Source organism: Brevinematales bacterium, assembly GCA_026415355.1.
Classification (GTDB): Bacteria; Spirochaetota; Brevinematia; order DTOW01; family DTOW01; genus SKYB106.
In genome coordinates this window covers 57672-115342 of record JAOAHF010000005.1, presented here as the reverse complement: position 1 = coordinate 115342, position 57671 = coordinate 57672, and the positions used below count along the sequence as shown (strand labels likewise).

Annotated in this window: 51 protein-coding genes and 1 tRNA gene (1 of these 52 only partly in view); 16 read left to right on the top strand and 36 right to left on the bottom strand. The window is 31.4% G+C overall.

The genetic code is table 11. The features are described 5' to 3' along the window. Positions 1 to 881, bottom strand: the 5' portion of a protein-coding gene (locus tag N2712_03095; GenBank protein MCX8028962.1) for a tyrosine-type recombinase/integrase. 10 nt of this gene lie to the left of the window's left edge; the window shows 881 of its 891 coding nt (coding positions 1-881); it begins with the start codon at positions 879 to 881; its stop codon lies off the left edge, out of view. A gap of 219 nt (positions 882 to 1100) precedes the next feature. Here N2712_03095 and N2712_03090 point away from each other — a divergent pair, with 219 nt between their 5' ends. Continuing rightward, positions 1101 to 2492, top strand: a complete 1392-nt coding sequence (locus N2712_03090; protein MCX8028961.1) for a class II fumarate hydratase — start codon at positions 1101 to 1103, stop codon at positions 2490 to 2492. 8 nt (positions 2493 to 2500) lie between these two features. Here N2712_03090 and N2712_03085 read toward each other — a convergent pair whose 3' ends face one another. Then, entirely contained in the window at positions 2501 to 3046 is a 546-nt protein-coding gene (locus N2712_03085) for an NfeD family protein (protein MCX8028960.1), read from the bottom strand. Positions 3047 to 3214: 168 nt separating this feature from the next. Between N2712_03085 and N2712_03080 the strand changes: the two genes are divergently transcribed. After that, a complete protein-coding gene (locus N2712_03080) occupies positions 3215 to 4546 on the top strand; it encodes an MFS transporter (GenBank protein MCX8028959.1) in 1332 nt (443 codons plus the stop codon). 106 nt (positions 4547 to 4652) lie between these two features. Here the strand turns inward: N2712_03080 and N2712_03075 are convergent, their stop codons facing one another. From N2712_03075 to hypF, 3 genes are read right to left on the bottom strand one after another with little or no spacing between them, the layout of a single operon-like run. Further along, positions 4653 to 5795, bottom strand: a complete 1143-nt coding sequence (locus tag N2712_03075) for an HD domain-containing protein (GenBank protein MCX8028958.1) — start codon at positions 5793 to 5795, stop codon at positions 4653 to 4655. Between the two features lie 20 nt (positions 5796 to 5815). Beyond that, a complete protein-coding gene (locus N2712_03070) occupies positions 5816 to 6679 on the bottom strand; it encodes a TIM barrel protein (GenBank protein ID MCX8028957.1) in 864 nt (287 codons plus the stop codon). A 59-nt stretch (positions 6680 to 6738) separates the two neighbouring features. Continuing rightward, positions 6739 to 9060, bottom strand: coding sequence for a carbamoyltransferase HypF (gene hypF / locus N2712_03065; GenBank protein ID MCX8028956.1), 2322 nt, complete (start codon positions 9058 to 9060; stop codon positions 6739 to 6741). 112 nt (positions 9061 to 9172) lie between these two features. On the opposite strand from hypF, the gene N2712_03060 reads away from it, so the two are divergent. Both N2712_03060 and N2712_03055 read left to right on the top strand, forming a co-directional pair. Beyond that, positions 9173 to 10069, top strand: a complete 897-nt coding sequence (locus tag N2712_03060; protein ID MCX8028955.1) for an ABC transporter ATP-binding protein — start codon at positions 9173 to 9175, stop codon at positions 10067 to 10069. 98 nt (positions 10070 to 10167) lie between these two features. Then, positions 10168 to 10812, top strand: coding sequence for a hypothetical protein (locus tag N2712_03055; GenBank protein MCX8028954.1), 645 nt, complete (start codon positions 10168 to 10170; stop codon positions 10810 to 10812). Here N2712_03055 and dprA read toward each other — a convergent pair. Beyond that, on the bottom strand, positions 10809 to 11891 hold the full coding sequence (gene dprA / locus N2712_03050; protein ID MCX8028953.1) for a DNA-processing protein DprA: 1083 nt from the start codon (positions 11889 to 11891) through the stop codon (positions 10809 to 10811). The two genes, N2712_03055 and dprA, sit on opposite strands and share 4 nt — an antisense overlap. A gap of 293 nt (positions 11892 to 12184) precedes the next feature. Between dprA and surE the strand changes: the two genes are divergently transcribed. Beyond that, positions 12185 to 13006, top strand: coding sequence for a 5'/3'-nucleotidase SurE (gene surE, locus N2712_03045; protein ID MCX8028952.1), 822 nt, complete (start codon positions 12185 to 12187; stop codon positions 13004 to 13006). Here the strand turns inward: surE and N2712_03040 are convergent. After that, positions 12981 to 14753, bottom strand: a complete 1773-nt coding sequence (locus N2712_03040) for a hypothetical protein (protein MCX8028951.1) — start codon at positions 14751 to 14753, stop codon at positions 12981 to 12983. The two genes, surE and N2712_03040, sit on opposite strands and share 26 nt — an antisense overlap. Next, positions 14725 to 15573 carry a prolipoprotein diacylglyceryl transferase gene (gene lgt, locus N2712_03035; protein ID MCX8028950.1) on the bottom strand — a complete coding sequence of 283 codons (849 nt, stop codon included), beginning with the start codon at positions 15571 to 15573 and terminating at the stop codon, positions 14725 to 14727. Before lgt ends, N2712_03040 begins: the two co-directional genes overlap by 29 nt. Positions 15574 to 15665: 92 nt before the next feature. Here lgt and N2712_03030 point away from each other — a divergent pair, with 92 nt between their 5' ends. Then, on the top strand, positions 15666 to 16637 hold the full coding sequence (locus N2712_03030) for an SDR family NAD(P)-dependent oxidoreductase (GenBank protein MCX8028949.1): 972 nt from the start codon (positions 15666 to 15668) through the stop codon (positions 16635 to 16637). Here the strand turns inward: N2712_03030 and N2712_03025 are convergent. Continuing rightward, on the bottom strand, positions 16632 to 16994 hold the full coding sequence (locus N2712_03025; protein MCX8028948.1) for a 6-carboxytetrahydropterin synthase: 363 nt from the start codon (positions 16992 to 16994) through the stop codon (positions 16632 to 16634). The two genes, N2712_03030 and N2712_03025, sit on opposite strands and share 6 nt — an antisense overlap. Position 16995: 1 nt before the next feature. Next, the gene (locus tag N2712_03020; protein MCX8028947.1) at positions 16996 to 18354 is read right to left on the bottom strand and encodes a tetratricopeptide repeat protein; all 1359 of its coding nucleotides are present in this window, start codon (positions 18352 to 18354) and stop codon (positions 16996 to 16998) included. Between the two features lie 209 nt (positions 18355 to 18563). Between N2712_03020 and bcp the strand changes: the two genes are divergently transcribed. After that, complete coding sequence (gene bcp / locus N2712_03015) at positions 18564 to 19019, top strand: thioredoxin-dependent thiol peroxidase (protein ID MCX8028946.1); 456 nt, start codon at positions 18564 to 18566, stop codon at positions 19017 to 19019. A gap of 2 nt (positions 19020 to 19021) precedes the next feature. On the opposite strand, the gene N2712_03010 is transcribed toward bcp, so the two are convergent. Continuing rightward, the gene (locus N2712_03010) at positions 19022 to 19702 is read right to left on the bottom strand and encodes a lytic transglycosylase domain-containing protein (GenBank protein ID MCX8028945.1); all 681 of its coding nucleotides are present in this window, start codon (positions 19700 to 19702) and stop codon (positions 19022 to 19024) included. Positions 19703 to 19810: 108 nt separating this feature from the next. Here N2712_03010 and uvrA point away from each other — a divergent pair, with 108 nt between their 5' ends. Further along, positions 19811 to 22660, top strand: coding sequence for an excinuclease ABC subunit UvrA (uvrA, locus tag N2712_03005; protein MCX8028944.1), 2850 nt, complete (start codon positions 19811 to 19813; stop codon positions 22658 to 22660). Here the strand turns inward: uvrA and N2712_03000 are convergent. The 7 genes from N2712_03000 to N2712_02970 all read right to left on the bottom strand — a co-directional run bounded on the left by N2712_03000 (position 22635) and on the right by N2712_02970 (position 27452). Then, on the bottom strand, positions 22635 to 23429 hold the full coding sequence (locus N2712_03000) for a DUF72 domain-containing protein (protein ID MCX8028943.1): 795 nt from the start codon (positions 23427 to 23429) through the stop codon (positions 22635 to 22637). The two genes, uvrA and N2712_03000, sit on opposite strands and share 26 nt — an antisense overlap. Beyond that, entirely contained in the window at positions 23411 to 24007 is a 597-nt protein-coding gene (locus N2712_02995) for a methyltransferase domain-containing protein (GenBank protein ID MCX8028942.1), read from the bottom strand. Before N2712_02995 ends, N2712_03000 begins: the two co-directional genes overlap by 19 nt. Next, the gene (locus N2712_02990; protein MCX8028941.1) at positions 24004 to 25185 is read right to left on the bottom strand and encodes a CNNM domain-containing protein; all 1182 of its coding nucleotides are present in this window, start codon (positions 25183 to 25185) and stop codon (positions 24004 to 24006) included. Before N2712_02990 ends, N2712_02995 begins: the two co-directional genes overlap by 4 nt. A gap of 3 nt (positions 25186 to 25188) precedes the next feature. Then, positions 25189 to 25731, bottom strand: coding sequence for an LPS export ABC transporter periplasmic protein LptC (gene lptC / locus N2712_02985; protein ID MCX8028940.1), 543 nt, complete (start codon positions 25729 to 25731; stop codon positions 25189 to 25191). 112 nt (positions 25732 to 25843) lie between these two features. Continuing rightward, on the bottom strand, positions 25844 to 26827 hold the full coding sequence (locus tag N2712_02980; protein MCX8028939.1) for a hypothetical protein: 984 nt from the start codon (positions 26825 to 26827) through the stop codon (positions 25844 to 25846). Further along, positions 26820 to 27206 carry a polymer-forming cytoskeletal protein gene (locus tag N2712_02975; protein MCX8028938.1) on the bottom strand — a complete coding sequence of 129 codons (387 nt, stop codon included), beginning with the start codon at positions 27204 to 27206 and terminating at the stop codon, positions 26820 to 26822. The genes N2712_02980 and N2712_02975 overlap by 8 nt, the downstream gene beginning before the upstream one ends. 18 nt (positions 27207 to 27224) lie before the next feature. Then, on the bottom strand, positions 27225 to 27452 hold the full coding sequence (locus tag N2712_02970; protein ID MCX8028937.1) for a tetratricopeptide repeat protein: 228 nt from the start codon (positions 27450 to 27452) through the stop codon (positions 27225 to 27227). Between the two features lie 137 nt (positions 27453 to 27589). Here N2712_02970 and trpB point away from each other — a divergent pair, with 137 nt between their 5' ends. Further along, the gene (gene trpB, locus N2712_02965) at positions 27590 to 28765 is read left to right on the top strand and encodes a tryptophan synthase subunit beta (protein MCX8028936.1); all 1176 of its coding nucleotides are present in this window, start codon (positions 27590 to 27592) and stop codon (positions 28763 to 28765) included. A 21-nt stretch (positions 28766 to 28786) separates the two neighbouring features. On the opposite strand, the gene truA is transcribed toward trpB, so the two are convergent. Then, positions 28787 to 29545: a tRNA pseudouridine(38-40) synthase TruA gene (gene truA / locus N2712_02960; GenBank protein ID MCX8028935.1), complete on the bottom strand. Its 759-nt coding sequence runs from the start codon at positions 29543 to 29545 to the stop codon at positions 28787 to 28789. Then, complete coding sequence (locus N2712_02955) at positions 29520 to 30761, bottom strand: hypothetical protein (protein ID MCX8028934.1); 1242 nt, start codon at positions 30759 to 30761, stop codon at positions 29520 to 29522. Before N2712_02955 ends, truA begins: the two co-directional genes overlap by 26 nt. Positions 30762 to 30897: 136 nt before the next feature. Here N2712_02955 and N2712_02950 point away from each other — a divergent pair, with 136 nt between their 5' ends. Beyond that, positions 30898 to 32793 (top strand): hypothetical protein, encoded by a 1896-nt coding sequence (locus tag N2712_02950; GenBank protein ID MCX8028933.1) that lies wholly within the window; start codon positions 30898 to 30900, stop codon positions 32791 to 32793. A 138-nt stretch (positions 32794 to 32931) separates the two neighbouring features. On the opposite strand, the gene rnc is transcribed toward N2712_02950, so the two are convergent. From rnc to N2712_02935, 3 genes are read right to left on the bottom strand one after another with little or no spacing between them, the layout of a single operon-like run. Further along, positions 32932 to 33684 (bottom strand): ribonuclease III, encoded by a 753-nt coding sequence (rnc, locus tag N2712_02945; protein MCX8028932.1) that lies wholly within the window; start codon positions 33682 to 33684, stop codon positions 32932 to 32934. Positions 33685 to 33686: 2 nt separating this feature from the next. Continuing rightward, positions 33687 to 34715, bottom strand: coding sequence for a UDP-3-O-(3-hydroxymyristoyl)glucosamine N-acyltransferase (gene lpxD, locus N2712_02940; protein MCX8028931.1), 1029 nt, complete (start codon positions 34713 to 34715; stop codon positions 33687 to 33689). A gap of 9 nt (positions 34716 to 34724) precedes the next feature. Next, on the bottom strand, positions 34725 to 35288 hold the full coding sequence (locus N2712_02935; protein MCX8028930.1) for an OmpH family outer membrane protein: 564 nt from the start codon (positions 35286 to 35288) through the stop codon (positions 34725 to 34727). A 151-nt stretch (positions 35289 to 35439) separates the two neighbouring features. Between N2712_02935 and N2712_02930 the strand changes: the two genes are divergently transcribed. Both N2712_02930 and N2712_02925 read left to right on the top strand, forming a co-directional pair. Beyond that, positions 35440 to 36498 carry a tetratricopeptide repeat protein gene (locus N2712_02930; protein MCX8028929.1) on the top strand — a complete coding sequence of 353 codons (1059 nt, stop codon included), beginning with the start codon at positions 35440 to 35442 and terminating at the stop codon, positions 36496 to 36498. 4 nt (positions 36499 to 36502) lie between these two features. After that, positions 36503 to 37699, top strand: a complete 1197-nt coding sequence (locus N2712_02925) for a hypothetical protein (GenBank protein MCX8028928.1) — start codon at positions 36503 to 36505, stop codon at positions 37697 to 37699. Here N2712_02925 and N2712_02920 read toward each other — a convergent pair. Continuing rightward, positions 37696 to 38139: a hypothetical protein gene (locus N2712_02920; GenBank protein ID MCX8028927.1), complete on the bottom strand. Its 444-nt coding sequence runs from the start codon at positions 38137 to 38139 to the stop codon at positions 37696 to 37698. The genes N2712_02925 and N2712_02920 overlap by 4 nt on opposite strands. 158 nt (positions 38140 to 38297) lie before the next feature. Between N2712_02920 and lpxC the strand changes: the two genes are divergently transcribed. Continuing rightward, positions 38298 to 39122: a UDP-3-O-acyl-N-acetylglucosamine deacetylase gene (gene lpxC, locus N2712_02915; protein ID MCX8028926.1), complete on the top strand. Its 825-nt coding sequence runs from the start codon at positions 38298 to 38300 to the stop codon at positions 39120 to 39122. A 51-nt stretch (positions 39123 to 39173) separates the two neighbouring features. Here the strand turns inward: lpxC and N2712_02910 are convergent, their stop codons facing one another. From N2712_02910 to N2712_02885, 6 genes are all read right to left on the bottom strand, one after another. After that, positions 39174 to 40304, bottom strand: coding sequence for a glycosyltransferase family 4 protein (locus N2712_02910; protein ID MCX8028925.1), 1131 nt, complete (start codon positions 40302 to 40304; stop codon positions 39174 to 39176). Between the two features lie 3 nt (positions 40305 to 40307). Further along, positions 40308 to 41018 carry a UMP kinase gene (pyrH, locus tag N2712_02905; protein ID MCX8028924.1) on the bottom strand — a complete coding sequence of 237 codons (711 nt, stop codon included), beginning with the start codon at positions 41016 to 41018 and terminating at the stop codon, positions 40308 to 40310. Positions 41019 to 41537: 519 nt separating this feature from the next. After that, the gene (locus N2712_02900) at positions 41538 to 42638 is read right to left on the bottom strand and encodes a PQQ-dependent sugar dehydrogenase (protein ID MCX8028923.1); all 1101 of its coding nucleotides are present in this window, start codon (positions 42636 to 42638) and stop codon (positions 41538 to 41540) included. 151 nt (positions 42639 to 42789) lie between these two features. After that, entirely contained in the window at positions 42790 to 43644 is an 855-nt protein-coding gene (locus N2712_02895) for an alpha/beta hydrolase (protein MCX8028922.1), read from the bottom strand. An 83-nt stretch (positions 43645 to 43727) separates the two neighbouring features. After that, positions 43728 to 45578: a glycoside hydrolase family 15 protein gene (locus tag N2712_02890; GenBank protein MCX8028921.1), complete on the bottom strand. Its 1851-nt coding sequence runs from the start codon at positions 45576 to 45578 to the stop codon at positions 43728 to 43730. Between the two features lie 97 nt (positions 45579 to 45675). Further along, entirely contained in the window at positions 45676 to 46533 is an 858-nt protein-coding gene (locus N2712_02885) for a PHP domain-containing protein (GenBank protein MCX8028920.1), read from the bottom strand. A 127-nt stretch (positions 46534 to 46660) separates the two neighbouring features. Here N2712_02885 and N2712_02880 point away from each other — a divergent pair, with 127 nt between their 5' ends. From N2712_02880 to N2712_02870, 3 genes are all read left to right on the top strand, one after another. Next, positions 46661 to 48754 (top strand): cation-translocating P-type ATPase, encoded by a 2094-nt coding sequence (locus N2712_02880; protein ID MCX8028919.1) that lies wholly within the window; start codon positions 46661 to 46663, stop codon positions 48752 to 48754. 197 nt (positions 48755 to 48951) lie between these two features. Then, positions 48952 to 49857: a branched-chain-amino-acid transaminase gene (gene ilvE / locus N2712_02875; protein ID MCX8028918.1), complete on the top strand. Its 906-nt coding sequence runs from the start codon at positions 48952 to 48954 to the stop codon at positions 49855 to 49857. Positions 49858 to 49860: 3 nt separating this feature from the next. Further along, positions 49861 to 51228, top strand: coding sequence for a hypothetical protein (locus tag N2712_02870; GenBank protein ID MCX8028917.1), 1368 nt, complete (start codon positions 49861 to 49863; stop codon positions 51226 to 51228). Between the two features lie 76 nt (positions 51229 to 51304). Here the strand turns inward: N2712_02870 and ahcY are convergent, their stop codons facing one another. From ahcY to N2712_02840, 6 genes are all read right to left on the bottom strand, one after another. Continuing rightward, on the bottom strand, positions 51305 to 52558 hold the full coding sequence (gene ahcY / locus N2712_02865) for an adenosylhomocysteinase (protein MCX8028916.1): 1254 nt from the start codon (positions 52556 to 52558) through the stop codon (positions 51305 to 51307). Positions 52559 to 52658: 100 nt separating this feature from the next. Next, on the bottom strand, positions 52659 to 53792 hold the full coding sequence (locus N2712_02860) for a glycosyltransferase family 2 protein (protein ID MCX8028915.1): 1134 nt from the start codon (positions 53790 to 53792) through the stop codon (positions 52659 to 52661). Positions 53793 to 53988: 196 nt separating this feature from the next. Further along, positions 53989 to 54999, bottom strand: coding sequence for a tRNA (adenosine(37)-N6)-threonylcarbamoyltransferase complex transferase subunit TsaD (tsaD, locus tag N2712_02855; GenBank protein ID MCX8028914.1), 1011 nt, complete (start codon positions 54997 to 54999; stop codon positions 53989 to 53991). A 3-nt stretch (positions 55000 to 55002) separates the two neighbouring features. Continuing rightward, positions 55003 to 55734, bottom strand: coding sequence for a CBS domain-containing protein (locus N2712_02850; protein ID MCX8028913.1), 732 nt, complete (start codon positions 55732 to 55734; stop codon positions 55003 to 55005). Positions 55735 to 55739: 5 nt separating this feature from the next. After that, the gene (locus N2712_02845; GenBank protein ID MCX8028912.1) at positions 55740 to 57509 is read right to left on the bottom strand and encodes a hypothetical protein; all 1770 of its coding nucleotides are present in this window, start codon (positions 57507 to 57509) and stop codon (positions 55740 to 55742) included. 20 nt (positions 57510 to 57529) lie between these two features. After that, a tRNA-Leu gene (locus N2712_02840) sits at positions 57530 to 57613 on the bottom strand. Between the last annotated feature and the right edge of the window lie 58 nt (positions 57614 to 57671).

Below are 57671 nucleotides of genomic sequence, written 5' to 3'. Positions count from 1 at the left end.
GGATGATATTTTTTATAAATATCTTTGAGTCTTTTCAGTGATGTATGAATGTACCTTTGAGTTGTTCCTATTGAAGAGTGTCCTAGTAAATCTTGGATAACTCTTATGTCATTACCATCATTAAGTAAGTGTGTTGCGAATGTGTGTCTAAGACCGTGTGGATTTATTTTGTTTCCTACTATTGATGTGTATTTGTATACTAAATTTCTAACTTGTCTTTGGCTTATACCCCCATTTCTGGTATTTCCGACGAATAAAAGATTTGTCTCTTTAGTCATTAATAATTTCCTGATTTTTAGGTATTCGTTTATCTTTTCTTTGAGTAGAGGATGAATAGGTAAAACTCTTGATTTACCGCCTTTACCTTTGACTACTAAGGTATCGTTCACAATATCACTTATTTTGAGTTCTACTAGTTCTGAAATCCTTAATCCTGTCAGATAAAACGTAAATATTATTGTGTTATCTCTTATTTTTTTGAGAGATTTTTTGGGATTTTTATTTGAAATTATTTGGTTTTCAATATAATTTAGCATATTTATGATTTTATCTTCATCCATAAATTTAGGTAAGTTATTTGGAAGCTTAGGGTACACTATGTACTTTCCAAAGTTTTTTGAAATTAGGTTATTTTTGTAGAGAAACTTTGAGAAAGATTTCAATGATGAAAAAATTCTTCTTAAACTACTTGGTTTTAGTTGTCTTTTTTTATTGATGTGTATTGAGAAATCTCTTAGTAATTTTGAATTTATATCTTCTATTTTTTGGTTGTTTTCTAGTAAAAATTCGATTAAATAAGATATATCTCTAGCGTATGCTTCTATGGTGTTTTCAGAGTAGCGTTTGTTTAGTCTTAAGTATTCTAAAAAATTGTCTAACATTTCATACATAGAATTATTATCGTAAGTAATTAGCTATATTGAATTAAAGTTTTTTCAGTAGTGCATGAATTCTATTGGTATGAAAATATTTGTTTTAGTTGTGAATCAGGGTGGTTTACTCGTATTTTGAGTAAATAGCAAAGGGGGTTGAGGATGATATATTTTAAGAAGGTAACATTTTTTTAGAAATTATTTGTTTCTGTTATTTATACTCAATACATGTCAGAAAAATATAGGATCGAAAAAGATACTCTTGGAGATGTTAAGGTTCCTTCTGATGTTTATTGGGGTGCTCAAACCCAAAGAGCTTTGGATAATTTCAGAATAAGTCCTTATAAAATGCCAAAGGAAATAATAACTTCAATAGCGATTGTAAAATATGCATCAGCAGAGGTTAACTCAGAATTAGGACTTCTTGATAAAAGATTTGCTGATTCCATAAAGCAATCAGCTGAAGAGATTATATACTCATATAACCCTTTACATTTTCCTTTGGATGTTTTCCAAACAGGTAGTGGTACATCTACGAATATGAACGTTAACGAGGTTATATCGACTAGGGCTAATGAACTCTTAACAGGTATTAAGAATACCTCTTATCCGGTGCATCCAAATGATCATGTTAATATGAGTCAATCTTCTAATGATGTGATACCTACTTCAATTAGGATTGCTGCTGCTTTGTTAATAACTACTGAACTTTTACCTAAGCTTGAAGTTTTGAAATCTTCAATAGACAAAAAAGCATATCAGTTTAGGAACATAATAAAGACGGGTAGAACTCACTTGATGGATGCAGTACCAATATCTTTTGGTCAAGAATTTTCCGGTTGGTCTAGGCAAATCGAGAATGGTATAGAGAGAATAAAAGGAGTTTTTCCAAGGCTTTTAGAATTACCAATAGGTGGTACTGCAATTGGTACAGGTCTGAATACCCATCCTGAGTTTGCGAATAGAGTTGTTAATGTCATATCACGATTGACAGGTATAGATTTCAAACCTGCTAAGAATAAATTTGAAGGTATTGCGAGTATGGATGTAGCTAATGAGATATCTGGTCAGCTGAAAACTATAGCGGGTAGTATTATGAAAATTTCTAATGATATAAGACTTATGAACAGTGGTCCTATATCAGGTATAGGTGAAATAACAATACCTTCTTTACAACCTGGTTCTTCAATAATGCCTGGTAAAGTAAATCCTGTTATACCAGAAGCTGTTAGAATGGCTTGTGTTAGAGTTATGGGTAATGATACTACGATATCTATTTCATCTTCATTAGGAGAATTTGAGCTAAATGTTATGTTACCAATAATAGGATTTTGTTTAGTTGAGTCTATACAAATACTTTCAAACTCTTCTTACTTACTTGCTAAGAAAGTTATCGATGGTATTAGAATAAATACTGCCAAGGTTAAAGAAGTTTTGGATAAGAACCCAATAATAATTACTGCTCTTTTGCCTGTAATAGGATATGAGAAATCGGCCGAAGTCTACAAAAAAGCAATCAGTAACAATAAGACAATTCGAGATGTTCTTTTGGAAGAAAAGATACTCTCTGAGAAAGATATAGAAAAAATACTAGATTATAAGAAAATGATAGGTCAATAGATGTTTAATTAGATCTTTCTTACTATTAACTTTATTCCTTCAATTCCTACAACTTCAACTCTTGATCCTACCTCAATAGTTTCATCTGGGTTTTGAGAGATAGCGTTCCAATCGCTTATTCCATTTATAGGTACATCTAGTCTAACTTTACCTATTTTACTTCCAACTATTGACTGTATTACATCTCCTTTTATTCCCACATAATTAAATATTGGATCTTGACTTTCTTTATTGTCTGAGTATTTTTTCTTTTTTAGGTAAAAGTAAGATATTATTAGTGTGATTGATAAACCTAACCAAACTATTATTTGTAGTTCTAAAGTTTTGATTAGAAAAAGTGTTAAAACTGACACAAATATTGCTGATAGACCAAACCAGAAAAATATAAATCCAGGTATAAATAATTCGAGTACAAAGAAAAGTGTTCCAATAGATGCCCAAATCCAATACTCAAGTCCTGGAGTTCCTATTGTTTGAATTAGAATGTTGGTTGTGCTTGTTGGAATGTTTGTGGTTAGGTTGGTGATAGTATTTGATATTACTTGTCCATTCATAGTCATAGTATAACTAAAAAACTTTTAACGTTTCAATTTTATTCTTTGTAAGGTTTTGGATTACTAGCTGGATATTTTATGATTTATTGGCTATTTTGTATTTGAGAAAATGGTTAGTAAGATAGTAAATCACTTATAAATATACTTAAATTTCGGTTGTCTTGGTGTATGGAGAAGTGGATTAAGGAGAGAGAATTCTCATTAAAGATTTCAATAATTGAAGGTAGTATCTCCTCGATATCTGGTGCGATAATACATCAAGGTTTTTTCTTGCAGAGTTTTATAATATTTTTGAATGGTCCTGACTTTTGGATTTCTATCATACCTAATTCTCAGTTTATATTTTCGTTTCTGGGAATATTAAGTGGTTACTACTTAACTAGGTTTGGTGAGAGGAAAAAATCTGCTATTATTACAAATACTATCTATAGAGGTATATTTATACTTCCTGCGGTAGCATTGCTTTTTTTTGGTAGATCTCATTTGACGCTTACTATTTTCATAATTTCTACACTTATATCCTTTCTGTTCTTTAGGTTTTTGATGGTTATATGGATGAGGTGGATGGATCTTTTAGTTTTTGAGGAAACTAGAGGAAGATATTTGGGTATTAGGAAAACATTTACAACATTCTTTTTGTTAGTTGGATTTCTTCTTGGTGGTTATTTAATAGAGATTTTTACAAGAATGGGAAAAGGTGAAGTTGCATATTTTATGTTGTTTTTAATTGTTGCTTTAATAGGTGTGATTAGTAGCTGGCTTTATAGTTTTCAGTTTGATACCAAGACTAAAACTAGAAGTATAAATTTTAGACAATTTTTATCTCTTGCATTGAGTTCTGTAAAGGTCAAGAAATTGAGAGGAATAATTATATTTTTTGCTTTATTTGAAGGAGTTTCTGCAATAGGTGTACCTTTTATACCTGTTCAAATACTTAAGGGGTTTGGTCTTTCGACAGAGTATTTAGGAATACAATTTTCAATATATGCCATAAGTATGGCTATTTCAAGTTATTTTTGGGGAGTTTTGCTTGATAAGTTTGGTCCTAGAAGCGTTTTACAGCTTTCAACGCTAGGGCTTTGTTTTACTATATCGCTATGGTTTTTTATTCCAAAAGAGCTTTGGTTTATATTATCTTTTTTTGAACCTTTTATATCAGGAGTATTCTCTGGAGGGTATGAGTCTGTTTTTATGTATATGATCTTCTCGGAAGTGAGACCTAGATTCAAAGATTACTTCTTCTCTGTGGTAAGTGCTATTAATGGTTTTACTATACTTATTGGGAGTATAATGTCTGGTATTGTTGTTTTATTGTTTGGAGATCTAAATGTTTTTATACTTTATAAGGATTTTAAGGTTTATGAGTTTCTGTTTCTTTTGACTTTAATTGGTAGGGTGGTAACTTCTATGTTCTTGATTCCTGATATAAATTACAAAAAGAACGTTAAGAGTGCTATAGATCTTTTGAGAGTAACATTCACAAAAATATTCCAAGGATAGTATTGTAGGGTTAAGTTTTGGTTATCTTTTCATTGATTTGATATGGTTAATTAGGTTGTAGTGAACTTTATTTCTTCTTGTGTTAAATCAGTTTGATAAGGATTTATTACTTTTCTATTCCTTCTTCTTTTACGGGTTTTATTATGTATATATTATTTTCTTCTGAAAGTTTTATTATTTCTCCATCATCGATTTTTGTACCGAATTCGTCGTATATGACTTTGACAATTGGCCTGAATGGAGATGCTGGATCTGATGATATTACCTTTGCTATTGCTCTTGTATTTAGCATGACATATGATCCTACAGGATATATTGACATCATTCTTATGAACACTTTTAGTATATCTGGATCAAACTTTGTGCTTCCTTCTGCGAGTATATTTTTCATTGCTTCGAATGACATCATTCTATCTCTATAAACTCTTTTTCTAATCATTGCTTCATAAGTGTCTACTATTCCTGCTATTCTAGCGTATTCTGATATCTGGAGTTTTTCAAGTTTTCTAGGATATCCTGATCCATCCCATCTTTCGTGATGTTCGAGACATATTCTACCAACTTCTGGAGAAAAGTTATTTTCCTGAACTACTGCTTTGTATCCTAGTACTGTATGTGCTTTTATTTTGTTATACTCTTCTGGAGTTAGTTTTGATTCTCTTTCGAGTATGGTCATAGGTACAAATATCATGCCTATGTCCATTAGAATGAGTCCTGTTGCTAGTAATTTTAGTTTTTGTTCGGGGTATTGTAATTCTTGTCCTAATAATAGTCCTAATATAGTTAGGTTAGCTACATGGCTTGGTAAGTATTTTGATCCTTCTGATTTGTGAACTAATCCTATAAATATGTTTCTATCTTTTATTTCTTTAATTTTACCAATTATTGTTTCAACTAGAGTTTGTACTTTTTCAGGATATATTTCTTTTGTAGATTTATAATTTGTGTATATTGAATCTATACTACTGACTATTGATTTGTAAAATGTTTCAAGTTTTTCTATTTCTGTTGATAGTACATCTTGGGTTATATGATCTTCTTCTTTTACCTTTACTATACCTTTTAGATCACCTGTGGTTTCGACAAATTTTATACCTTTTCTTTTTATATCGTCTATTATCCGTTGGGTGATTGGTGTATTTGGTTCGAGTAGTATTTCGTAGTTATCACCAAAAAGAGTTCTGCTGAAGACCATCCCAGGTTTTAACTCTTCTACTGGTATTTTCTTCATTTGTGATTTTGGTTCCATATTCTAACCTCTGTTGTCCTCTATTCAACATTTTCGGAATTATATAAATTCTTAATAATTAGAGCGTCATATTCAATATTTGAGCTTTCGCTTATTATAACTCCTTCGACTTCAAAGTATTTAAGTGCTTTTATTACAAATTTGTAGTTAAACTTTGTTTCATCAAAAGTGTTGTGAAATTTTTCTCCTTTAGGGCCGTATTCTATACCGCTTAGATGTATGTGCATATTTTTTAGAGCTTGATCTCCGAGTTCTTTGCCTATGTATTCGAATATTTCATATATTTCTTTTTCTGTATTGTACCCGCCTATAGTTCTTGCGTAAAGATGAGAGAAATCTATGCAAGGTAGTACATTGTCGAAATGTTTTGATACTTCAACTACTTCTTCGAGTGATCCAAATTGTGAAGGTTTTCCCATAGTTTCAGGTCTGATCCATACGTTGAAATTATGCCCTAGTTCTTTTAACTCACTATTTATTTCTTCGATAGCTTTTATAACTTTTGATAAAACTATATGGGGGTGATCTTCTAGGTAAAAAGCCGGATGGAAAACCATACTCCAACCATTTGCTTTTTCAAGAGCCATTATTGTCTTCTTTATGTGTTCTTTACTCTTAATATACTTTTCTTTTTCTTTTGCGTTTAGATTGATATAATAGGGAGCATGTGCTGTAAAAACAATGTTCTTATTTTTGCCGTACTCTCCTATTTTAATCATTTCACTATCTTTAGTCCTTACACCGTGTACGAATTCTATCTCCATACCATCAAGTTCGAGTTCAACTATTCTGTCTATACCTTTATATATTGTTTGAGGATGTGGAGTTGATAAAGGAATACCTGCTGTCAGAACTTTTAAACCTTTGAAGTTTTTGCTTATCATAATCACTAAAAATATAAAAAATTCTTTGATCTATTTACTACAAAAGCTTTAAATGAAATTTAAAGGTTTAGATTCTTTAGATGAAATAGTTGTCCTAACGATATTCCACCATCGTTTGGAGGTACTTTCTTATTAGTGTAAACATCAAATCCTTCAAGTTTTAGTTCTTCTATCAGTTTATCGACCAAAAGGCTGTTTTGAAAGACTCCTCCACTGAGTGCTACATTTTTGCATTTTTTTATTTTACTTATTTCTGTAACGCACTCCTTTATTACTCTAACCATTGTATTATGGAATTTTATGCTTATATCCTCTTTTGGTAATCCGTTTTTTATATCACTAATTATTCCTACTATTATCTTTCTCCAATCAATTATGTTGTTTTTTATATCATATTCATAGGTGTCAATTATGTTTCTTTGAGACTTATATGCTTCGAATTCTAGTTCCATAGCAGATTGTCCTTCGAAATGTGAGTAGTTTGATATACCTAGTATTGAAGATACTCCATCAAACAGTCTACCTGCACCACTAGAATTTACAAAAATTTTCTTTTTGAACATTTCTGCTATTTTTTCAAAATTGTCTATATGTCCAAATATATTTCTTGCTTCATTTTCAAGATTTGAAGTGATGAGTAGGGCTATACCTATTCTGTAAGTTTCTTTAATAGCTTTGTCTCCACCTATCAATGGTATGGGGAGAAAGTGAAATATTCTTTCAAAACTGTTGTTTGATACGAATATAAATTCACTACCCCATATTTCTCCATTGTTACCATATCCGGTCCCATCCCAACTTACTCCTATTACTTTTTCTTCAATGTTGTTTTCAGCCATTACGGATAGTATATGAGAAAAATGATGTTGTACTTTTACAAGAGGTATTGACATTTCTTTGGATATTTTTTCTGCGTATTGAGTGGAGATGTAGTCAGGATGTAAGTCAGATACTATATATTTTGGAGTGATATCGTAAAATTTGAGAAAGTCTTTTATACTCTTTTCGAATGCTTTTACGGATTCTAATGTTTCTAAATCGCCTATGTGCTGGCTTAAAATTATGTAATTTTCCAATGAGATTGCTATAGTATTCTTTAGATGTCCTCCAACTGCTAGTGCGTGTGGTAATTTTATATTTAGAAGAATTGGTTTAGGTACATAACCTCTTGCTCTTCTTATAATTATTTGGTTTCCCCCGGGAGTAACCTTTACTACGCTATCATCAATATGTCTTACTATTCTGCGGTTGTGTATGAGAAAATAATCTGCTATTCCGTTTAATCTTTCGAAAGCTTCTTCGTTATCGATGCATATAGGTTCATCAGAGATGTTGGCACTAGTACATACTATTGGTATCTTGACTTCTTCCATCAAAATATTGTGTAGTGGAGAATAGGGTATCATACAACCTAAGAATGGGTTTCTAGGTGAAACATAATTTGAAATCTTTATGTTATCTCTTTTTTTAAGTAGTACTATAGGACTTATGTATGAAGCTAGCAGTTCTTTTTCTTTGTCTGATAGGTAACAATAATTCTGTATTTCTTCTATATTTCTAAACATTAGGGCGAATGGTTTTTCCTCTCTTTTTTTTCTCTTTCTAAGTTCTTTTACAACACTATCGTTATCAGCTCTGCACACTAGTTGAAATCCTCCTATACCTTTTATAGCAATTATATTACCTTGAAGGATCAAGGATGCAGTTTTTTGTATGACTTTTTTTATGTAATTTCTTTTTTCTTCTTCTTCTTCTTCTTCTTCTGTTTTAGGTAACTCTTTTATTAGAGGTATCTTGTTCTTGTCCAATAACTGTATATTAGGTCCACATTCAAAACAGGCAACAGGTTGAGCATGAAACCTGCGATTTTGAATATCTTCATATTCTTTTTTACAAAAACTACACATTGTAAATTCTTTCATTGAGGTGTTTACTCTATCATAGGGTACATCTTCGACTATCGAAAATCTAGGTCCACAATTTGTACAGTTTATAAATGGATAGTAAAATCTTTTGTCTTCGGGAGTATGTAACTCTATTTTACAATGTTGACATATAGCCATATCTGGTGGAATTACTGGTAGTTTCTTATTGCCAGATGTACTTTGAATTATTTTAAAATCTTTTTCGTTTTTAGTTGGTTTTTCTTTGATTTTTATGTAGAATATTTCTGCTGATGGAGGGTGAGATGATTTTAGAATTTCTATAAATTCGTTCAGTTTATTACTATCTCCTTCTACTTCTACGTATACTCCAGTGCTGTCGTTTTTGACGTATCCACCTAATTTAAGTTCATTTGCTAGTTTGTATACAAATGGTCTAAATCCAACTCCTTCAACGAGTCCATTTATTTCGATGAGTAATCTTTTACGATTGTACATATCAGAATTATTTTCAATATTTTCTCTTTTTTACAACTCACAGGTTTTTGTATTTAGTTTATCTAATTCTAGTTTAAACTATGGAGTATGCTAGTTTATAATAAGTTTTACTATGGTAGCTGTTAAACTTGAGAATGTTGAAAAGTATTTTGGTGAATTTAAAGCTTTGGATGGTGTTTCATTTGAGATAAATGAGGGCGAGATTGTAGGTTTTTTGGGGCCTAATGGTGCAGGAAAAACTACGACGATGAGAATAATCACAGGATTTATGGAACAGACAAGTGGTAAAGTAAATGTTTATGGATTTGATAATCTTACTCAGGCTGATGAGATAAAGCAAATAATAGGTTACTTGCCTGAACATCCACCTCTGTATCCTGAACTTTCTGTTGAGGAATATCTTTATTTTGTTGGAGAAATAAAAGATGTACCTCAGAAAGAGATGAAGAGAAGAGTTGAAGAAGTTATAGAACTTGTTGGATTGCAAGAAAAGAGAAGATTTTTGATATCCCATTTATCCAAGGGGTATAAACAGAGAGTAGGTATAGCGCAGGCTATAATACATAGTCCTAAGTTGCTTATACTAGATGAGCCTACCATAGGTCTTGATCCTATACAGATAATAGAAGTGAGAGAACTAATAAAAAAACTATCAGTGGCTGAAAAAAGAACAATAATACTCTCAACTCATATCTTACAGGAAGTAAATTATGTGTGCCAGAGAGCAATAATAATCAATAAAGGTAAAATTGTAAATGATGTACCTATAACTAGTGCTGGTAAGAGACAGTTTATAGTTAGAGTTAATAAGCCTATAGAAGATCTAAAGATAGATAGTAATATTGAATACTCACGACATGGAGTGAATAATATAAGAGTTGCTGTGAGTAGAGATGAAGAATTGGAAGGTTTTATTAGAATGTTAATATCTCAGGATTTTGTGCCACTAGAGATAACACCAGTTTCAACAGAGATAGAGAAGATTTTTGTTGATTCTGTATATTCGTAGTCTTTGTAGGTAGTTTGTATCATTTTTGAGTGATTATTGATTCAAAAATTTTGTATAAAATGAAAATGAGACGTTTTTTCTTTCAATATTCATAGAGTATGAATAAAGAAAGTAAGATTGAATTTATACTGAATTCAAAACTTCTTTTTATCATAAGGACAGACGATTTTGATAGTGCGATGAAGTCATTTGATGCACTTGTTGAAAGTGGAGCTAAGGTTATCGAATTCACATCTACTATACCGAATTATCATATAGCTATCAGAAAAGCTAAGACGATAGTTTCTGGTGAAGATATACTTATAGGTGCAGGAACTGTGCTTGATGTAGAGATTGCTAAAAAGTCAATGGAAGGAGATCCTGATTTTTTAGTTAATCCTACTCAAAACTTTGATATTCTTGATGTTATACCCAGCGATAAAGTCGTATTTATGGGAGGATTTACACCTACCGAGATCATTCAGAATTTTCGTAGAGGAGTAGATTTTGTAAAAATATTTCCTGCTTTTGTTTTAGGACATAGGTTCATAAGTTCTTTGAAGATGGGTCCCCTGCCATTTATTAGAGTACTTTCAAGTGGTGGTATGAGCTTGGAAGTTGTAGAGGATTATATAAAAGCAGGTGCTGATGTTATTGGGCTTGGTAGTGAAGTCGTTAAGAAAGACTGGATTAGAAGTGGTGATTACAATCTAATAAAAAATGCCGCAAAAGAGTATATTTTGAAAGTTAATGGAATGATCTAACACATAACTCTTGAAAATGTTCCGCCAAGGTTTTGTACTATTAGTCCTTTAACTTCCAATGAAAGCAACAGTGGATATATTTTATTAACACTCATGCCTGAAAGTTCCGCTATCTCATCTAATGATATCTCTTTTGTGATTAAGGAGTATATGTATTTTTCATCTTCTGATAGTGTTTGATTTATATTCTTTGAGATGATTTCGGTAGTACTTTTATAGCCGAGCTCTTCTAGAATTTCTTTGTAATCTAAGAGTAATTTTGCTCCTTTTTTTATAATGAGATTACATCCTTTATGTAAATAGTTTTCGATATTGCCTGGTATTGCAAATAATGATTTATTCTGTTTTAGTGCGTACTCTGCTGTAATTAGTGCTCCTGAGTTTTCTGGTGCTTGTACTACTACAACAACGTCAGAAAGTCCACTTATTATTCTGTTTCTTGCAAAAAAATTTCTTTTAAGTGGTGGTACACCTGGGGGATATTCTGATATTAAACAACCTTTTTCACTGATTTCAAAGAATTCTTTTTTGTGCTCCGGTGGATATATATGATCTAGTCCTCCACCTAAAACTGCTATAGTTTGTCCTCCCTTTTCAATGGTTCTTCTGTGAGCTATTATGTCTATACCTCTAGCTAAACCGCTGATAATAACAACATTATTATTAACTAAAAGATCGACTATATTCCTTGTGTAAAGTTTACCAAGTTCGTCATTTCTTCTTGTTCCTACTATACTACAGTTTATACTGGATTTAAGAAGTTCTTTATTTCCCTTATAGTATATGATGATAGGTCTATTGTTCAATGAGTTTAATCTGTAAGGATAATTACTGTCTTCGATAGTAATGTAATCTACTGAGTACTTGTTTAGTAGTTTATCTATTTCTTCTATTTTCTTTTGAAATAATCCATTCCTGAGATCTTTTAGAATGCTGGTATTAATTTTCAGTATTTTTGATACCTCATTATAGGAAGAAGTGGGAATGTCAAATATAGATCCAAAATTTGATTTTATGTAAGAGTATCTTTTGAACCCAAAGCCTAGCAGGTTTAATAGTAATATTTCTTCTCTTTTCATACTAATTATTATTTAACAGTGAAAGTTGAAATTCTATTACAAAAGCTGATATGAAGAGTATTTGGAAGGAGTAAGAGGGGAGTGAGGTATTTCAAGAATTAGAATAAGATGAGTATAAGGTATCTGATTATATTCTCTACATTTTTTAGATTTTCCGAGTTGAAATCATTTTTTGATGTTTGGTATAATTCACTATACGTGTTAGTAAATTTGATAATCTGTGGTTTGATAGAAGTTTTTTAGAGAGATTATGAATACGTTTTAGGAGTGTTGAAGTTGTTTTAGGAGTTATTATGAATATACTTTTGGTTAATGATGATGGTATAAGAAGCCCAGTTTTAAAAATCTTATATGAAGAACTATCTAAGAGACACAATGTGTATGTGGTAGTGCCTGATGGTAATAGAAGTGGTGCTTCTCAGTCGATAACGGTTTTTAGGAGCATAAATGTTAGAAAGATTGATGATAAGATATTTGCTATAGATGCTATGCCTGCTGATTGTGTTAAGATTGCTTTGCTATCTCTTGTAAAAGAAAAAATAGATTTGACTATTTCTGGTATTAATATAGGCCCTAATTTAGGTATTGATATATACTACTCTGGTACTTTTTCTGCCGCTAGAGAATCTGCCATGCTAGGTGTTAAGTCAATATCGTCGTCAATGAATCTAGGTTGGGAGGAGTATAACGAAAAGCTGTTTAAGCAATCTGCGTTATTTATATCAAAAGTAGTTGATTTTTATCCTATAGACAAATTACCTGTTGACGTATTTCCGAATATAAATATTCCAAATGTTTATTTTGAAGATATCAAGGGTATTAAGCCAGCTAGACCTTACGAAAGGTATTACTTTGAGACTTCCTATATAGAAGAAGAACATAGATCTGAAAATGAAGAAAGTTGTAGGTATATTCTTGATGGTGGTATAAGGCAACATGCAGATATACCAGATTCTGATATATTTCTTTGCAAAAATGGTTATATAACTTATACTATGTATAGTTATTATCCATTTAAGTCTAATGAGAAGTATGAGTTTTTGGTATACGAAAACTTTAGAAAAGCTTTTGATTTTACAAAATCTTATTTTACCCAACAATCACCTTCTCTTTAGGGAAGTTTCCTAGAGGAGTAGGTTGTTTTCTTGCGAGTATTGATAAGAATGTTATAAGTCCTATTTTGCCTATGAACATTAAGAATATTAAAACTAATTTAGCAGGTAGCGACAAATTTTTATTAGTGATTCCACTACTTGTTCCAACTGTACCGAATGCTGATGTTAGTTCGAATATTATCTTAGAAAATCTTTCTTCCCTTACTAGTTCATAGAATATAAATATACATATTGTTAGTATTATGATTGCACCTATTACAACTGCGCTTGCTTTTATGAGCGAGTGAGAATCAATTTCTCTTCTCATGAAGTATATGTAAGGATAAGACTTGATAACTACTATTAGTGCTATAAAGAATAGTGCTATAGTATTCATTTTTACTCCACCTGCTACTGAGATTGATCCTCCACCTATGAACATGAGTATTGAGAAAAATAGATAAGTTGAATCTTTTGCTTGTGTAAAGTCAAATGAAGCAAAACCTGCAGTCCTAAACGATATGCTATTGAATAAGGCATCCACGAAAGGATATTTAACTTGTCTTAAGAAATGATCCCCTTCAAATACGAAAAATGCTAAGGTTCCAAAACTTATTAGTGTTGTATGGCTTATTATCACTATTTTTGTGAATACTGAAATTGATTTTGTATTGACTACTTTTCTATTGAATAACGTATTTATTATTCTTTTTGTTCTTGAGATTATGTAATCAAATATCTCTATTACTGCTATTATTCCTGTGTTACCTAATAGTATTAAGTATGAGAGTGATAGTAAGAAATAAGGATAGTTGTTAAACCTTATTAAACTCTCATCATAGGTTGAGAATCCTGCGTTGTTAAGTGCTGAAACTACATGGAATATGGAATAGAAAATAGACTTTCCTATATCTTTTTCAACTTCGAAGAAATAAGGATAAATTATGAATGCTACTATAATTTGTGAGATAAACGTTAATAGTACAAATTTTAGAATAAGTTTTTGAGTTTGTATTATGTTTTTCATTTCGAACATTGAGGCCATTTTTAGCTTTACTATTGCATCCCCTGATAGTAGTCCAAAGAGAATTCCTACCGTTGATATGAATATTATAAGCAGTCCACCTAATTGTATTGCTATCATGAGTACTAATTGTCCAAAGAATGATAATTCTTTTCCTACGCTTATTGTTGTGAGTCCAGTACATGATATTGCTGATGTTGCTACAAAAAATGTATCTATGAGAGGTATTGGTTCACCTGTTGCTGAGGATATAGGTAGATGTAGTATTACTGCAACTATTATTATTAGAGCAATTGAGGTTAGTAGGTATAAGATTGATGGATAGATGTAGAATAATTTTACTATGTTTACGGTAGTAAGGAAACTCGCAACCGATATCAATAGAAGAGGTATTAAATACCCTAAAAGTACGTCATTATAATTCTTAGGTTCAAATAGTGTTGAAAATATAAACAGGAACATTGATATTAGGAGAATTATTGAAAGTACGATAGATTGCCTTCTTATATAAGGTTCTTTGCTTATTCTTGAGTACTCAAAAAACCTTGATATAACTTGGGGTATTAGGGTAATTAGTAGTAATAGTATTACTCCTTGTCTGTTCCTTAAGAAGAATGAATAGATGTTATTATGGTTAACAAACAACGTTGCTGATATGATAGAGATTATGTAGAACGATGTGACTGTCAAGAAGAGGGTGTTTATGATTTTTATTCTACTTTTGCTTAGCTGGTTGTTTGGCATAAGATATTATTTTTGATTGAATGTTTTGGTACTTAAAGTGAATGAGTAGACCTATGCTGATTACTAGAAGTATTAAACTTAAGATTTGTCCCATAGTTAGTACTCCTAGTATGTACCCTATTTGTGGGTCTGGTTCTCTAAAGAATTCTGATATTATTCTAAACAGTGCATACAGTATACCGAAAAGGGATGCTCTTACTCCTACTGGCATTTTGATATTTTTAGTTGAGTACATTATTATGAATAGTACTAACCCTTCTAAAAGTGCTTCATATAATTGTGATGGATGTCTTGGTAGTTTTTGAGGATCCGTAGCAAATACCATAGCCCAAGGTATACTTTCTGCTACTCTACCATAAAGTTCTTGGTTTATGAAATTACCTATTCTACCGAGACCAAGACCTATAGGTACTAGTATAGCGAGTATATCGAGTATATCAAAAGGGTGATAATTTTTTATTTTTGAATATATATATATTGCTACTATTACACCAATAAGTCCACCATGGAATGACATTCCTCCTTCCCATACTGCTATTATCTTGTTTGGATTTTCCAAATAGTATGGTAGATTGTAAAATATTACGTATCCTATTCTTCCACCTATTATTACTCCTAAAAATACTACAAATACAATATCAAATATGTGATCATAGGTAAGTTTTATAAACTTTTTATTTGACCAGTATATGAGTATTAAATATCCTATTAGAAATCCAAGAGCGTACATTGCTCCGTACCAGGTTGCTCCTAACTGTATTCCAAATAAGTCTATTTTGAATATATACCTTTCAAAAAGGGGTAATACAATAGGTTCCATACAAATTTTATCATAAACGAAGTCTTCAAGTAGTTTAAAGTTTAGATTGTTTCTTGAATTTGTTTAACTAGAATTATTAGACTTAACCCCATATGAGAGTTTTGATAACAGGTGCTACAGGTTTTATAGGGCATCACTTGGTTGATCTTTTGTACAAAGAAGGTTTTAAAATAAAATGTCTTGTTAGAAAAACAAGTAATGTAGCAAAGATAAAAGATAAAGTTGAGCTTGTTTATGGAGAGGTTACGGTTCCTTCGTCTTTGGAAAATGCTGTCAAAGATGTGGATTATGTGATTCACTCTGCTGCTGTTGTGAAAGCTCTGACTAAGGATGAGTATTATAGAGTTAACACTAATGGGACTATAAATCTGTTTGAGGCTGTTTTAAATTATAATCCTAGGATAAAGAGATTTGTTTTCATAAGCTCTCAGGCCGCTAGTAGACCGTCGGATATTCCTATAAGAGAGGAAGTTGTCTCTAATCCTGTTACATCGTACGGAAAATCAAAACTTGAAGCAGAAAAGTTTTTAGAAAATAATATCGATAAAGTTCCAATAACTATTATAAGGCCTAGTGCCGTATATGGGCCTGGAGATAGAGAATTTTTGCCAGTTTACCAAATGGTAAACAAAGGAGTTGAAATTTTAGTTAAGAAGGGAAAAACAAAATTGAGTTTAGTTTACGTCAAAGATTTAGTAAAAAGCATATTTCTTGCTATGGTTTCTGACAAGACTATAGGTAAGAAATATTTCTCGACGTATCCTGAAAGTGTTTATCTTGCTGATTTCTATAGAGAGATTGAGAAAGCACTTGGTAAGAAGTTTGTGTTAAGAATACATGTGCCTGTTTCAGTTCTTTACGGAGTATCCTTTGTAAATACAGTTATCTCAAGATTATTAAGAGTTCCGAGTATGTTTAATTTCGAAAAGGTAAATGAAATAAAAGAGAGTTGGGTTTGTTCTTCAGAAAACCTTATTAGAGATGTAAATATGAAGTATGAGTATTCGTTATCTCAGGGTGTTGAAGAAACTATAAGTTGGGCTAGAGATAATAAGTTACTATAATCTAACTTCTGCATAAAAGTTGTCTGTTTCGTATACTCTTACGAATTCAATTTTAAGAGATATTTGTTTACTTAACTCTAATAGAATGTACTCTGCTATTTTTTCTGCTGTAGGTATAGTCCCTTGTAAGTTAGGGTTTTCGTTGAGATTTGAGTTATTTAGCTTTGAAAGAATATTATTAAGGGTTCTTTCGAGTATTAAGAAATCTATTACCATATTATTTTTATCAAGGGTTTCAGAAGTTACACATGCTTCTACTTTGAAATTGTGGCTGTGTAGAGGTTCTAGCTCACCATTAGGTAGGATAACTCTGTGTTCTGATGAAAAAGAAGATTTTACTACTACACTATACTTCATTTTATATCTTTTTTAGAACTCTGGTAAGTTCATTTCTATCGATTAGTACTACTGGACGATTTTCCGCATATCTTATTGCTTTTGGTGTAAATCTTGAAGTAGTAATACATATCCCCTTTACACCATGTATGGTTTTTACTTTGTCTACAATTAATGATAACACATCGTCATCAACTGGATCGCCACTTCTTGTTACAACAACAAATACTTTACCTTGTCTTACATTAGACCATTTACCGGATCTTTCAAGTGCAACTAGATGTACTGTGTTATCATTTACGATTTTGCTATCTATTACATCATATTCTAGTTCTGATAAAACCTTTTGAGATAATATCTCGAACGTTGATGTTGAACATGTTACGAAATCTTTTAACTTATCATCCATTCTCAAGTCACTATATTTCATAAGTTTTTCTTGTACATCTAGGTAATTTGGACGGTATTGTGCTATTTTTTCCCATTGTTCTATTGCTTCGAGTAATAGTTTTCTATTTTCATACACACCTGCAAGAGCATATCTTATGCCTATTGTTGTATTGTTTTCCTCATTTGAGAATTTAAGTGCTCTTTGGAACTCTCCTATTGCTTTATCGTAATTACCACTATCAAAAGCAATTAATCCTATTTGATAGATAGTCTTTATCTTAAGGTTGTTGTCAGTAGATCTTTCTGCTATTTCAAACTCTTGTAATGCTTTTGAAATATTGTTCATTGATTTGTATATCAAACCTAAATTGTAATGTGCTTCATAATTCTTTGGATCTGCTTTTATACAGTTTATAAATGCATTCATTGCTTCAGCATATCTATTTGAATCAATGTGTATTTTACCAATGTAAAACCAAGCATCAGAAAAAGAAGAGTTTATTTTTACAGCCTTGTTAAGATAATTTAGAGCATTGTCTTTCATATTTCTGTCATAGAATATTTTACCTATATTGAACATAGCCTTATAGTCGTTTGGATCCATCTTGACAATTAGAAGAAACTCCTTTTGAGCTTCTTCGAGTTGACCTAAAGAAATGTATATATCTGCCATTCTATACCTTGCTTGTTTTTCTATTGCTTGGTTTGAGAATTTACCTAGAGATAGTGCTTGTCTGTACTCAACAAGTGCTAAGTCTTTCTTGCCAACCATGTAATAACAATCTGCTAAATAAAGATGTGCCAATGGATTTTTTTCATCTTTCTTTAGATATTCTTCTAAGTCTATTATTGCGCTATTATAGTTTTTATCATCTATTTTCTTTTTTATCGAGTCAAGTTTCAGAGGCTGAACAAAAGACCTGAATAAAAATGTTATAACTATAATAAGTATAGCTGTAGCGAAAACTCCTAAAATTAAAATATCTTCCATACTATAATCCTATACTCAAGTTTCGTTATATTATTCTAAAAAATTTAGATGTAGATTTAAACTTTTTAACTTCTAATTTTGGTTATGGTTTTTATATGAAGAAAGTCAAATGGTAGTTGTTTTTGGTGCCTTGGCTTAATTATTAAAACTTGAAAAAATCCAAAATTGTTTTTAGATTATAAAAACACTACAAGTAAAGGAGGATTTTTATGGAAGCTTTATTAGCTGTAGGTGTGTTAGCTCCTGATTTTATTGGAATTACTGATGAGGGTAAGCAAGTGAAACTTTCTGATTATAGAGGTAAGTATGTTGTTCTTTACTTTTATCCTAAGAATGACACCCCTGGTTGTACCAAGCAAGCTTGTAATTTGAGAGATAATATGGAGACTCTTGCTTCGAATGATGTTGTTGTTATAGGTGTTAGTACTGATTCTGAGGAATCTCACAGAAAGTTTAAGAAGAAGTATAATTTAAATTTTACTTTAATCGCAGATAAAGATAAAAAAATATCTTCTATGTATGGTGTTTTAGGTTTTGCTGGTATGGCTAGTAGAGTAACATTTCTGATAGATAGAGATGGTAAGATATTGTACATATGGGACAAAGTTAATGTTAGTAAACATGCAGAGGAAGTTATGGAAAAGCTCAAAGAATTCAAGAAGTAGTGTTATTCTGAATATTCCTTATAGAACTTTATAACTTTGTCTACATATTCTTGTGTTTCTTCGATGTTAGGTATACCATTTGATTTTATTACTCTATCTGGACCTGCGTTGTAGGCTGAAAGTGCTAAAAATAGATTTCCATTAAACTTATCTAACATCATTCTTAAATATTTTGTTCCACCCATTATGTTTTCATAGGGGTCAAGCACATTATTCACTCCCATTTCTTTCGCTGTTGAAGGTATAAGTTGCATTAATCCCATTGCATTTTTGGGCGATATTGCTATTGGATTAAAGTTTGATTCTGCTTTTATGACTGCTTTTATAAGTTCTTTTGGAATGTTATACTTTTTAGATGCTTCTTCTATTATGTTGTCGAATTTGTTTTCTCTTGTTTCGTTGGAGATCATAATTTCTCTCCAAGATTCTTCAGGTTTTGAGATAATATTAATTTTATTTTCATCCTGATTTCTGGTTTCAGAGAGTACTTCATTGAGTACTTCTTGGAATGTTTTTGATGGTTTTGATTTTTCTTGAAATGGTGCTATTTCATAGTTGTAAGTTTTTTGTGTTGGGTTTATGTTGATTGTTGAATTTATGTTGTATATATTCTTTTGTATTTCTTGTATTCTATCGTATATTCCTCTTATTCTAGCATGAATAGAGCTTATGTTTTGTACCATATTAAGAGTTTCGTAATTATTAAAAATCTCTTGATTTTTTGTAGTATAGGTTGTGATTTTAGTAAGATTTTTTGATTGTAAATCATTAAGAATTAATTCTCTATGTCTATGGATTACATAGTTATAAGGGGAGCTAGAGAGCATAATCTCAAGAACATAGATTTAAATATTCCAAAGAATAAACTTGTTGTGATAACAGGCCTTTCGGGATCTGGTAAGTCTTCGCTTGCTTTTAATACTATATATGCTGAGGGGGAGAGAAGATATCTAGAATCTGTTTCAACTTATGCCAGACAATTTTTAGGTAGGATGAATAAACCTGATGTTGATAAGATAGAAGGACTTTCTCCTTCGATATCTCTTGAACAGAGTGCTGGTAAATTTAATCCTAGGTCTATAGTAGCTACGGTTACAGAAATATACGACTATATGAGACTTTTATTTGCTAGATGTGGAATGCCAACTTGTTATGTTTGTGGTAGAGAGTTGCAGAAGTTTTCAATTGACGAAATAGTTTCAAGAATTATGAATTTCGAAGGTAATAGGGTTATGATTTTAGCTCCGTTAGTACAGCATAGGAAAGGAACTTTTAAGCATACTATCGAAGAGCTTATAAACAGAGGATTTACTAGATTTGTTATTGATGGTAACTTTGTTGATACTGATGAAAGTGGAATTCCAGAGCTTGAGAAGAATGTGAAGCATAATATTGATGTTGTTGTAGATAGGATTAAGATTTCTGCTGATAGTAGGGGTAGAATTTTTGATAGTGTTGATATTGCTGTTAATTTATCTGATGGTAGTGTAATAATTGAGTTAGTAGACACAAAGGAAATGTTTTTCTTTTCTGACAAGTATATGTGTCCTGAGCATCTAGTTGCTTATACTAAGATTGAGCCGAATTTATTTTCGTTTAATTCACCAGTAGGAGCTTGTCATGTATGTGGTGGATTGGGAGAAAATTATGAATTTGATCCAGATCTTGTAATACCTGATAAATCTCTTTCTATACTAGAAGGTGCTATAAAGCCTTTAGGGAAGCATCAGTTTATTTATTGGGATGAATTGAGAGCTTTGGCAAAGAAATATAATTTTTCTCTTGATACGCCTATTAAAGATTTGCCTCCTGAAATCGTTAACATAATATTGTATGGTTCTGATGAAGAATATAGAGTAATACATTCTTCAAGCAAGTCTTATTGGGAATACACCAATAAGTGGTATGGTATTATAACTTCGTTACAAAGAAGGTATGAGAATGTACAAGATGATGATTCAAGAGAATGGTTTTTACAATTTATGAGAGGCAAGTTATGTGGTGAATGCAATGGTGATAGGCTTAACAAATTCGCTTTATCTGTGAAATTTTTAGGTAAGAATATTATGGAACTTACCAAACTTACTGCATCTAGCCTAAAGGAGTTTTTTGTATCAAATCAGGATAGGCTAAATGAAAGGATTAAGACTATTACAACACCCATAATAAAGGAGATATTACAACGTCTTAATTTTCTTATAGATACAGGTCTTGATTACATAACTCTTGATAGAAAAGTTTCTACTCTGTCTGGTGGTGAACTTCAAAGAATAAGGCTTGCTACGCAGCTTGGATCTGGTCTTTCGGGAATAATATATGTTGTTGATGAACCTACTATAGGTCTTCATCAAAAGGATACAGAAAGACTTATAAATACACTTAAGGGACTTAGAGATTTGGGTAACACTGTTATAGTTGTAGAGCATGATGAAGATGTGATACTGAGTAGCGATTATCTTATAGATTTGGGACCTGGTGCAGGGAGTAAAGGTGGAGAAGTTGTAATTGCTGGGGAGTTGTATAAAGTGATTGAGGATAAACAAACAAAATCACTCACGATAAAGTATCTGAGAGGTGAAGAAAAAATACCCGTTCCAGAAAATAGAAGACAACCAAGAGGGTTTATAAAAATCTACGGATTAAGGGAGCATAACCTCAAAAATATTGATGTAAAAATACCCAAAGGATGTTTAGTATGTGTTACAGGTGTTTCAGGATCTGGTAAGAGTAGTTTTGTGATTGATACATTCTATCCGGCGATACACAATAGGATTTACAAGACTAAGGTAACAGAGGGTAAATATGACAGTATAGAAGGGTATGAGGATATATCGCGTGTTATTATGGTTGATCAAACACCGATAGGTAGAACACCTAGATCAACTCCTGCTACTTATGTAGGAATATTTGGTGAGATAAGAAAGTTATTTGCACTTACAAAAGATGCTAGAGCTAAAGGTTATGATCCGTCTAGGTTTAGTTTTAATGTCAAAGGTGGTAGGTGTGAGTCTTGTCAGGGTCAAGGTATTATTAAAGTCGAGATGAATTTTTTACCCGATGTGTATGTGACTTGTGATGTGTGTAATGGTACTAGGTATAATTCAGAAACTCTTGAAGTTAGATTTAAAGGAAAGAATATATACGAGGTCCTTGAGATGACTATAGATGAGGCATATAAGTTTTTTGAGAATGAAAGATCGATTTCTGACAAGCTCAGAACTTTCATAGATGTTGGTCTTGGTTACCTTAAACTTGGACAGCCTGCTACTACACTTTCAGGTGGAGAAGCACAGAGAGTTAAAATAGTAGAAGAGCTTTCAAAAAAATTTCCAGGACATACTCTTTACATATTAGATGAACCTACGATAGGATTACATTTCGATGATGTTAAAAAACTAGTAAATTCATTACAGATGCTTGTTGACAAAGGTCATACAGTTGTAGTAATAGAACATAATCTTGATCTTGTTAAATGTGCAGACTATATAATAGACTTAGGTCCTGAGGGAGGTGATAGGGGAGGGTATATTGTTGCTGAAGGTACTCCTGAAGATATTATGAGAAATCCAAATTCTTATACTGGTCAGTATCTGAAAAGACATGTACAACGGAACATTAGCAGTAAGATAACATCTCTTTGAACCTTAAAGCATTTTCTGCTGCTTGTCCGTTATGACAGTTGTTAAAAAACACGTAAATCTTTTCAAAGTTTTGATTAGTTTTTATTTTTTCTATCCATTCAAGTAATTCATCATCTGAGTAGAAGTAATCATATCGTGATTTTTCACCTTCATACCATTTAGTTGAGTCTCTACTATGTAGTCTTATGTATCCTATTTTGTTAGTTAGGATGAATTCCCTTGGTGGAAGGTTGCTTATGTTGGGTTCGTCCACGCTAACAAAAGTTATGTTTTCTTCAGATAGTATTTCAAAAACTAGTTTATTGTACCACTCTTTACTTCTAAACTCAACTGCTATGTTATAGTATTGGAATGCTTTTGCTAATTTTACAACATATTCCAAGTTTCTGTTTGAAAAATGGAAACTTTGTGGAAATTGCGCTAAAAAGGTATCGATCATTCCTTTTGATCTCATATTATCAAATGCAGTAAGAAATTCATCTCTTTCTCTCATTGGTATTTCTTGATATGGGGTTGTAAATTCTTTTTGATGCGTAAATATAGAATGTAATTTTGCTGTGAATATGAAATTATTTGGTACATTTTTCTGTATAGAATTCAAAATATACTTGTTGGGTATCCTATAATATGAAAAATTTATTTCAACTGTGTTAAATTTTGTAGAGTAGAAAGTCAAAAATTTGTTTTTGTTAATACCTTGAGGATAAAATCTGTTTATCCAGTCATCATAGCTCCACCCAGAAGTTCCTACTAGTATTGTTTTTTCCATACCCCCCACCAAAAGTTTCTACCTTCTAAAGTCCACTTTTCGTAGTATAGTGTAGGTATAAATGTAGATTTGTACTCTAATGACAATACTTCATCAAATACCCAGTTTCCTAGTATTTTGGTAAATATTTCATTTGTCATATTATAAATATACTCTACATCTGTTGATAGGTGAAATTTCCCACCAACTTTTGTTATTCTATCTATCATACTTAGAAAGCCAATTTCATAAAGTCTGTTTCTCCAATTTCTATCTCTAGGCCAAGGTTCAGGAAAGTTCATGTATGTTTCATTAACTGTGTTGTTGTTGAAGAATAGAGGTAGTATATTAGTAGCATCACCAGAAAGTATTATAGTGTTTTTAAGGCTGTTTCTTTGGATTCTATTTTTACATTTTTTTGCCCTTTTAATGTCAAGTTCAATGCCTATTACTGAATAGTCTACAAATTTTTTGCCTAAGTACTCTAGAAATATGCCATTACCGCTACCAATTTCCAATATTATCTTGTCATTTTCTAAGAATTTGTTTAATTCTTCTATAGTGTATAGACTAAATATTTTATTTGTATAGTTTTTCATAAGTGTATTCTTACTCTGTTTATTTTATATCCAGATACGTCTAAGACTTCAAATGTTATATCTTCAAACTTTATTCTCTCTCCGGCAATAGGTAAAAAGTTGTTGATGGATATAATAAAACCATTTAATGTGTTTATGTTTTTTAACCATGTATACTCTTGATAAAGCTTTTCTGGATTTTTGCCGATTTTCTCAAGTACTGTTTGCAGTTTATCATCACCTTTTGCTATAAATGATTTTGTTGTTTTTTCTTTTCTATCTATTTCTGTAATTGTGTTTAGCATTGTGTTGAGTATTTCTTTGTAGGATATAATTCCAACTACTAACCCCATATCATTTATTACAAAGATTATTTCCTTTAAGTCTATATTGAAATCCTTTATTAGCTTTGTTAGTAGAGTATTTTCATATACTATTATTGATGGTTTTCTCAAAAGGTTTTTTACGTTGAATCTGCTCATATCATCTAGTCTTAGTATATCTTCTATAGTTATATACCCTACAGGATTTATTTTATCTACTACTATTACATAGTTTCTACCGCCAAAATTTTCTACAATTTCTGGTAGTTTTGCATCGGTTTGGATAACCCCAACTTGATTTATAGGTATTGAGATTTCTTTTACTGTTATGTCTTCAATGTTTGAAAGGTTTTTTAATATTTCTGTTATTATTGAGTATTCTCCGTATTCAAATTCGTTTTGTATTGTTGATATTATATTTTCTAAAGAGAGCACATCTTCGGATTTCTTTCTGAAAATTAGCTTACCTATTAGTGCGAAAGGTAGGAGTATTGGATATGTATATATTATTATCTTTTCTTTGTACTTTCTGAATATTGCTTTAGGTAGAACTTCTGAGAATATAAACAAAAATGGTGTTATAAAGGTAACTGATATTATTCCAGATACGATATCTGGTATGTTGAAGCTTTTTACGATTTCGAATATTGATATTGAGAATATTACATTCCATATAGTGTTTAGAAATAAGAAAATAAAAATGAATATTCTTTTGTTTATAACAATAAACTCGACTAATTTATATTTTTTGGATGGCATGTTTATTTTTGATATGTCGTATATATTAAGTGCTATAAACATTGCTTCAAATCCTGAGCTTAAAGCACTTAAGAAGGCAGTTATTATTGCGAGTAGTATAAAATATTCAAACGTCATATCTTATTGAATTACTGCTTCTACGTTTTCAAGTTCTAAAGGGTATACTTCAGGAGTTGTTCTTAATCCAGTTCCTTTTAGTGTACCTTCGGATGATACTATTGTAGTTTTGTCTTGTCTCGAATTGTAGATAGTTCTTGTGTTTGCATCCCATATAAGTCTAGATGTGTATATGGTTGTTTTGTTTTCATAGTTTTGTAATGTTACATTCCCGTACACTTCTGCCTTGTTTTGTTTTGAAAAAAGTTTTCCCTTATTTCCTTTAAGTTCAGAAACTATTCTACCTTCTTTGAAAAACTTTATATTGATATTCTCAAGTTCAACTTCGTTATTTTTGTATACTACAGATCTTTCAGATATTAACTCCCAAGACTTTGTGTTTCGTTTGATATCTGTACCTAGATATTTAAACTCTTTTGATACTAGAAGTACATTATTTGTTCCTACTTTAGGTTCTACTTTTATTATAGGTGGTTCAATATCATAATAACACCCTAATATTAGTAGCGATAGAAAAGGTATTTTTACTAACAAGTATTTCCACATATGTAACATACAGTATATATAGTTATTAGTGATCCTTTCTACTTAGGTAAAATATTTAGAGAAATTGGTTAGTATAGTATGCCTTTATTTAAGAAGAAAGAAATAGTTTGTCTTATTTTATGACTTTTACTCTGCCTTTTGCTGTTGATGATATCATTTCATTATCTTTATCCATAATTACTTCTAGAAGATCGCACTCAAGAACAGTGCTTTCTTTTTTGTTTTGGTAGTAGACTTGTTTTTGTCCGCCTGTGAAAATGTAGAATTTGAGTTCGTTAGTTGTGTTTCCATCAATTACGTTTGATACAATACCCGTCATTTTAAATGCTTCTACGTATAAATCTTTACCATCAACTATTACATTTGTCAAAAGTAGGTATCTGTCTATTTCGTTACTACTTTTGAATGTTACTAGTAGATATTCGGACTTGGAATTTATGTTTTTTGTTTCTACGTTTACGTTGCCATATCCTATGTAGTTAGAGACTGTATTGCTGTATATAGTTACAAAGGCAATATCGCTTCTTATGTTTATATTTGTTGAAAATACTCTTACATCTCCAAACATTCTTGCTAGATTGTTTTTTGATGCATATTCTGTTCTAAATGAATGGGCTCTAAAGTTTTGGTTTGTTATGAAGGTGTTCGTTTCGATATTAACTTTATCTTCGTTAACGTTCATAAATACTCTTTCTCCACCTGCGTACAAGTTATCATTAGATAAATACATCCTCGGATTTGACATAAAAACTACATCTCCTGTATCTCCATAGAATTCGGAATACCCAGATGTTATTTCTATATTCTTTTCGTAATTCTTGAATATTACGTTTCCTTCAGAAATTATGTAGTTTTTAGCTGAGTAGAATTTTATGATGTTTGCTTCTACATAATTTGATCCTCGTATTGCTACTGGTCTTTTTTCTGGTGTACTTTCGAAAAGTGTAAAGTCTTTTTGTATTTTAACTTTGGGGCCTGTTACTACTATTCTGTTGGATTTTTCTTGCTTTTGTGACTGTTTCTTTTGAGAGTAGGTATGGTTAAAAAATGAAAACACTAGCACGAGTGAAAGTATTGTTATGATACTCTTACGCATTTTGTGCCTCCTTTTGTTCTTCATCTTCGTAAAAGATATCACATTCTCCTTCAAACCTAACATCATCTTCCATTCTAAATCTAGGTGATTTTATATTGCCTATAACTTCAGCACCGCTGAATAATTCCACTTTTTTAGTTGCTGTTAAATCTCCTATTACTTTACCTGCTATCATTATTGTTCCTGCGGTTATATTGCCTTGTACGGTGGATGATGGTGAGATTATGACAAAACCGTTTTCTGAGATTATGTTACCCTTAAAGTTACAATCGAGTCTTAGCGATGTTGAAAACTTTATCTCTCCTTCTGATGTTATATCGTTTTTCATAACAGTTTTAACTATGAAATCATCAATGCTGTATGGTATCTTTAGTATCATACAGATACCTCCTAATTTTTATTTAGTTTTCATTTCGTAAACACCATCCCAATCATTTGGGGGTGGATTTTGTATGTACTCATTACACCTTTCAACATATACTTTTGAAGGTCCATCTTTAGGGTCTATCTTAAGGCATTCTTTAAAATAATCTAAAGCTTCAGAAAATTTCATACTTTTGTAGAGTTCTAATCCTTTCTTGTAGTATGCAAGTAATTTAACTTTGTCTGTTTTTGTTACTACCATAGGTAATATTATAATCAGTTATGTTCTAGGTTTCAAAAAATGTCTGAATCTAGAGTTTTTTAAATGGTGTTTCGAATTCTTACTCGAAGAATAGTAAAATTGGAATTTGTATATTCAACCATCCAAAATAATAGGATATGAAAAGGCGTGGATGGTTTGGTGAATTTGGTGGGAAATACATTCCTGAGGTTTTGTATCCTGTTGTAGCGGAACTTGAAGAGGCTTATTACAGTATAGGAAGAACAAAAGAGTTTCGTAGAGAACTTGAGTATCTTTTAAGGAACTACGCTGGTAGACCTACACCTTTGTATTTTGCTGAGAATTTGACAGATTATCTTGGTGGTGCTAAGATATACTTGAAGAGAGAGGATTTATTACATACAGGAGCGCATAAGATAAACAATGCTTTAGGACAAGTTTTGCTTGCTAAGAAAATGGGTAAGACTAGGATTATTGCGGAAACGGGTGCAGGCCAGCATGGAGTTGCTACTGCTACTGCTTGTGCTCTTCTAGGTCTTGATTGTGTTATATACATGGGCAAAATAGACGTTGAAAGACAGAAACCAAATGTATTTCGTATGAAGCTTTTGGGTGCTGAGGTTGTACCTGTTGAGAAAGGAAGTCAGACGTTAAAAGATGCTATAAACGAGGCAATGAGAGATTGGATTCAGAATGTGAATAATACTCTTTACGTCATTGGTTCTGTTGTGGGTCCTCATCCTTATCCTACTATGGTTAGAGATTTTCAATCTGTAATAGGTAGAGAAACATTATCTCAGATTAAGAAAGCGGAAGGTAAGTTACCTGACTTTGTGGTTGCTTGTGTAGGTGGTGGTAGTAATGCTATGGGAATATTTTATCCTTTTATAAAGTATAGTAATGTCAAACTTGTAGGAGTTGAAGCTGGGGGAATTGGAGATAGTATGGGACAACACGCATCAACTCTTTCATTTGGTAGGATAGGGATATTACATGGTGCAAAATCTTACCTTTTGTTTGATGAGAATGGGCAAGTTATCGAAACTCATTCTGTATCGGCAGGATTGGATTATCCTGGAGTAGGACCTGAACACGCATACTTGAAATCTATAGGTAGAGCAGAGTATACCTATGTTAGAGATAGTGAAGCACTTGAAGGTGTTAAAATATTGTCTCGAAAAGAAGGTATCATCCCTGCTCTTGAGCCAGCACATGCGATATTTTATGCTACTAGATTAGCACCTTCCTTACCAAAAAGCAGTGTAATAGTTGTAAATCTTTCAGGTAGAGGAGATAAAGATTTATCCATAATCATGGAAAACATAAGCTATTAAGTTTATAAGAGTGGATCCTGCCTAATAGTAGACTCTATGGAGATATAATCCATTTGCTGGTATGAGGGAAGGTTTGTTTTTTATTTTACCTTCAAGCAATCTTGGGATATATGTAGGATCATTATTTCTTTCGGCTTCCATTATTGAAGATACAATTCCTCTAGCCATGTTATACATAAATCCGTCAGCAACTATTGAAAAGACCAGGAAATCTTTCATTTTAAATATCCTTATCTTTTTCACAAACCTGGTAGTAGTTTTGTATTCTCTTTTTGATGATATTATTGAAAAATCATGTTTTCCTACTAATTCTTTGGCAATATTTGACATGAACTCAATGTTATAGTCTTTTCTATTTGGGATATATGCGTAGTTTCTCAAGAATGGGTAAAGTTTTTCATCACCTAGGAAAATTAGGTAGATATATTTTCTAAATTTTGCTGAGTATCTTGCGTTGAAGTTAAGGTTTACTTCTTCGGAGGAAATTATTCTTATACTTTCTGGTAGTAATCCGTTGAGTATCGGTTTGAATCTATCTGCAGGTATAGAAAAATTTGATGTTTTGAAGTTTGCTACTTGCCTTAGTGAATGTGCTTTTGCATCTGTTCTGCCTGACCCAATTACTTTTACATTTTCTTTTAAGATTTTTGAGATGTGTTTCTCTAGGATTTCTTGTATTGTATTAGGAGTGTTTTTTTGTTTTTGCCATCCGTTATATAAGCTACCGTCATAAGATAGTACGATTTTTATATTCCTACATTCCTGGTGTAATGTACCCATAGTTGCCATTTTCTATGGTAGAGCTTTTATCTTGTATGTTTATGGTTATAATATTTGCTGATACACCTAGTTTATCTTCATTTACAACTCTAGGGTTGCCTACCATGTACATAATCTTGAGTTTTTCATCGTATTTTGCTATTTCACTTGCTATACTTATGTTTTCTGTTTCCAAGATGACATCCTTTTTGAGAAGTGTCATACTTAGATTTAGAAATCTCTCTATTGATTGTGCTTTTATTTTGGTACTACCATTGTTTAATACATATATAACATTTCCTGTTAGCAATTCATAGTTGTTTTTTTTATCTGAAAAGAGATAATCACTGTACAATGTATCGTTGTTTTCTAAGTTAACTATTACCACGTTTGTCATACCTATATGTAGTATATCTCTACCTCCTGAGAATTCAGACATAAAATATTGTGAAGATATAATGTTGTTAGTATTAGATATTTTTACGTTACCTGTTGCTATGTAATTTTTTACTTCATTGTTTGTAAAATTTATTACAATTTTATCCGACTCTAAGGTGAAGTTTGTCCCTATTATTTTCACTCTGCCTGTACCTATGTATTGTGAGATTTCCATTTCTTTTGTAACTTTGTTTGAAGTAATTATTATGATTCCTCTGTCACTTTGTATAACTATATTTGATGATAAAATTGTTGATTTTTCTATAAGCTTTATGATATTTAGTTTTGATAGTACTATTATAGTTTCTGCAAATATTTGGTTATTATTGTTAGACAGATATGCATTTGTTTTTGAAGTTATTGATTCTTCGTTCTGATTTAAGGTTATTGCTTCGCCTTTTAGGAGAATGTTGTTGGATATAACTAGTTGTGGATTTTCATAGAATGTGATGATGTTGTTGTTTCCGAAATACTCGCTGTATCCTCCAAACACTGTAAGGCCACTTTTGGTATCCTTTAAAACAACATTACCTCTGCCGATTGCTAAGTTGTTTGTTTCAAAGTATTCAATAATATCAGCTAACATTTTTGTTGAACCTTTTTCAACATAAGCATTACCTTTGAATCTTGTGTAGTTTCTCTTGAAAAAGCCTTCATCTCCTCCAACTACCATTTTTTCTTTATCTTGTGTTTGTTGCGGTAGATTGGATTTTTGAGCATAAACTGTTACCATTAGCATAACTAATAGTAATATTGAGATTGCAACAATGGTCTTTTTTTTTGGAGGTTTATACTTCATCTCTAGAATAATATAGATTGATGATTATCCCTTTCAAAGTAACTTAGTATCGAAGTTACAATGGGATTAATTGAGGTTTGTAAAATTAATAACATTGATTCCTTCGATAACTTTGTTAATAATTAGTTATGAAAATATGATAGCGTTTGTTTTGTATTCTACTGTCATTTTTTCTTTAATATCTTTGTTATCTTTTGTTTTATCTCAATATGATTTTCATGTTAAGGTAGTATTGTTTTTATCTTCTGTAGTATCTATGTTTAGTATTGTATTGTTGTTAAATTATCTAGGAGTTTTTCCAAAGTCTTCTTTCAGGAAATTAAGGAGTAATGGTAGATATTTGTTATTCTTCTCTTTACCTTCATCTGCTACTTTGCTATCTAGTTTTGTATCGAAAAATTCAAGCACAACTACCGAAGTCATTGCTATTTTTTCTTCTTTGGTTATTCTTTCTACGAATTTTCTTATTTTTCTTTTTCTTATATCAAAGCAGTATAGAACTAAACTTAAGTTATTAATTTACATTCCTATTTCAATTTTAGTTTCGCTTTTGCTTTTAGTTTTTCTAGGTAAAAACTTAGTTTTTTTGTATAGCGTATTGTGCCTTTTTTTGATGGTAATATTTTGGGTTTCTAGATTTTTGAATGTAGAACCTAGCGATTTTAAGGTATTATCTTTGATGTCGCTTATATTTCTGGTTTTGTTGGGTATGTTATTTTTGTATTTGTTACCTGATAAGAGTTTACCTATGGTTTTTACATTAGTTTCAGTTAATATTCTTATTCTAGTTGTTATTGGTTTTGCTTTGAATAATCTTAGGATTGTTATGGTTGTATCTTTTATTTGGGTTTTAACAATACTATTTAGTGTTTTTAGCTACTTAGATGTTATGCCCAAAGAAATTATCAAATCAAATTTAATATTGATTTTTGGTATTCCAATTATATCATTTTTGATGTGGTATTTTAGAAGAAGATTTATATCTTACGAAGATCTTCTAAGAGATATTGATAGTTTTGTAAAGAATTTCAAAGTTATACAGCCTAGGGAGTTTGAGAGTCCTAAAGATTTTGTTGTTAGGGTTTTTAATTCTTCTTCAAGTTATCTTAAGATATCGATTATGCCTCAGAATATGATTCCTACATATATACTAAACAAAATGTTAGACAGGAGGCGTTTATCTCTATTTGATGTTTTGAATAGTGATAGAAAGACTATTGACTTTTTCATTTCTAATAATATTATTTTAGTATCAAGGATATCTAACGAAGTGTCTGAAACTGATTATATTGTCGTGAAGTTTTTGAATTTTGTTCATGATCTATCTAGTACGAATGTCTCTATAATTAGAAGCTATACTGATATATTTCTAGAGCTTGAGAGAACAGTTTCAAACTTTATTGTTATACCTGTGAAGAGTGAGATTGATAGAATGAGAGAACTACACGTGAAAGAAGTTGAAGAATTTGAAAGAGTTAAGTATTTGCTTATTAAAAATAGCGATTATTATATTTACTTCGATAAAATTGTTGGGTATAGGTATAATGAAGGTTTTGAGGGGATTAGAGGATATTACTTTGATGTTATTTTTAGTACAGATAAGCTCATAGGGTTTTTATTTTATGTACCGGATATGCTTATGCTTTCAAACTTTGCTTTGTTGGCAATCAAAGGTATCATAAAGAGCTATAGTTATGATTCTATATCTTACATTACATTGCACGATCTTGTTACTAATTTCATTAAGGAGAGAGACCTACCTTTGAAAATAAGTTTAACGTATTTTGAGATTGATAATCAGAAGATGCGAGTTTTTCCATCAGATATCACTAATACCTACTATGTTGAAAATGGTATTATCAGTCGTATAGTAAAACCAATCGAAGTTTCAAAAGATGCTATCTTGATTATATCAACGAAGGAAGTTGAAAAACTGTATATTTCTGATAATATGGTTAATAAGAAAGCTGTTATTGATGGAATATTAAGTAATTTTAAAGATTTTGATTCGTTTATGGCCGTGTGTGTTTAATTCATTTTACTGGTATTACTTTTGATGTCAGTACAATCTAAAATAGGGTGGTGTTTATAAATGGATTATATTATGTTAACTTGTTTGTAGAAAACTTGCAATGAAGCAAACCTCCATTTAAGTCCAAGATTTAGGGTTTTACTGATTAACATTCTCAGATTTCTTACTCAAGTTCTGTAATGCATTTTGTGCAGCATTTTGTTCGGCTTCTTTTTTTGAGAATCCTCTTCCTTCCCCGAAGCATTTGTTTCTTATAAAAACTTTCACTATAAACTCTTTCTTATGTTCAGGTCCTACTTCGCTTACTGTTGTATATACAGGATATGAAGAGAATTCTTTGAGAGAATAATTTTGGAGAAGGCTTTTGTAATCGCTAGTTCCGTTTTTTATCCTGTTTTTTATGATTGGTGTAAATAATTTTAGCGTTATTTTTTTTGCATCTTCTATACCGTTTGATACGAATATTGCTCCTATAAGTGCTTCTACTGTATTTGATATTATTGTTTTTATTCCTCTTTCATCGAAATTTTCAAGGGGTGGATATGTTAATATATACTTGTCAATATTGAGATCGATGCCTATGTTATACATAGTTTTTCTGCTGACCACATCTGATTTTATCATTGATAAATCACCTTCTGATAAATTTTGATAGTTATGGTACAAGTATTCACTTATAACCATTGATATTACTGCATCTCCTATAAACTCAAGTCTCTCGTTTGACATACTTAGGGGAAGAGAGTTATTCTTGAGATAAGATGAGTGAATTAAGCTTTTATTTAGTATTGATATATCTCTGAATTTTATGCCCAACTTATTTTCCAGAGATATCAAGTCATTTAGTCTATCTTTAGGGATTTTTTCGTGGTTTCTAGGTTTGAAGAACATACTTATTTATTTTTTAGCTTTTCTACTTCTTCTTCTAGTTGCTTAACTCTTCTTAATATTTCAGGTAATTTATGTTCTGCTGCAAAGATGCGTTTTTGTTCTAGTGCTTCTCTAGCAGGTGTACCTAGTAATATCTTATTTGGTGGTACTTCTTTATCATCAACACCTGCTCTAGCCATTATAACTACATTGTCTCCTATTTTTGCATGATCTGTGATACCTGCCTGTCCTGCTACTATTACATTGTTACCTAATTCAGTACTTCCTGCTATTCCGGCTTGTGATACTATTATACAGTTGCTAGCTATTTTAACATTGTGTGCTATTTGAACCAAGTTATCTATTTTAGTGCCTTTACCTATTACTGTTTCTCCTATAAATGCTCTATCGATACATGTATTTGCTCCTATTTCGACATTGTCTTCTATTATGACTCTACCAAGATGGGGAATTTTGTTATATATTCCTTTGTGTAGTACATATCCAAAGCCATCTGCACCTATAACTGCTCCAGCATGTATTATAACATTATTACCAATTATTGTTCCAGGGTATATGACTACATTTGGTTTTATTATGACATTGCTACCAATCTTAACATCATATCCTATGAAGACTCCAGAGTATATTACAGTGTTGCTACCTATTTCTACATTGTCTTGAATTGTAGTAAACGGCATAATGGTTGTATTTTTCCCAAGTTTTACATTATTTCCTATGTGAGACTTTTCTGATATTCCTTCAAAACCTATACTAGTGTAGGGATAGTAAAGTTCCGCTATTTTGGCTATTGCGAATCTAGGATCTTCAACTTTTATAAGAGTTTTACCTTGGTATTCAAAGTCATGGGGAGTTATTATAGCTGATACTTCTGTTTTAAGAGCTTCGGAATACTTTATTTTATCGACGACGAATGTTATATATCCTTTTTTACCCTCTTTGTATTCGCATATACCTTCTATTTCTTCATTGTGATCTCCTTCAACAACACCGTTGACAAAATTAGCAATGCTTTGAATATTGTACTTCATAAGATTACCTCAGTATTTCTTTTTTGCGTCTTCTTGCACTTTTATCCACTTGTTTAAATCAGAGGTTATATCATTTCCTTTGGAGTAGTATATTACATTACCCCTTGTATCAAATATTATTGTAAAACCATTTCTGTCCCCATAAGTTCTTATATAATTTATGATATCTCTATATACATACTGCCTAAGAGAGTCTCTATATTTGTTTAGATTTTCTTCTGTTTTTCTAGCTTCACTTAGGTATTCATCTAGCTTTTTGTCGTATTCACCAGTTATTTTCCTATAATCTTGTGCTGTTTGATAATCGACATTTGTTCCCATTGATACTATTTTGTTTGATATCTCTATTATTTTTAACCTTAAACTGTTAAGATCTCTACTCATACTTTCAAGTTTTTCTTTGGATGCTCTTTTGTATTCGTTGAACTCTTTTGCTATATCTTTGTCCTCAACAAATTTGTCAAATACCTCTATTAAGTCAACAACACCTATTTTTTCAACTTTGGTGTATCCATATGTTGTTGGTATTATAAGTAATGAAAATACTAGGACGGATAAAATTCTGGGCAGCATATATGCTATACCTCCATTCTGTTGTTGTATTTGATTAGTATAAAAGAATAAATAACATAGATATCAAACTCCAGTGTTGTGCGAATTTGTATAAGAAGGTTTATTAACTAAATATTTTGAAAAGTATTTAGCCTAAAATCATAATATTTATATGAGTGAGAATATGAAAAGTAAGTTTTCAGTCTTTCTAATGTTTTCTTCTGTTTTTTGGCTTTATAGTTGTTATAATATTTTTTCTCCTCTTTTTGTTGATCCATCAGAAGAGGATATTTCTAAAATCAGTGATGTTAACTTTCTAAACGATATGGGAGATTATTATTCGGAGTTAGGAAATTATGCAACTGCCAAAAAGTATTATGAAAGAGCACTTCAGATAAATGCTAAAAGTGCTAGAGCTCTTGTTGGGACTGCTAGTTGTGAAATTTTTCTTCTTTTCTCCAGATCCAATGTAATTGGATTTTACGAAGAAGTTTCTCATGTTTTTTCATCGATTTCAAATTATGATCGTTTTATTGATTATTACATAACTAATACTAAGTATTACTCGTCTTCTAGAATTGTAAGTAGAAATTTGTATGCTGTTATATCGGGTAATTCTGATAATTTGCTTCTTAAAAGTGATGATAACTTGCATTTAACGTTTAGTGTATTTAATAAATTATATTCTTTTTTCGTTGCTCTTGATTCTAATTCTGACAATGTTGTTTCTGGTAATGATAGGGTCTATACGTTTATTAAGCATATGACTAATTCTTCAGATCCTAATTTTGTATTACCTAACGATTTTGTTTTTCATGGAGATGAAGTAAATAATGCTATGCTTACGTTTTTTGATGAAGGGAAAAAGAGTATCGATTCGTTAGTTTTTATAACTAACAAGTTCAAGTCAGCTCCAGACTCTATTGAGATGAAAATTTTGGATGTTTTTATTTCAATTGATGTACAGGTTAGCAATATTTACACCAATTTTCTGAGATATTATGATTTTTACAATTCAATGTATAATAGGATAGTATTTTTGATTACGAATAATGGAATACCACTAGAATATGCTACTAATCTCCATAGGTTGACTAATGCTATGCGTGTAATATCGAATTACTCAACTTTTGACGGAAGGGATATAACTAATATACTTAATACTGATATTAGTAATGCTTGGAATATTCTTATAAATTATCTAGATATTAAAATTCTAACAAACGGATAAGTTTATGAGAAAGGTAGTTTTGTTTGTAATAATAGTTTTTGTAATTGTGGGTACTGTTTATACTCAAGATATTAGATATGATATTGACTCGTTTTTTACTACACCTAGACAGTTATCTTTTGGTAATGCTAATCTGCTTTACCCTTATGATGTACTTTTATTTTTAGAAAATCCTGCTACGTTATCATATACTAAGAAGGCTAATTTTTTTATTACAAAACTTTCTCTATACACTGGTGCCAGGTTGGGGTACCTTTATAATGCTTTGAATTTGGCATCGTATAATTTGAGTCCATATGAGTGGATAGGTTTTGATTGGGCTGAATTAACCAATCAGTTATTGGTTGATCCTTATGGGGTTTTGCTAAATACTGAACCAGAAGCTGTTTTGTTTGGTCCTTTGTGTGTAGGTTATGTTGGAAATGGTATTGGGATACTTTTGTATAATGACTTTTATTCTGCTGCAGATATAAGACAAGGGCCTTTGTTACCTTACTTGGAGCTAAAGTCTTTTGCCGAGATAGGTATAACATTTGGTTTTGGAACTTATTTTGATATACTTAAGTTCTATACTCTACATATTGGTATTTCTGTCTCCTATTCGAAAAGATATAAATCTCCTTTGTTTTATGGTGGTAGTGTTTTAGAGGTACTTAACTATTACAATAATTTAAGAAATGGTATATATCAATATGATTCTGGTGATTCAGTTTGGGGCGATATTGGGATTATATTTGATGATGGAGGATTTTTTAAATACTCACTCGTTTTAAACAACTTTTTTGGTAGGACATTCTATTGGAATAGAATAGAACTTAAGGATGGTAAAGAGACATTTGTAGGATTAAATTATGTGAGTTACATATATCCATCGCTATCATTAGGTGCTATGTTCCATGTTGAAAAAATACCTTACATACCTACCTTTATTTTCTCTGATTTTATGGTTGAGCTGAATTTGTCAGACTTATTTAATTTTAGTGAGTTTTGGTTTAAGAAGGTTAAGTTGGGCATAGAATTAACGATACTTAAGATATTCAAAGCTAGAGGTGGAATAAATCAAGGGTATCCTACTTTTGGTTTAGGTATAGATATAAACTATATTAATGTTGATTTGTCTTTTTACCAATATGAGAAGGGGGTTTTACCAGGGCATAAACCTTCTCAGGTTATATCTACTTCGATTGAGATAAAGATCTAATATCTTTTACAGACATAATCTGCTACACTGTATGCTGCGAATGAATGTGGTTTGAATACAGGTATGAAACCTTGAGCTGATACATATCCAAATGCTTCTTTTATTAGTGTACTTGAAATATAGGATGAGGATGTATTTATATCCATATGTATTTCTATTTGCCGATCTTCGGGTATAAGCGGATATATAACTATTGCCGTTTCAACTGCCTTTTGGACTTCCATCATTATTCTTTGTTTTACGGAATTTATTCTAGGGGTTTTTTCAACTCTTACAAATACATTTGCTCCCCGCGACTTATCATGGTGTATTATCAAAACTGTTGCGAAGATACAATAATCTCTTCTTTGAGAAGAGTCACATCCTATATAGATGCCTGTTTTAGATGAGGTGTTTTTTATCATCTTTGATATCTCTTCTAAGTCGAATTTGCGAAACATTTTTGGGAAATTATTAATAAAACTCTGATTGTTTTCAACAAATTTCGTTTGTTTTTTACAATAACTTTTCAAACTTTTTACTTTATTGGACTTTATCTGAAGCTTTTGTTTTGGATTGGAATTATGAATCAACTTTAATTATACTATAATATTGAACTATGGAATATCAAAAAACTGTCTCAAAATGTATATTCTTAGAAGGTGTTGGATTGCATACAGGTAGGGAATCCGCTATACAGATATGCCCTCTAGAAGAGGATAGTGGTATAGTTTTTGAGTTTGAGGGTAAAAGGTTTGTTGTAGATCCGCAAAGTATTTGTGATACGAATCACAATATATCTTTATGTTTTAATGGTCATAAGATAATGACTGTTGAACATCTATTTTCAGCGCTGTTTGGTTTAGGTATTGACAATGTCCTTATAAAAGTTTTGTATGGCGAAGAGATTCCCATACTTGACGGTAGTGCAAGAGTTTTTGTAGAGAGAATAAAAGAATCTGGTATTGTTAAACAAAACAACAAAAGAAGTTATCTCTATATAGATAGGGAATTTTCTTTTTATAAAAATGAAAACCAGTATCTTATAGTAAAGCCTAGTGACAAGATAATTATTGATTATGAGATAGATTTTGATGTTATAGGTAAAGAGTACATAACTTTTGAATTTTCTGAAGATAGTTTTGTTAAAGAAATAAGTAGCGCTAGGACTTTTGGTTTTATTGAGGATGCTGAGAGGTTTAAGAAAATAGGTTTGGCTCTGGGTGCTAGTATGGAAAATGTTCATATATACAGTAAAGTTGAAAAAATGTCTTTGAATGGAGATAGATATCCTAATGAGAATGTAAGACATAAAGTGTTAGATCTTCTGGGAGCTTTGGCTATACTCTATCCTAGAGTGATTGGTAGATTTATAGCAAAAAAGAGTGGACACTTGATAGATTGCGAACTTGTGAAACTTATTTACAATCATTACATGTCCTGAATTGGTGATTCTACTTTGTTTTTGTTCCTACCTAAAGTTTTCATTTTGTCATTAACTTTGAGTTTGTTTTACAAAGAATTCTTCCACCTTGTTATCAATGAATGATTTTATTTCTTGTCTGAAGCGACTTTCAGAGAATCGTTCTGCATTTTTTCTTACTTCTTTAGGATCAATTTTACCTTGTATCTTTTCAAATTCTATTATTGCTTTTTGTAGTGACTGAGGTGTTTGCTCGTAGAAGAATAATCCTGTTTTTTGGTCTATTACTGTTTCTGTAGATCCCCCTTTCCCAAATGCTATTACAGGTGTTCCGCAAGCCATTGCTTCTACTGGCATTATTCCAAAATCTTCTTCTGCTGGAAATATAAAGGCTTTTGCTCTTTGCATATAGTCTTTTAGAACACTTATTGGTTGATATCCAAGTATTTCGATGTTTTTTCTGCCTTTTGATATACTTTTCACTTTATCCAAGTCAGGGCCATCGCCAATAACGACTAGTTTTCTATCTGGTAAGCTTAAAAACGTTTCTACTACCATAGGTATCATTTTATATGGTACCATTCTTGATGCTACTAAGTAAAAGTCTTCTTTATCTTCTCTTAAGGAAAAGTTTTCTGTATCGACAGGTGGATATATAACAGTAGCATTTTTGCCGTATATCTTTCTTATTCTTCTTGCTGTGTAATTTGAGTTTGCTATGAAGTAATCGACTCTATTTGCTGTTGATAAGTCCCATATCCTTATGTAGTGTAGTATAAGTTTTGCGATAAATCCCTTTATACCCTTTTCTAAATTTGCTTCTTTCAGATATTGGTGGTATAAATCCCAAGCATATCTAATTGGAGTATGGCAATAACATATGTGTAACTGGTAATGTCTTGTTATCACACCTTTAGCAACTGCGTGTGATGATGATATTATAACATTGTACTCAGATAAATCAAACTGTTCTATTGCTAACGGAAAAAATGCTAGATAGTTTCTGTATTTTTTCCCTGAAAATGGGAGTTTGGATATAAATGATTGTTTTACTTTTTCGAAAGGTATTCCCAGTTGTTTTAGTGTGCTTTCATTGTATATTAGAGTGAAAACATCAGGTAAGTAAAGTTCATTTAATATTTTTACTACTTTTTCAGACCCTGCAAAGGTTACTAACCAATCTGCTACTAGACAGTACTTCATTTTCTAAACTTTAACAAAAGTGCCTACTTTTTCACCTAATACAATTCTTTTTATGCCATCTTTCTCCATCAAATTAAAAACTACAATAGGTATTTGACTTTCACAGCTTAAGCTAAATGCTGTTAAATCCATTACTTTAAGATTCATAGCAAGTACTTCATTACCTGTTATTTCTTCAAACCTCTTTGCATCTTTGTATTTCATTGGGTCTTTGTCATATATACCGTCAACTTTTGTTGCTTTTAGTACAACGTCTGCTTGTAATTCTGCAGCTCTTAAAACTGCTGAAGTATCCGTAGAGAAAAATGGATTTCCGGTTCCACCTGCTAGTAGGGTAATATATTTTTTTGATAGATACTCTAGTGCTTTTTCGACAGAGTATTTTTCTGCTATACTTTCTATAGGTATGGCAGATAATACAACAGAATTTACTCCTTTTGAAGTGAAACTATCAGAAAGAGTTATTGAGTTAAGTATCGTTGAAATCATACCCAGTCTGTCACTATTTACTCTCTCTATACCTTTTGGTGCGATTTTACTCCCTCTTATGAAATTTCCTCCTCCAACTACTATTCCAATTTCGGTTCCGAGTTCATAAGCTTTCACAACCTCGTTTGTAATAAATGAAACAACATCCATGTCTATACCGAATCCTTTATCTCCGCCTAAAACTTCCCCACTTATCTTAAGTATAATCCTCTTAAACTTAAGCATAAAACTTCTAGAATTATATTTGAGATGCTTATCTTATTACAAACTATTAAGTAGTGTGTTCAAAGATATGTTTCGAAATATTAGTCGAGAAAAGAAATTAGTTTGTAAAAGTATATCAACGTAATGTCTCTTAAGGTTAAAGATAATACTCTTCCTGGAAGAGAGTAAAAGAAACATACGGAGGAGTAGAAAAACTAATAAAGTAAAAATTGCTGTAGAAGTAAGGTGGAATGAAGAAAAACACAAGAATAAACTCTTGTTGTTTTGTAGATGTTGTTATGAACTTACACATCCCAGATATACAAGTCATTATTTGAAGAATTTAGGTGAGTTGATAGATGAAATAAGAGAAAGCTTGAAATTAATATAGTTTCTTAGAAAGAGTGGAGTGAAATTTTTGATATTAGGAAGCTCAAGAAGGAATCTAAATTATTGTGATGGTGAGGTTTAGTGAAGAGATACAATCTTTGGTTAGTAAGAGTTTGTGGATTATAAATTATAGTTTGGGTGTGCATTAGACTATTGTTTGTAGGTTATTCTGAATATGTTGCCATAATGATCATCTGATAGAAGAATTGATCCGTTTTCTAAAAATTCAATATCTACAGGTCTTCCGTAGAATTTTTCGTTTTCTAGAAAATCTGCTATTATTATATATTCAGTAGGTAGTCTTTCTTGGTTGAGTTTTAGGAACGATAATCTATATCCTATTTTTTTTGATCTATTCCAGGAGCCATGTTCCGCTATAAATATACCTTCTCTATAGGATTGTGGTAGGTTTGTGCCTTTATAAAATTTTATGCCTAAAGGTGCTACATGTGCTGGTAACTCCCATACGGGTTTTACAAATTTGAAAATGTTAAGATTTGTTTTTTCAGAAAATTCAGGGTCTTTGATTGATTTACCGTGTATGAATGGGAAACCATAGTGTTGTTCTGGTTTGGTTATTACATTTATTTCGTCTGGTGGTAAATCATCTCCCATCCAGTCTCTGCCATTTTCAGAAAACCACATATATCCAGTTTGAGGGTCCCAGTCGAATCCAACAGTATTTCTAACACCATTTGCGTATATTTCGAATCCTGTTCCATCGGGATTTATCCTAGTAATTGTTGAGTATATCGGGTTTTCCTTAAGGCATACGTTACAAGGTGCTCCTACTGGTACGTATAACTTGCCATCAGGTCCAAATCTTATATACTTCCATCCGTGAGCTCTGTCTTTAGGATATTTGTCATATACTATTTTTATGGGAGGAGTGAGATTAAAATTTGTGTACTTAAGTATATTTTCTATTTTTACTATTTTGTCAACAGAGGATATATATAGATCATTTTTGTAAACATCTACTCCTACGGGCCAGTCGAGATTTTCTGCGACTACTCTGTGAATATCTCCTTTGTAGTCCATGTTAGTGTCAATAATCATGTAGACTTTATCAGTTCTACTACCTGCTATTAAAATACCATTTTCTAGATATTTCATTGCTCTTACTTTTGGTAAATTCTTATAGTAATAATCTATTGAGAAATTTTTCTGGAGTTTGACTTTTTGGAGTATTTCATCTCCTTCAACACTTACGTGAGATACTAGAAAAATTAGTGTCCAGATTAGTAGCATATTCCAAATATAATAATTTTAACTTTTTATTTCCATACCAACTTATTGTTTTATTAGATGTATCTTTAGATTAATCAAGCATAAATTTTTCTAAAGTAATTGTTGATTAGAATTTCATTAGTTAAATTATGTAGTCATAATTAATGGTATTTTAGTTGAGACTTCTAATGAATGACAATATTTTACTTTTGAAGTTATCTCCACCTTTATTTACTATTTCCTTTGATGAATGGTTACAGTTTTCTATCCATAGGTAATCTTTTGGGAGATTTGCTTTCTGATATAACATTACTCCGTATTCAAAACTTAGTGTGCTATCATTTTTGCCGTGTATTACAAGTAGTGGGTCGTTGATTTTATCTATCTTTGAAATATTATCATATACACTATTGATCCACCATTTAGATGGTATTTTATATGTGGTTACCATTTCTCCAGCATCTTCAATTCTGGTAAAAGTTGCTATAAGTATTAATGCTTTTAGTTGATATCTTTTAGCCATTTCGGTTGCTATTCCGCCTCCTAGAGAGTGTCCTATTATTACTATATTTGTTGTTGGTATTCCTTGTGATATTAGGTAATTTATTATTGCTTCTCCGTCTTCATATGTAGATTCTTCTGTTGGTGTGAAATTTTTTATTATACCGAATCCCCTGTATTCAACAGCAACAAAGTTAAGACCAAGTTCATAAAATACATTTCCAAACACTACAGGTGAAACATCAAGTGAGCTTCTGTTTCCATGGAAAAATACAAATACTACATTACTTAAATCATCATTTATTCCTTGATTTCTATCAATTTTTAAAACACAAGTTGATACATTACTGTTTGTTATCCAAAAAAATGACCATTTTGTTCCGGGTACTTTGAGTTCAGAAAAGTCATAATTGTCTTGTATTTTAGGTGCAAATACTAATTCCATATCAAGTTTTTGTGTATTACAACTACTTATTGCAATGATTGTTGCTAAGAAGGTGGTTAAGTAAACAATCTTATCCTTCATAGTTAGAAATTTATTTAAAGTATTATTTGTTTTTCAACTAAGTTTCAGTTAGATAATGTTTTTAGGTGGTATTTTGTAGTGTCTTAATCCCAGTGATATATTACGTATGCGCCAGCGCCGAATCCTAGCATTGGTATTGCTCCTTTAAATGATTCGTCTTTCTCATCTAGTAGTTCGGGTATCATATAAAAACCATTCAACGCTTTTTCTTCAACTCTCTTAATAATCATGTTTGCTTTATCTCTGTTTCCTAATTTTTTGTATGCTGATGCTATTCGTAGATTTATTATTATCCATTCTTGATTATCATACCATCCACCATCCATATTTCTCTTATATCCTTCTCTGTTTTTAAGTTTTAAAATTTCTTCGAAAGTTTTTAGTGTTGCTAATGAAATTTCTCTTGATACTTGATTAAAGTTTATTGCTTCGACTACTGATCCGTCAACATATTTGGGATAACCTCTGTTTGTAAAATGCTCATAAGATCCAACTATTATTTTCCTGCTTTTGTCGACTAGGTTTTTATTTAGACCTTCTAGTAGTAGTTTCAAGTTATCTTCTATTTCGTAGTTTGATTTTTTGTTATACTTTTTGAAGATGTTGTTTATTTCTGATAATCCTTTTATAGCCATTATAGTTGTATAGCTGAATCTCTTAGCACCGTCGTATCCGTTATCTCTAATATGCCTTTCCCAAGGACCTGATTCAGGCCGTATTACATTTAGTTCTTTATCGATATTATATATGATTGGATATACTATTTGATTATCTATCACACTGAAGTATCTATTAAGAATTTCAGTGTCATTTGTAGTGTTTAGGTATTCTGCTAAAGCCCATAAGACCATTCCAAAACCATCAATTTCAATATTAGCTCCATTTCCATTATCATCAGATTCTTCCTTGCCGTTACCGTAGTATCTACATACAGATATTTTGTAGTCAACGCCTATACCCCAATCTTTACCATCAATCTTGTAAGATTTATAATAACCGGTATCTGCTTCCAAAAAGAATTTTAGACCATCTTTTGCTTCTTCAAGATGCCCTGATTTTACAAGAGCTACTATTGAATAAACTCCATCTCTTACCCAAGCTATATTCCAACTACCTGTTGTTAGAGATGCAAGTATTTGACCAAAACCTTTACCTTCTTCTCTTACTTGACCCATTTTGATAAATGCTAGAGATTGCTTATAAATTTCTAATTGTTCTTTAGATAATCCAGATGGAATTTTTGTTTTTTTATGCCAGTTATTCCAGAACTTAATCTCTTCATCAAGTGGGTCAAAGAAGGTAGAATAGTAGTAGTTGACTATTTTTATCGCACTTTCAAGATCTTTTGATAAAACAATAAGGTCGTATAACGATAGCTCAGTATCTTTTTTTGCAACTTCTTTGAAATAAAAAAGGAGTGTTCCATATTCTGAGTTTATGTACTGATTTTCATTGTCATATGGTGTAATTGGTTGTCTTCCAGAAAAACCTATAGATCTTGTTACTTCTATTATGCCTTTTTCTTTAGGGGTAATCTCTAGCTTTACTACAAATGATGGAGCTTTTAGATTAAAAGATGAAAAAATATACATTACTACATCCGCTACAGGATGTGAGAAATCTACTTTTATTATTCCTGTTCCAGGTAGATAGTTTATGTTTACGATTTCAGCATCTTTTAGAAAAAAGGACTTTTCATTTACACTGACTTGGTAATCAAGTGATCTTAATATGAATGTTACTTCTTTAGATTTTTCATCATATTTTCTGTATATTGATGGATAAAATGCAGATATTCTTTTCTTGACTAATGAAAATACTACAGCTGAATAACCATTTGCGCTTACAATCATGTTAAACTCTTTCTTTTGACCAAACGAATATATGGTTGTAGTCATAAGTAGTATGATCGATGTTATTGTTAGATTTCTCATAATCTTACTCCAAGAACATAATATGAATGATTTTGATTTGTATTTTCTAAGAAGAGACTTTTTGGCATTTCACTATTTATGTTAATAGATTGTATGTTTAGTATTTTAATTCTAGAATTTTGATTATTTTTTCTGCTGATGATGAAAAGGTATTATGTAATCCTAATTCTTTTCTTTTTGTATCGTATCCGTGAAAATCACTTCCGCCTAGAGGCAGGAGATTGTTTTCTTGGCAAAATTTTAGTATAGATGTTGAAAGATCTTTATTTATAAGAGGGTGGAATATTTCAATGCCATCTAGACCTATTTTTGTGAATTCCTCTATGTAGCTTATTTTAGACCAATCTTTTAAAAACTCAGGATGGGCTATTCCAACAACACATCCTATTGATTTGAGCTTTTTTATTATCTCTTCGGTTTTTGGGTAATCATTTGGTATGCTGTATCGTGATCCCTTATCAAAATAGTATTTGTAAACTTTTTCTATGTTTTGAAAGTTAGAATTATGGTAGATGTACCTTGCTATACACATTTTGTTTATGGTTCTGTGACCATTCTTTAATATGTGACTTGGTATTTCTAATGTATCTTTTAGGAGCTCAATGGTTTTCAGGGTTTGTTGTTGTTTGTATTCTCTTATGGGTTGTACTATTTTTTCTAATTTATTAGATACTTCTGGGTTGTAATATGCAACTAGGTGGATGTCTTCGTTTTTGTATTTTGTTGATATTTCAATCCCGGGAATGTATAGTATTTCTAGATTTGTAGTTTTTAATAGCTTTTCAATCTCTTTATTTTGATTTATATTTTCGTGATCTGTTATGGAGATGTATTTGATACCTTTCTGGGTAGCTTGTTTGATTATTAGGCTAACTGAAAGTTCACCGTCAGAAAATGTTGAGTGAATGTGTAAATCTGAGTTTCTTTGTAGATGGATTGGAATATTTGTTTCCATTATTTACTCCTAGTTTGAGAGTAAGAATAATAAATAATTCCATTCTAATCTTCAACTCAAATTCAGAGAGGAATTCTAGGTACAGTTTATAGAAAATGAATTATACTTTTGATATATTTAAATATTTATGAATGAGATGAATTTTAAAGTTGTTGGTATGAGTTGTCCTTCATGTGCTACTACAGTTGAAAAGATTGTATCTTCGTTTGATGGAGTTTACAGAGTTAAAGTTAATTTTTCTTCTTCTACTCTTTACTTTATATCGAAACCTTCTTTTGACATATCTACTATAAGGAACAAACTAAAACAATTTGGGTACGATATTGTTCCTACAACTGATAGTGTTGATTTAAAGAAAGAAAAGATCAATTTGTTGATTGTTTTGATTTTATCGATACCACTTTTTATTGTTATGTTTTTGAAGATGTTAGGATTAGGTTATCATAGTGATTTATTGAAACTCGTGATGTTTCTATTGTCTTCTATTATAGTGTTAGTTGGTGGTTTCAAAGTACATAGGAGTGGTGTATTATCTTTGATCTACCTATCTCCTAATTCTGATAGTCTTGTCTCAGTTGGTTCTTTGTCAGCTTTATCTACTTTTTTCTTAAGTAAGTTTTTGCCAATAGATGATTTTTCAATTGAAGCCGTTATTGTGATGGATGTATTTTTGATAGGTAATTATGTGAAGCTAGTCTTATCTCAGAAATCTATTGGTTTTGTTAGTGATTTATACAAACTTTTTGTTGATAGTGCTAACGTTTTAGAGAATGGAGTTGAGATTAAAAAGAGTATAAGAGATATCAAGATTGGGGATATTGTAGTTGTTAGGGCTGGTGAGAGAGTACCTATGGATGGTAGAGTTATTGAAGGTAGCTCAAGTGTTGAAGAGACTTTTATGACTGGTGAATCGTTACCAAGAGTTGTAAAGGTTGGTGACAATGTGTTTGCTGGATCTTACAATATAGATGGTTTTATTAAGGTACTAATTGATAGTGAGGTAAAGGATAGCGTGCTTTATAATACTGTTGAGATGGTACAGAATTTTAGATTATCAAATGTAGTTAGCAGTATTACTGACAATTTTGTTAAGTATTTCGTTCCTATTGTTTTTTCTGTTGCTATTCTTTCTTTGGTTTTTTGGAGTTTGGTTGGTGATTTTAGCAGGGGTATGGTTAGTTTTGTTTCTATTCTTGTTGTTGCTTGTCCTTGTGCTTTAGGTATTGCCATACCTAGTGTTGTTGCTATTGCTTTTGGAATTTTTTCGAAGAGTGGAGTTTTGGTCAGGAATTTTAATAATTTAGGCTTAGTAAAAAGGGTAGATGTTTTTGCTTTTGACAAAACTGGTACTCTAACAGTTGGAAAACCATTTGTTTCTGAAGCTACCTTCGATACTAACTATATAAGTGAATTGTATTCTCTTGTTTCTCTTTCTAATCATCCGCTTTCACTAGCAATAAAAGAGTATATTGAGTTTTCATTCAAAGATATTGGATATGTGCTGAAGAAAGTTGATAATTTTAAGGTAATCCCAGGTCTTGGTATAGAAGGTGAAATAGGTGGAAAATTTTACAAGCTCGAAAGATCATCTAATGAAAGTATTACTTCATCTGATTTTTGGATTTTTGATGGTGGATGGAATAAGATTGGTAGTTTTTGCTTTAACGATAAGATAAGACAAGAAGCAAGAGATGTGGTTAAGTATCTAAGTCAGTTGGGTAAAGTAATTTTAGTTACAGGTGATAAGTGTACTGTTGCCAAAAGAATTTCTGAGGATCTAGGAATAAGTGAATACTACTGTTCTTTGCTGCCAAATCAGAAAGTTGATGTTATATCGAAGTACAAAGATAAGGGTAGTGTAGTTATGTTTATTGGTGATGGGATAAATGATGGTCCCGTTTTGGAATTTTCTGATGTAGGCGTTGTTGTTTCAGAGGTTGATAATCTAGTTTCTAATGTTGGTGATGTTGTTATATTTTCGAAGAATCTTAGTGTTTTGAAATTCTTGATTTTATTTTCAAGAAAAGTGTACTGTAAAATGCTTCAAAATCTCGTTTGGGCTTTTTTATATAATATTATAGCTTTACCTATTGCTTTTTGCGGTATTCTTACGCCTTCAATTGCAGAGGTTGCTATGTCTTTGAGTTCAATAAGTGTTTTATTAAACTCGCTTACTCTTTATTTAAGTTCTAGCAAAGTTAAGTTTAGTTTAATTAACTAGATGTTATGCTTACCCAATATGACTAATTGACCAAGATCATATTTTTTTTTATTTTAGCGTTATTATCTTTTAGAGTATGAGGATGCAAATATTTGGATCTCCGGTTTTTCTTATTCTTTTTCTTTACTTAATGGTTGGGTGATAGGTATCTTTTTGATGTTAGTGATTATAAAAGTTGAATTAGTCAAACTTTTTCTATGAAAATTAGAGGGATTGATGGAGATTCTATGGGGAATATAGTTTTTGTTAATGGTGAATTTCTAGATAAAGAAAATGCTAGGATAAGTGTTTTTGACAAAGGTTTTCTTTATGGTGATGGTGTTTTTGAAGGTATAAGGGCTTATGATGGTAAAATATTCAAACTTGATGAACATGTTAACAGGATGTTTGAAGGTGCGAAAGCTATAATGCTTGAGCCACCATATTCAAAAGAGGAGATAAAGGATATAATAATTGAAACTTGTAGAAAAAATGATGTCAAAGATGGTTATATAAGACCTGTGCTTTCTAGAGGTATTGGAGATTTGGGATTGAATCCGTTTCTTGCTAAGAAAGCTTCGTTTGTGGTTATAGTTGATAAACTTGTTATGTATCCCCAAGAGATTTACACCGAAGGTATGAGCATAATAGTAGCGTCTACTGTTAGAAATTCTCCTAATGCTATGCCACCTATGATCAAGAGTCTAAATTATTTGAATAATATTCTAGCTAAGATAGAAGCAGTTAATGCTGGTGTACCTGAGGCAGTTATGTTAAACGAAGATGGTTTTGTTGCTGAATGTACTGGAGACAATATATTCATTGTCAAGGATGGAGTATTGATTACTCCACCGAAAGAAGCGGGGATACTTGTTGGTATAACAAGGAATGAAGTTATAAAAATTGCTAAAAGGGATGGTATTCAGTTCGAAGAAAGGTTATTTTCAAAGATGGATATTTACACAGCTGATGAAGTTTTCTTAACGGGTACAGGTGCTGAAGTTGTACCGGTTGTTAAGGTTGATAAGAGAAAAATAGGTGATGGTAAGCCTGGTAAAATAACTAAGTTTATACTGGAAGAGTATAGAAAACTTACAAGGACGGAAGGGACACCTATTAGATAGTTTATGCCGTTGAAGTTTTCTGTTTCCGGTTTAAGAGGAATTTGGAATGATGGTTTGTCGTTCAGTACTATAAACTCTTATCTGCTTTCTTTTTTAGATTATATTTCCTCCAAGTCTTCTACTAGGAAAAGACTAGTTTTAGGTAGAGACACTAGGAAGACGAGTCCTATAATATATGATTATGTGTCTTCAGTTGCTAGATCTGTTGGATTTGATATTGTTAATTTAGGTATAGTTACAACTCCTATTGTGCTTTTCGTAACGAGAGAGATTGATGCAGATGGTGGTATAATAGTAACTGCTAGTCATAATCCACCAGAATGGAATGCTCTTAAGTTTGTTGATAGGGGAGGTATGTTTATCAATGAGACTACTGTTTCTTTGTTGTCTCAGAAACTTGGTAAGATGAGTGTTGACGATATGGTTTCTGATTGGTATTTTGTAGGAGAAGAAGAGGAGATTAACAGTGAAAATGTGCTTAATATGTTTATATCCAAATTAGAAAAAGTTATTGATATTGGATTAATAAAAAGTAGAAAATTTAAAGTGGCTTTTGATCCTGTTAATGGTGCAGGTGCTTTAATTGGTAGAGAGTTTCTTAAAAGATTAGGGTGTGAAATTATGGAGATAAACTGCGATATATCAAAGTTTCCAGAAAGACCTACTGAACCTAATTCTGAAGCACTTTCAGGATTGTCTCAAGTAGTAGTTGAAAATAGATGTGACATAGGATTTGCTCTTGACCCTGATGGAGATAGGCTTGTGTTTGTGACGGAGAAAGGGGAAATACCTGGGGAGGAATATACGCTTCCTATATCAATTCTTTCAGCAATAAGCTTTAGTAAAGTTGAAGGTTATTCAAAGAAAGTTGTTGTGAATCTTTCTTCATCTATGTTGAATGACTATGTTGCCAGTAAGTTTGGTTTTGAGGTTTTGAGGAGTAAAGTTGGAGAAGCTAATGTGGTGAAATTGATAAAGGATGTCAATGGTTTTATTGGAGGTGAAGGTAATGGGGGGGTTGTATTTCCTGTGATTAATTCAGCAAGAGATAGTTTTGTTGGTATAGCTCTTATATTACAATTAATGGCTAAAAATTCAGTGAAGATATCCGAAGTTATTTCACATTTTCCAAAGTATGAAATGGTTAAGCTGAAATTTGAAGGTAACTTAGACAAGAACGTTGTTTCTAACGTTATTGGTAAAGTTTTAGATAAGTACAGTCTTATAGAATGTACTAATATTGATGGGTATTGGTATAAGTTTGATAAAGGTTGGATACATGTAAGAGCATCGAATACAGAGCCTGTAACTAGGGTTGTATTTGAAGGAGATCACGGTTTTGTAAGTTTTTGTAAGGAATTATTTTTATAAGATTTTGCTGAAACGCGGATAATAAGTTTTAGTTGAGATTAGAAATTTTTTTTCTTTTATGTTATTCAGTTTGTTTTTAAGTTCCTTCATGCCAATCTGATAGATATTTTTCTTGTTCTGGAGTTAATGTATCTATTGCTATTCCCATTGATTTGAGTTTTAGTTTTGCTACTTCTTTGTCTATTTCTTGTGGTACTGGCATTACAATATTTTTTAGTTTACCTTGGTTTTTGACCAAATATTCACAGCAAAGTGCTTGGTTAGCAAATGACATATCCATAACACTTGAAGGATGTCCTTCTGCATTTGCCAGATTGACAAGTCTTCCTTGTCCTAGCAGGTATATTTTTTTGTCTTTAACTACATATTCTGTTACTCCTGTTCTGATTTCGGATTTTGAAGATGCTATACTTTCTAGAGATGGTATATCGATTTCGACATCAAAATGTCCTGCGTTTGATATTATTGCTCCATCCTTCATATTTAGTATGTGTTCTTTTGTTATTACATTTTTGTTACCCGTTACGGTAACAAAAAAATCTCCTATTCTTGCTGCTTCGTTCATGTTCATAACTTCGAATCCGTCCATAACTGCTTCAAGTCCTTTGATTGGATCCACTTCTGTTATTATTACTCTTGCTCCCATACCTCTTGCTCTCATTGCAACTCCTTTGCCGCACCAACCATATCCAGCAACAACGAAATACTTACCTGCTATGAGTCTATTTGTGCTTCTCATTATGCTATCTATTGTGCTTTGACCTGTACCATATCTGTTGTCAAATAAATGTTTAGTCATAGCATCATTTACTGCTATTATAGGGTATCTTAATACTCCTTCATTTGCCATTGCTCTAAGTCTTATGACACCTGTTGTGGTTTCTTCTGTTCCTCCTATTACATTACTGATAGTATCTTTCATTTCCTTGTGGAGCGTGGATACCAGATCTGCACCATCATCTATAGTTATGTTTGGCTTTTTATTTAGTACCTCTTTTATGTGTTTGTAATAAGTTTCTCTGTTTTCTCCTTTAATTGCAAAGACTGGAATTTCAAAATCTTTCACGAGAGAAGCTGCTACATCATCTTGAGTTGATAATGGGTTGGATGCACAGAGATAAACATCTGCTCCTCCTTCCTTTAAAGTTATTGCTAAATTTGCAGTTTCAGTTGTGATGTGTAATGCTCCACCTATTCTTATGGATTTGAGTGGCTTTTCTTTTTTGAATCTTTCTCTTATTATTTTCATTACTGGCATATCTTCATATGCCCACATTATTCTTTTATATCCAGTTTCTGATAGATTTAAATCTTTTACGTCGTATTCCATTTTCCCTCCTGGGAATTTATTATAATTAATAGTTATGATAAGTTTAAAAATTGTACTGTAAACTAGCTTTGAGTTTGGGTTTGCTGTGATGATATTATTTTTAGTTAGTATCGGACTGTATAACCCAGTCAATATTTGATTTGTCTACTAGTGATATAAACCATCCGTATATTATATAGAAACTTAGTAGTATTGGAACATAAATTGTTGAATATAATATAAATTCAATTAGGTTAAATCTGAAATTTATTAGCTTTGCGGACAAAAAGAATATTAGGCTATTCAATGCAATAGCAATTAAAAGTGATATTATCCCTTTCGTACCAAAGAGAATGTATGTAGTTAGATATCCTATTGAGGGTATTCCTAAGCTAGGTATAATGTACTGAAATACGGTTATGGATATGTTAATTATCCTTAGAGTTGTTTCTAAATCTAAGACTAAGATAGAGGTGATTAAAGAAATTAAGAAAGGTATTCCCATAATTGTTCCTACTAGTGCTATCGTAGGGAGTCCCTTAATGTAAAGTTGTATATTTTTGAAAATTTCTATCCACCAATATCTCATACCAATAGCCCATCTTTTCCTTTGATTTATCCAGTCATTGATATTAGTTGGCAAACATGTTTTGACTTTTAGTTTAGTACAGTATGAAAACTTGATATTCGACATAAATGACTTTAGCATTAAACTCCAGTCTTCGTTTATGGTTTTAGGAAATTTTCCAATTTCTATGAACTTCTCTTTTCTTATAGCAAAAGCTGATCCGCATAAGAATAAGTTTATACCTATAGTTTTAGAAGATATTATGCTTGCTATAGCACCACCTAGATAGTCATATGATATAATTTTTGAAAAAAAGTTTGTAGATATTCCTTCTTTGGCTAGTTCAATTATGTCTTTTCCGATAAACTCTTTGGATAGGTTTTTTAAGAAATTTTTGTCATTAGGTAGTTCTACGTCGTTATCAATGAAAAGTATCAATTCTCCGTTGCATATGTCGGTTGCTCTATTTAAGGATTCGACTTTACCTAGTCTGGTATTGTTGTATATGATATTTATGTAATCAATATTTCTAAAATTGTCTAAAGTTTCTTCGATCTCGTTGTTAGTAGCTCCATCAATTACTATTATTATTTCTTTATCTTCATATTCATAGTATATGCATTTACTAATAATATCCTCAAGAAGATCAACTTCTTTGTAAACTGGAATTATGATGGAGATTTTCATACCATTCCCCTACTAACTGGTTAGTTAAATTATTATAATTTAGTGTTTTTCAATATTTAAAGTTATTATTGTAGTATAAGTGGGGTGATATGGTAAGAAGGGGTTTATAATGAGTATGTCAAAGCAAACCTAATCTGGAGGTGAATATAGAAGATAATTTCATTTTTTTAGAGATGTTCTTAGGAAGTTTGGAGGTTTAGCTGATGATTCTTTTGCCTTTGATAAGGTTTCTAAACCTTGGATAGACATCGTCGTTATAGTTTGCTTCTACTGGTTTAAAGAATGCCAGAGATGCTACCATTGCTGCGTTATCTGTTGAGTATTTGATAGATGGAATGTATGTTTTTATTTCTTCGTCTTCTAGGAATTTTTTTCTCAGGTAGGAGTTTGCTGAGACTCCTCCTGCAACAACTACGTTTTTTATTCCAGAATCTTCTACTAATCTTTTTACTTTTAAGTGTAAGACGTCAATAGCAGATTTTTGGAACGATGCACAAATATCTTTTATAGTTCTTCCATCGATATTAGTTATGTTTCTTATTGTGTATAGTACGCTTGTTTTGAGTCCACTATAGCTAAAGTTATACCTGTCATAGGGTTTATCTACTGCACCTAGGGGAAATTTAAACGAGTTTGGGTTCCCTTCTTTTGATAATCTATCGATTATAGGACCTCCAGGATATCCAAGTCCTAGCATTTTAGCAACTTTGTCAAATGCTTCACCAACAGCGTCATCGATAGTGTGTCCCACGAGCTCGATATTGTAGAAATCTCTTACTATAAACATGTTTGTGTGTCCACCAGATACAACTAGTCCTATGAAAGGAAATGAAATTTCGTATTCTATGAATGGTGAAAATAGGTGTGCTTCTATATGATCAACTTTTATGAGTGGTTTTTTTAGTGATAGCGATATAGTTTTAGCTACATTTACTCCTATTAGGAGTGAAGAAACTAATCCTGGTCCAAATGTGACTGCTATCTTATCTATGTCTTTTAGGTTTATTCCTGAGTTACTTAGTGCTTTTTCTAGGGCGATATTTATGAATTCTAAATGTTTTCTAGAAGCAACTTCAGGTACTACTCCGAAAAACTCTTTGTGGAATTCGACTTGAGATATTACAACATTGGACATTACTTTTTTTCCGTCTTCTACTACAGCAACTGATGTTTCATCGCAAGAAGTTTCTATTCCTAGAATTATCATAGGTTATTTCCTTCTAATGAGTATTTTTGAAGGTCTATTGTTTTCTATTTCAACGACTTTGAACAGAAAATCTTTGTATTCATAAGTACTATTATATCTAGGAATATTTCCTGATATGTACATTATGAAGCCTACTATGGTTCTAACATCCATATTTTCAAGGATATCTTTGTCGATTTCCATACCAATCTCAAGAGCTATGTCTTCTATAGGTGCCCAAGCACTTACTAAATATTCTCCGTCATTGATTTTTTGAACTTCAAATTCTTCATCTTCTTTGTTGTCTGTTTCATCAAGTAACTCTCCTAGTATTTTTTCGACTATATCTTCGAGAGTTATTATTCCTATGTGGTTTCCGTATTCATCAACAACAATTGCAATGTTGGTAAATTTATTTTTCATTTCATTCATAATATCCATTGCATTCATGTTTTCGGGAATGAATAATATTTCTCTTTTTACATCGATTATATTGAATTTACCTTTTGTTTCAATGTACTTATTACAAAAGTCTTTGTAGAAGATATATCCAATAATTTTATCTGTTTTTCTGTCAACTAATGGTATCCTAGAATACATATATTTTTTAAATGTTGACAATACTTCATCTGGTGTTGAATCAGCATAGCAGGTTATCACATGAGGTCTTGGTAATACCATTTCTCCAGCATGTATGTTAGAAAGGTAATTGAAAACTAGTTTTTTGAAATCGGATGTAGATTTTCGTCTGGGCATAATTTTTATTTAAATATTAAAGTTTGTATATTTTCAAGGACATCTGGTGGTATTCGATCTTGATTCTCTTTTATGTATTTTCTCAGTATTTCTATTCTATTAGTTAGTTCAATGACTTTGTAATAGTAGTTTGCATTACCTATTAGGTTTGATATACTTTCTTGTATTACATAACCTCTGCCTTCTACATCAAAATATCTTACTTTCATACCAACGCTTTTCCCATCGAGTGTTATATTGCTTAGGAAAATAGGAATACCATTTACAAATGCGAAAAACTCTCCTTGATTGTAATCTTTTATGGTGTAATTGTAATAATTTTCGTTTGATAGTACAAGAGAGTATCCTATTCCTGCGATGACATATTGGTAAGCGTTGTCATACTTTATCTGAAACATCATATGAGATTTCTTTGATTTGTTTTTCTTCGTTAGAAGGTAGTAATCTTTTGATGATAGAATTCCATACAATGAATAATTGTAGTTTGTTTTTACCAAGTCGTATACTCTTAAGTTTGAACTATTTGTCCATTCTATTATGTATCTTTTGTAGAAGAAGACAGTGTTGTTAAATTCGTAAGGTATTGAAACTTCGAATATGTTTTTTTCATTTACTTTTGAGTATGTACAAAATGATGTAGGTAAAACTGTTTTGAAAAGCGTTTCTAGATCGAGATAATTTGTTATTATTATGTTTCTTATAACTAAGTGGTCTAATATTCCAGATGTTAATACCATATAAATTCTTTCGAGTGTTTTAGCATTCCTAGTAATTTTTAGAATAGGTTTTTCCGTTTTTGGTAGAGAATAATCTTTTATTTCTAGTTTGTTTAAACTTTCTAGTCTGGCTAGATCAATTTTTTTGAAAACATCTGAGATATTGGAGTTATTGATGTTGACGACAAATTTTGAATTTTTCTGCTTTAAATTAATATCTTCAAGGATTTGCAGTTTTACGAGAGATATATTTGGTAGGTTATTTGCAAAACTTACTAGGAAAAAGTAAGTTGTTATGGTAGTAAGTATTAGGATATTCAAATACCAGGGCATTGGGTTTCTTCTTGTTAGATTGACTAAAAATAAGAGTCCGTATAAGAGTAGTATTATTGAGAATAGTATTGTTAGTGTTAGTATTAGTGAGTATTTCGGGTAGATTTCAAGTGATATTACTAGTGAGTATATGAAGATGGATCCAGATAGAATGGTGAAGAAGATAAATCCGTATGATGGTATTAAGAATGGGGTTTTATGTGGAACTAATTTAAATGATACAAATCTAATTTCGTATGCTTTGTGTGATAGATATAGTATTGGGATTATTAGATAAAGCAGGACTAGATTAAGTAGTGTTAAAATTGTTTTTAGTATACTTAATATGAAAGGATAGTTAAATAAATCAAAGCTTCCAGTTATTGAAGGTATTAAATTTACGAACATGTAGACTTCTTTGAGATTGAGTATAATAAATAAAGTCAGTAGTAGTGAGATTATGATATCTGACCAAAATAATATTTTAGTATGTTTTGTGTTTAACTCTGCTTTTTGGTAGTATTTTATTAGTATAAATCTACTTCTTAGTCTGAATATTAACAGTAGGGTTATGAAGATTAATGAGGGTATTAAAAGTATCACGGATGTATCTCTTAAGAGTATTGTACTTATGCCTAAATGTTTGAGATTGTTATAGAAATTTGATAATGCTGATATTAACAATATGGATAGAAGTACTATTAACAATACTGCAAAGTAAAATAAAAATTTTAGGAATTTTTTCACTTCTTTCCTCTTTAGTATTTTGCCGAGAGCGGGAGTCGAACCCGCACGGTGTTGCCACCACCTGATTTTGAGTCAGGCGCGTCTGCCAGTTCCGCCATCTCGGCTACAGTCTTAAGTATATATAAAATGCTGTCTTTTAGACAACTTAATGATTGTGTGATT

Bases quoted from the DNA above. Each gene is read 5' to 3' on its own strand.
- N2712_03090 (MCX8028961.1), top strand. From the start codon at position 1,101: ATGTCAGAAAAATATAGGATCGAAAAAGATACTCTTGGAGATGTTAAG.
- N2712_03085 (MCX8028960.1), bottom strand. From the start codon at position 3,046: ATGAATGGACAAGTAATATCAAATACTATCACCAACCTAACCACAAAC.
- N2712_03080 (MCX8028959.1), top strand. From the start codon at position 3,215: ATGGAGAAGTGGATTAAGGAGAGAGAATTCTCATTAAAGATTTCAATA.
- N2712_03075 (MCX8028958.1), bottom strand. From the start codon at position 5,795: ATGGAACCAAAATCACAAATGAAGAAAATACCAGTAGAAGAGTTAAAA.
- N2712_03070 (MCX8028957.1), bottom strand. From the start codon at position 6,679: ATGATAAGCAAAAACTTCAAAGGTTTAAAAGTTCTGACAGCAGGTATT.
- hypF (MCX8028956.1), bottom strand. From the start codon at position 9,060: ATGTACAATCGTAAAAGATTACTCATCGAAATAAATGGACTCGTTGAA.
- N2712_03060 (MCX8028955.1), top strand. From the start codon at position 9,173: ATGGTAGCTGTTAAACTTGAGAATGTTGAAAAGTATTTTGGTGAATTT.
- N2712_03055 (MCX8028954.1), top strand. From the start codon at position 10,168: ATGAATAAAGAAAGTAAGATTGAATTTATACTGAATTCAAAACTTCTT.
- dprA (MCX8028953.1), bottom strand. From the start codon at position 11,891: ATGAAAAGAGAAGAAATATTACTATTAAACCTGCTAGGCTTTGGGTTC.
- surE (MCX8028952.1), top strand. From the start codon at position 12,185: ATGAATATACTTTTGGTTAATGATGATGGTATAAGAAGCCCAGTTTTA.
- N2712_03040 (MCX8028951.1), bottom strand. From the start codon at position 14,753: ATGCCAAACAACCAGCTAAGCAAAAGTAGAATAAAAATCATAAACACC.
- lgt (MCX8028950.1), bottom strand. From the start codon at position 15,573: ATGGAACCTATTGTATTACCCCTTTTTGAAAGGTATATATTCAAAATA.
- N2712_03030 (MCX8028949.1), top strand. From the start codon at position 15,666: ATGAGAGTTTTGATAACAGGTGCTACAGGTTTTATAGGGCATCACTTG.
- N2712_03025 (MCX8028948.1), bottom strand. From the start codon at position 16,994: ATGAAGTATAGTGTAGTAGTAAAATCTTCTTTTTCATCAGAACACAGA.
- N2712_03020 (MCX8028947.1), bottom strand. From the start codon at position 18,354: ATGGAAGATATTTTAATTTTAGGAGTTTTCGCTACAGCTATACTTATT.
- bcp (MCX8028946.1), top strand. From the start codon at position 18,564: ATGGAAGCTTTATTAGCTGTAGGTGTGTTAGCTCCTGATTTTATTGGA.
- N2712_03010 (MCX8028945.1), bottom strand. From the start codon at position 19,702: ATGGTACAAAACATAAGCTCTATTCATGCTAGAATAAGAGGAATATAC.
- uvrA (MCX8028944.1), top strand. From the start codon at position 19,811: ATGGATTACATAGTTATAAGGGGAGCTAGAGAGCATAATCTCAAGAAC.
- N2712_03000 (MCX8028943.1), bottom strand. From the start codon at position 23,429: ATGGAAAAAACAATACTAGTAGGAACTTCTGGGTGGAGCTATGATGAC.
- N2712_02995 (MCX8028942.1), bottom strand. From the start codon at position 24,007: ATGAAAAACTATACAAATAAAATATTTAGTCTATACACTATAGAAGAA.
- N2712_02990 (MCX8028941.1), bottom strand. From the start codon at position 25,185: ATGACGTTTGAATATTTTATACTACTCGCAATAATAACTGCCTTCTTA.
- lptC (MCX8028940.1), bottom strand. From the start codon at position 25,731: ATGTGGAAATACTTGTTAGTAAAAATACCTTTTCTATCGCTACTAATA.
- N2712_02980 (MCX8028939.1), bottom strand. From the start codon at position 26,827: ATGCGTAAGAGTATCATAACAATACTTTCACTCGTGCTAGTGTTTTCA.
- N2712_02975 (MCX8028938.1), bottom strand. From the start codon at position 27,206: ATGATACTAAAGATACCATACAGCATTGATGATTTCATAGTTAAAACT.
- N2712_02970 (MCX8028937.1), bottom strand. From the start codon at position 27,452: ATGGTAGTAACAAAAACAGACAAAGTTAAATTACTTGCATACTACAAG.
- trpB (MCX8028936.1), top strand. From the start codon at position 27,590: ATGAAAAGGCGTGGATGGTTTGGTGAATTTGGTGGGAAATACATTCCT.
- truA (MCX8028935.1), bottom strand. From the start codon at position 29,545: ATGGGTACATTACACCAGGAATGTAGGAATATAAAAATCGTACTATCT.
- N2712_02955 (MCX8028934.1), bottom strand. From the start codon at position 30,761: ATGAAGTATAAACCTCCAAAAAAAAAGACCATTGTTGCAATCTCAATA.
- N2712_02950 (MCX8028933.1), top strand. From the start codon at position 30,898: ATGATAGCGTTTGTTTTGTATTCTACTGTCATTTTTTCTTTAATATCT.
- rnc (MCX8028932.1), bottom strand. From the start codon at position 33,684: ATGTTCTTCAAACCTAGAAACCACGAAAAAATCCCTAAAGATAGACTA.
- lpxD (MCX8028931.1), bottom strand. From the start codon at position 34,715: ATGAAGTACAATATTCAAAGCATTGCTAATTTTGTCAACGGTGTTGTT.
- N2712_02935 (MCX8028930.1), bottom strand. From the start codon at position 35,288: ATGCTGCCCAGAATTTTATCCGTCCTAGTATTTTCATTACTTATAATA.
- N2712_02930 (MCX8028929.1), top strand. From the start codon at position 35,440: ATGAGTGAGAATATGAAAAGTAAGTTTTCAGTCTTTCTAATGTTTTCT.
- N2712_02925 (MCX8028928.1), top strand. From the start codon at position 36,503: ATGAGAAAGGTAGTTTTGTTTGTAATAATAGTTTTTGTAATTGTGGGT.
- N2712_02920 (MCX8028927.1), bottom strand. From the start codon at position 38,139: ATGTTTCGCAAATTCGACTTAGAAGAGATATCAAAGATGATAAAAAAC.
- lpxC (MCX8028926.1), top strand. From the start codon at position 38,298: ATGGAATATCAAAAAACTGTCTCAAAATGTATATTCTTAGAAGGTGTT.
- N2712_02910 (MCX8028925.1), bottom strand. From the start codon at position 40,304: ATGAAGTACTGTCTAGTAGCAGATTGGTTAGTAACCTTTGCAGGGTCT.
- pyrH (MCX8028924.1), bottom strand. From the start codon at position 41,018: ATGCTTAAGTTTAAGAGGATTATACTTAAGATAAGTGGGGAAGTTTTA.
- N2712_02900 (MCX8028923.1), bottom strand. From the start codon at position 42,638: ATGCTACTAATCTGGACACTAATTTTTCTAGTATCTCACGTAAGTGTT.
- N2712_02895 (MCX8028922.1), bottom strand. From the start codon at position 43,644: ATGAAGGATAAGATTGTTTACTTAACCACCTTCTTAGCAACAATCATT.
- N2712_02890 (MCX8028921.1), bottom strand. From the start codon at position 45,578: ATGAGAAATCTAACAATAACATCGATCATACTACTTATGACTACAACC.
- N2712_02885 (MCX8028920.1), bottom strand. From the start codon at position 46,533: ATGGAAACAAATATTCCAATCCATCTACAAAGAAACTCAGATTTACAC.
- N2712_02880 (MCX8028919.1), top strand. From the start codon at position 46,661: ATGAATGAGATGAATTTTAAAGTTGTTGGTATGAGTTGTCCTTCATGT.
- ilvE (MCX8028918.1), top strand. From the start codon at position 48,952: ATGAAAATTAGAGGGATTGATGGAGATTCTATGGGGAATATAGTTTTT.
- N2712_02870 (MCX8028917.1), top strand. From the start codon at position 49,861: ATGCCGTTGAAGTTTTCTGTTTCCGGTTTAAGAGGAATTTGGAATGAT.
- ahcY (MCX8028916.1), bottom strand. From the start codon at position 52,558: ATGGAATACGACGTAAAAGATTTAAATCTATCAGAAACTGGATATAAA.
- N2712_02860 (MCX8028915.1), bottom strand. From the start codon at position 53,792: ATGAAAATCTCCATCATAATTCCAGTTTACAAAGAAGTTGATCTTCTT.
- tsaD (MCX8028914.1), bottom strand. From the start codon at position 54,999: ATGATAATTCTAGGAATAGAAACTTCTTGCGATGAAACATCAGTTGCT.
- N2712_02850 (MCX8028913.1), bottom strand. From the start codon at position 55,734: ATGCCCAGACGAAAATCTACATCCGATTTCAAAAAACTAGTTTTCAAT.